Annotated in this window: 43 protein-coding genes and 5 pseudogenes (1 of these 48 running past the window's edge); 19 read left to right on the plus strand and 29 right to left on the minus strand. The window is 58.5% G+C overall.

The genetic code is table 11. The features are described 5' to 3' along the window. Positions 1-356: TCP-1/cpn60 chaperonin family protein (locus CO675_RS27350; protein ID WP_283808127.1), on the minus strand; the 356-nt coding region annotated here is incomplete at its 3' end. Positions 357-401: 45 nt separating this feature from the next. Then, positions 402-716 carry a co-chaperone GroES gene (locus CO675_RS27355; RefSeq protein WP_018272373.1) on the minus strand — a complete coding sequence of 105 codons (315 nt, stop codon included), beginning with the start codon at positions 714-716 and terminating at the stop codon, positions 402-404. A gap of 292 nt (positions 717-1008) precedes the next feature. On the opposite strand from CO675_RS27355, the gene CO675_RS27360 reads away from it, so the two are divergent. Continuing rightward, the gene (locus tag CO675_RS27360; protein ID WP_097674953.1) at positions 1009-1305 is read left to right on the plus strand and encodes a hypothetical protein; all 297 of its coding nucleotides are present in this window, start codon (positions 1009-1011) and stop codon (positions 1303-1305) included. 466 nt (positions 1306-1771) lie between these two features. Here the strand turns inward: CO675_RS27360 and CO675_RS27365 are convergent, their stop codons facing one another. Together CO675_RS27365 and CO675_RS27370 are read right to left on the minus strand one after the other, a co-directional pair. Next, on the minus strand, positions 1772-2722 hold the full coding sequence (locus tag CO675_RS27365) for an oxygenase MpaB family protein (RefSeq protein ID WP_097675045.1): 951 nt from the start codon (positions 2720-2722) through the stop codon (positions 1772-1774). Positions 2723-2938: 216 nt separating this feature from the next. Then, complete coding sequence (locus CO675_RS27370; RefSeq protein WP_158231311.1) at positions 2939-4519, minus strand: acyl-CoA dehydrogenase family protein; 1581 nt, start codon at positions 4517-4519, stop codon at positions 2939-2941. A gap of 94 nt (positions 4520-4613) precedes the next feature. Between CO675_RS27370 and CO675_RS27375 the strand changes: the two are divergent. Next, positions 4614-5048 (plus strand): annotated as a pseudogene (locus CO675_RS27375) (recombinase family protein); the annotation flags it as partial. Between the two features lie 2165 nt (positions 5049-7213). On the opposite strand, the gene CO675_RS27390 reads toward CO675_RS27375, so the two are convergent. From CO675_RS27390 to CO675_RS27400, 3 genes are all read right to left on the minus strand, one after another. Further along, entirely contained in the window at positions 7214-7798 is a 585-nt protein-coding gene (locus CO675_RS27390; RefSeq protein ID WP_097674957.1) for an anthranilate synthase component II, read from the minus strand. Beyond that, a complete protein-coding gene (gene pabB, locus CO675_RS27395; RefSeq protein WP_097674958.1) occupies positions 7795-9192 on the minus strand; it encodes an aminodeoxychorismate synthase component I in 1398 nt (465 codons plus the stop codon). The genes CO675_RS27390 and pabB overlap by 4 nt, the downstream gene beginning before the upstream one ends. A gap of 113 nt (positions 9193-9305) precedes the next feature. Continuing rightward, positions 9306-9665 (minus strand): Dabb family protein, encoded by a 360-nt coding sequence (locus tag CO675_RS27400; RefSeq protein WP_097674959.1) that lies wholly within the window; start codon positions 9663-9665, stop codon positions 9306-9308. A 1391-nt stretch (positions 9666-11056) separates the two neighbouring features. Between CO675_RS27400 and CO675_RS27405 the strand changes: the two genes are divergently transcribed. Continuing rightward, positions 11057-11695, plus strand: coding sequence for a dethiobiotin synthase (locus CO675_RS27405; protein WP_097674960.1), 639 nt, complete (start codon positions 11057-11059; stop codon positions 11693-11695). A 476-nt stretch (positions 11696-12171) separates the two neighbouring features. Here the strand turns inward: CO675_RS27405 and CO675_RS40160 are convergent, their stop codons facing one another. The 4 genes from CO675_RS40160 to CO675_RS27425 form a co-directional block, all read right to left on the minus strand. After that, the gene (locus CO675_RS40160; protein WP_143279145.1) at positions 12172-12864 is read right to left on the minus strand and encodes a class I SAM-dependent methyltransferase; all 693 of its coding nucleotides are present in this window, start codon (positions 12862-12864) and stop codon (positions 12172-12174) included. 2347 nt (positions 12865-15211) lie between these two features. Next, positions 15212-15817, minus strand: a complete 606-nt coding sequence (locus CO675_RS41115; protein ID WP_198964761.1) for an argonaute/piwi family protein — start codon at positions 15815-15817, stop codon at positions 15212-15214. Next, positions 15802-16215, minus strand: coding sequence for a hypothetical protein (locus tag CO675_RS41120; RefSeq protein ID WP_198964762.1), 414 nt, complete (start codon positions 16213-16215; stop codon positions 15802-15804). Before CO675_RS41120 ends, CO675_RS41115 begins: the two co-directional genes overlap by 16 nt. Positions 16216-16478: 263 nt before the next feature. After that, entirely contained in the window at positions 16479-17222 is a 744-nt protein-coding gene (locus tag CO675_RS27425) for a hypothetical protein (protein ID WP_198964773.1), read from the minus strand. Between CO675_RS27425 and CO675_RS27430 the strand changes: the two are divergent. After that, positions 17149-17570: pseudogene (locus CO675_RS27430) on the plus strand (acetate--CoA ligase); the annotation flags it as partial. The gene CO675_RS27425 and the pseudogene CO675_RS27430 overlap by 74 nt on opposite strands. Before the next feature lie 272 nt (positions 17571-17842). Next, positions 17843-19270, plus strand: a complete 1428-nt coding sequence (gene ltrA, locus CO675_RS27435) for a group II intron reverse transcriptase/maturase (RefSeq protein ID WP_245452937.1) — start codon at positions 17843-17845, stop codon at positions 19268-19270. Positions 19271-20128: 858 nt separating this feature from the next. On the opposite strand, the gene CO675_RS27440 is transcribed toward ltrA, so the two are convergent. From CO675_RS27440 to CO675_RS27465, 6 genes are all read right to left on the minus strand, one after another. Further along, complete coding sequence (locus tag CO675_RS27440; RefSeq protein ID WP_097674964.1) at positions 20129-21214, minus strand: cache domain-containing protein; 1086 nt, start codon at positions 21212-21214, stop codon at positions 20129-20131. 10 nt (positions 21215-21224) lie between these two features. Continuing rightward, positions 21225-23195 carry a glycosyltransferase gene (locus tag CO675_RS27445; protein ID WP_097674965.1) on the minus strand — a complete coding sequence of 657 codons (1971 nt, stop codon included), beginning with the start codon at positions 23193-23195 and terminating at the stop codon, positions 21225-21227. Further along, positions 23195-24400 (minus strand): HlyD family secretion protein, encoded by a 1206-nt coding sequence (locus CO675_RS27450; RefSeq protein WP_158231312.1) that lies wholly within the window; start codon positions 24398-24400, stop codon positions 23195-23197. Before CO675_RS27450 ends, CO675_RS27445 begins: the two co-directional genes overlap by 1 nt. 1208 nt (positions 24401-25608) lie before the next feature. Continuing rightward, entirely contained in the window at positions 25609-27069 is a 1461-nt protein-coding gene (locus tag CO675_RS27455) for a putative bifunctional diguanylate cyclase/phosphodiesterase (protein WP_245452938.1), read from the minus strand. An 802-nt stretch (positions 27070-27871) separates the two neighbouring features. After that, the gene (locus CO675_RS41805; RefSeq protein ID WP_097674968.1) at positions 27872-29275 is read right to left on the minus strand and encodes a GGDEF domain-containing protein; all 1404 of its coding nucleotides are present in this window, start codon (positions 29273-29275) and stop codon (positions 27872-27874) included. Positions 29276-29567: 292 nt separating this feature from the next. Next, the gene (locus CO675_RS27465; protein WP_097674969.1) at positions 29568-29894 is read right to left on the minus strand and encodes a hypothetical protein; all 327 of its coding nucleotides are present in this window, start codon (positions 29892-29894) and stop codon (positions 29568-29570) included. Between the two features lie 1059 nt (positions 29895-30953). Between CO675_RS27465 and CO675_RS27470 the strand changes: the two genes are divergently transcribed. Further along, the gene (locus tag CO675_RS27470; RefSeq protein ID WP_097674970.1) at positions 30954-31280 is read left to right on the plus strand and encodes a hypothetical protein; all 327 of its coding nucleotides are present in this window, start codon (positions 30954-30956) and stop codon (positions 31278-31280) included. Positions 31281-32596: 1316 nt separating this feature from the next. Here CO675_RS27470 and CO675_RS40685 read toward each other — a convergent pair. The 3 genes from CO675_RS40685 to CO675_RS27480 form a co-directional block, all read right to left on the minus strand. Next, the gene (locus CO675_RS40685; protein ID WP_158231313.1) at positions 32597-32743 is read right to left on the minus strand and encodes a hypothetical protein; all 147 of its coding nucleotides are present in this window, start codon (positions 32741-32743) and stop codon (positions 32597-32599) included. 759 nt (positions 32744-33502) lie between these two features. Further along, positions 33503-33880: a hypothetical protein gene (locus tag CO675_RS40165; protein ID WP_143279146.1), complete on the minus strand. Its 378-nt coding sequence runs from the start codon at positions 33878-33880 to the stop codon at positions 33503-33505. 1099 nt (positions 33881-34979) lie between these two features. Then, positions 34980-35246, minus strand: coding sequence for a hypothetical protein (locus CO675_RS27480; protein WP_245452939.1), 267 nt, complete (start codon positions 35244-35246; stop codon positions 34980-34982). Between the two features lie 521 nt (positions 35247-35767). On the opposite strand from CO675_RS27480, the gene CO675_RS27485 reads away from it, so the two are divergent. Further along, positions 35768-36013, plus strand: a complete 246-nt coding sequence (locus CO675_RS27485; RefSeq protein WP_502693413.1) for a hypothetical protein — start codon at positions 35768-35770, stop codon at positions 36011-36013. Positions 36014-36425: 412 nt separating this feature from the next. On the opposite strand, the gene CO675_RS27490 is transcribed toward CO675_RS27485, so the two are convergent. The 4 genes and pseudogenes from CO675_RS27490 to CO675_RS27505 form a co-directional block, all read right to left on the minus strand. Then, the gene (locus CO675_RS27490; protein WP_097674973.1) at positions 36426-36704 is read right to left on the minus strand and encodes a hypothetical protein; all 279 of its coding nucleotides are present in this window, start codon (positions 36702-36704) and stop codon (positions 36426-36428) included. A gap of 264 nt (positions 36705-36968) precedes the next feature. Beyond that, positions 36969-37741, minus strand: a pseudogene (locus CO675_RS27495) (outer membrane protein). Between the two features lie 333 nt (positions 37742-38074). Further along, positions 38075-38368: a hypothetical protein gene (locus CO675_RS27500; RefSeq protein WP_240537222.1), complete on the minus strand. Its 294-nt coding sequence runs from the start codon at positions 38366-38368 to the stop codon at positions 38075-38077. Positions 38369-38474: 106 nt separating this feature from the next. After that, positions 38475-39592: pseudogene (locus CO675_RS27505) on the minus strand (IS630 family transposase). 530 nt (positions 39593-40122) lie between these two features. On the opposite strand from CO675_RS27505, the gene CO675_RS27510 reads away from it, so the two are divergent. The 5 genes from CO675_RS27510 (at position 40123) to CO675_RS27530 (ending at position 46416) form a co-directional block, all read left to right on the plus strand. Further along, positions 40123-40968, plus strand: coding sequence for a nodulate formation efficiency C protein (locus CO675_RS27510; RefSeq protein WP_245452940.1), 846 nt, complete (start codon positions 40123-40125; stop codon positions 40966-40968). Continuing rightward, positions 40931-41686: a hypothetical protein gene (locus tag CO675_RS27515; protein WP_080586255.1), complete on the plus strand. Its 756-nt coding sequence runs from the start codon at positions 40931-40933 to the stop codon at positions 41684-41686. Before CO675_RS27510 ends, CO675_RS27515 begins: the two co-directional genes overlap by 38 nt. Before the next feature lie 528 nt (positions 41687-42214). After that, positions 42215-43849, plus strand: coding sequence for an oleate hydratase (locus CO675_RS27520; RefSeq protein WP_198964763.1), 1635 nt, complete (start codon positions 42215-42217; stop codon positions 43847-43849). Between the two features lie 22 nt (positions 43850-43871). Beyond that, complete coding sequence (locus CO675_RS27525; protein ID WP_038380254.1) at positions 43872-44630, plus strand: glucose 1-dehydrogenase; 759 nt, start codon at positions 43872-43874, stop codon at positions 44628-44630. A gap of 40 nt (positions 44631-44670) precedes the next feature. Next, complete coding sequence (locus CO675_RS27530) at positions 44671-46416, plus strand: oleate hydratase (RefSeq protein WP_097674975.1); 1746 nt, start codon at positions 44671-44673, stop codon at positions 46414-46416. 659 nt (positions 46417-47075) lie between these two features. Here CO675_RS27530 and CO675_RS27535 read toward each other — a convergent pair. From CO675_RS27535 to CO675_RS27550, 4 genes and pseudogenes are all read right to left on the minus strand, one after another. Beyond that, positions 47076-47477, minus strand: coding sequence for a hypothetical protein (locus CO675_RS27535; RefSeq protein WP_075969019.1), 402 nt, complete (start codon positions 47475-47477; stop codon positions 47076-47078). Positions 47478-47846: 369 nt separating this feature from the next. Next, positions 47847-48554: pseudogene (locus CO675_RS27540) on the minus strand (GntP family permease); the annotation flags it as partial. Next, positions 48497-48826, minus strand: coding sequence for a hypothetical protein (locus tag CO675_RS27545; RefSeq protein ID WP_198964764.1), 330 nt, complete (start codon positions 48824-48826; stop codon positions 48497-48499). The pseudogene CO675_RS27540 and the gene CO675_RS27545, both read right to left, overlap by 58 nt. 107 nt (positions 48827-48933) lie before the next feature. Then, the gene (locus tag CO675_RS27550; protein WP_245452941.1) at positions 48934-49254 is read right to left on the minus strand and encodes a hypothetical protein; all 321 of its coding nucleotides are present in this window, start codon (positions 49252-49254) and stop codon (positions 48934-48936) included. A gap of 402 nt (positions 49255-49656) precedes the next feature. Here CO675_RS27550 and CO675_RS27555 point away from each other — a divergent pair, with 402 nt between their 5' ends. The 3 genes from CO675_RS27555 (at position 49657) to CO675_RS40170 (ending at position 52735) form a co-directional block, all read left to right on the plus strand. Then, entirely contained in the window at positions 49657-51285 is a 1629-nt protein-coding gene (locus CO675_RS27555; protein ID WP_097674976.1) for an acyltransferase family protein, read from the plus strand. A 211-nt stretch (positions 51286-51496) separates the two neighbouring features. Next, complete coding sequence (locus CO675_RS27560) at positions 51497-51703, plus strand: cold-shock protein (RefSeq protein WP_018270149.1); 207 nt, start codon at positions 51497-51499, stop codon at positions 51701-51703. Positions 51704-52321: 618 nt separating this feature from the next. Next, complete coding sequence (locus CO675_RS40170; protein ID WP_143279148.1) at positions 52322-52735, plus strand: hypothetical protein; 414 nt, start codon at positions 52322-52324, stop codon at positions 52733-52735. 455 nt (positions 52736-53190) lie between these two features. On the opposite strand, the gene CO675_RS40175 is transcribed toward CO675_RS40170, so the two are convergent. Further along, complete coding sequence (locus tag CO675_RS40175) at positions 53191-53493, minus strand: hypothetical protein (protein WP_143279150.1); 303 nt, start codon at positions 53491-53493, stop codon at positions 53191-53193. Between the two features lie 336 nt (positions 53494-53829). Here CO675_RS40175 and CO675_RS27575 point away from each other — a divergent pair, with 336 nt between their 5' ends. The 4 genes from CO675_RS27575 to CO675_RS27585 all read left to right on the plus strand — a co-directional run. After that, positions 53830-54657 carry a type IV toxin-antitoxin system AbiEi family antitoxin domain-containing protein gene (locus CO675_RS27575; RefSeq protein WP_097675046.1) on the plus strand — a complete coding sequence of 276 codons (828 nt, stop codon included), beginning with the start codon at positions 53830-53832 and terminating at the stop codon, positions 54655-54657. Further along, positions 54654-55274, plus strand: coding sequence for a nucleotidyl transferase AbiEii/AbiGii toxin family protein (locus tag CO675_RS41575; RefSeq protein ID WP_245452942.1), 621 nt, complete (start codon positions 54654-54656; stop codon positions 55272-55274). The genes CO675_RS27575 and CO675_RS41575 overlap by 4 nt, the downstream gene beginning before the upstream one ends. After that, positions 55271-55636 carry a hypothetical protein gene (locus CO675_RS41580; protein ID WP_245452943.1) on the plus strand — a complete coding sequence of 122 codons (366 nt, stop codon included), beginning with the start codon at positions 55271-55273 and terminating at the stop codon, positions 55634-55636. Before CO675_RS41575 ends, CO675_RS41580 begins: the two co-directional genes overlap by 4 nt. Before the next feature lie 766 nt (positions 55637-56402). After that, positions 56403-57671 carry the 5' portion of an NEL-type E3 ubiquitin ligase domain-containing protein gene (locus CO675_RS27585; protein WP_245452944.1) on the plus strand. It continues 1203 nt past the right edge of the window, so 1269 of the gene's 2472 nt are visible here — the first part of the coding sequence; the start codon lies at positions 56403-56405; its stop codon lies off the right edge, out of view.

The following is a 57671-nucleotide window of genomic DNA, read 5'->3' on the forward strand; positions in this document are numbered from 1 at the left end:
CCGCGCTTCAGGTCCATCGGGTTCATGCCGGCGGCGACCGACTTGGCGCCTTCCTTCACGATCGCAGCCGCGAGCACGGTCGCGGTGGTGGTGCCGTCGCCGGCCGCGTCAGCGGACTTGGAGGCGACTTCGCGCACCATCTGGGCGCCCATGTTCTCGAACTTGTCCTCGAGCTCGATCTCCTTGGCGACGGTGACGCCGTCCTTGGTGATGCGGGGAGCGCCGAACGACTTTTCGAGCACCACGTTGCGGCCCTTCGGACCGAGGGTGACCTTCACCGCGTTGGCCAGGATGTCGACGCCGCGCAGCATCTTGTCGCGCGCCTCGACGGAGAATTTGACTTCTTTAGCTGCCATCTGAATTTTTCCTTGGAATGGTTTGCCTGGGGAGGGAGGAGGCGCTTAGGCCGCCTTCTTCTTGGAAGCGGGGACGTCGAGCACGCCCATGATGTCGCTTTCCTTCATGATCAGCAGGTCTTCACCGTCGATCTTGACCTCGGTGCCGGACCACTTGCCGAACAGGACGCGGTCGCCGACCTTGAGGTCGATCGGGATCAGCTTGCCGGCTTCGTCGCGGCCGCCCGGGCCAACGGCGATGACTTCGCCCTGCGAGGGCTTTTCCTTGGCACTGTCCGGAATGATGATGCCGCCAGCAGTCTTCTCTTCGGCGTCGATACGCTTGACCACGACGCGGTCGTGAAGCGGACGGAATTTCATGCGATCCTCCTTGGCTTTTTGTGATTATTGCTGGTTGGCAGTCGCAATGAGCGAGTGCTCACCACTTCTGACATAAGTCTGTGACACTCCGGCGCAAGGGCTTCGACCCATGTCGCCTGTTCGCCCTTGGTGTCTGAACCGTGCCCCTCACTTTGGCGCGGTTGTTTTTGGGGGAGATCGGACGTGGCTGCGGCATACTAAATCGACGCACCAACGCGGAAGTAGGTCCTAGTCCAGTACAGGCCCAATATGCTTTGATGTGCCGGTTGGGACTGAGACGCATGGGTGGCTGATGTACATCTTCATTAGAAAGTACACCAAGGTTCGTTCGGTTGCGGATGCTGCTCGCCGCGCCAAAAGCGGCATCGGTCAGATCCTAAGGGAATCGCCCGGATTCATATCTTATTACGTATTGGATGGGGGCGATGGCGTCGGTGTCGCTGTGATGATATTCGAGGACCACGAAAGCGCCAATGCTGCGAACGATAAAGTGCTGGATTTCGTTCAAGCAAGCCTGCATGACCTTAACCTTGGAGACCCCGAAATCATCGCCGGGGAAGTTTTGGTGAAGATAGAATCTGATGCGTAAGTCTTTCGCGTGTCGGTTGTCGCGGGAGGACCGGACTTCTCCGTATGCGATCCTCTACCGCCGCTCGTGACCCGAGGCGACAGCCGGGAGGCCGATTTATTGGTGCAAACGACGCATTCTTTGAAGCGACGCTCGTCGGCCGTAGGGGAGGCCTAAGAGGCGGCGGGAGTTCACAAACCTGTCGATCGACCGGAGAAAGTGGTCGGTAGGGACGTGTCTTTTGACCAAGAACTCATAAGACAATGCAGCCTGTTCCTCCGTCCCGTCGACGTAAAAGTTGACCCGGAAACGGCGACGGTCGACCGGCATGGCCAGTTCTGTTGCGGAGGTGACAACATAGGCGGGTGGGGCAGCGTCGGCCCGTCCAGCTGCGTTCCGCCGAACTCGAGCTCCCGGTCCGGTCGTGCAGGACCGCGATCGCGGTATAAAAGGATCGCCGCTCCGTCCGCGGCTGTCCCGGACTGCTTCACCTGTTCCAGCGCTCTTCCAACCTAGGGCGTCCTATCCATGCCCTGTTCAGGCATCGGGTTGTCCAACTCAGCTGCGGCGTTCCCTGCAGTCGCGCTTGAGCTTCCTGGTATGGGCCGACGTAGCGAAGCTGGGTCGGTATTTTGGGATAGATGCGACGTATTCGTGCAACGGCACGCTCTGCGGCCTTCCTGTCGCGCTCGTCAAAGGCAAATCCGAAGCCGGTGCGCAATCGGTCCGGTAGCAGCTCGGCACTCAGCGTTTGATACCAGCGCGGCGGCCGCAACCATGGTCGCCCACCGGCGAAGATCTCTCGGGCCACCTCGCGCGCGACGGTGCTGACGGACAATGTATCCGATTGCATCATCGCCGCGGTGTAGGCGGCGAACGCGTCCCAATCCGTCGGCAAGTCGCTCGACGTCAGCCCGAACAATGCCCCAAACAGCCGGCTCTCGGCCCAATAGCGCTCGCGCTCTTCGACCGTGAACGGAGGCAGGATCAGGTCGTGGGCGGCCAGAGCGGTGTCGACGAGGGTCGCGTGAACCCAGCGCAACGCTGCGACCTCGTTGGCGCGGTAGGGCGAGCCGCTCGCGAACGGACCGATTGCTTCGGGCAGGCGGCCGACGATCATGGTGTGGCGGTGGTGCAGGAGCCGGGCAGCGGTAAGGGCCGCATCGAGCGAGCCGAACACCATCGTAAACACTACGTCAAAGGTTCGATGGAAGCGACCGATCGGATCCGCGAAGGTTCGCGAGTGATCGGCCACGGCGGCGGCGACCCAGGGATGCGCCAGCTGAAGCAGCAAGGCACGACCGGCGCCCAAAAAGGTGACGGCTTCTCGGTCGATCCGCCAGGTCATTGACCCTGGACCAAAAACGCCCTCGACCGGTCCGGCGGCCTGAGCCCAGACGAAATCAAGAGCGAGCTCAAGGTCGCTTTCGGAGACCAAATGCGTACCTTCCGAAGCAGACGGGGGGCATACCATTGGTCCGTGTAGTCTATCGCAATTCAGTAAGCCATAGCTCTCTCAACGTTGACGCATGATGTCCACCCGCGCGGAATACGGGGCCTGACATTTGGTCGCACCCCATGCGGGTAGGACTGAGCCGGGTGCAGCGGCTGCTACGGCTCCGTTTGCTGAAGAAACTGCCCGCCGCCGCCGTCTTTAGACATACTGCTCCAATTTGAGGTAATCGTCTGTGAGGACAGGTGAGCGGATGGAAGAAGCTGCGTCTTGAAGAAAGGCATTCAGAGTCCGACTAGCGCGAATGCGGCCTTCGAAACATAGGCGCGCCGGCGCGCGAGTGCGAAGAGTTGCGAATTCGGAACTGACCAGGTCAGCGGCGGCTGCGGCACAATCTGAGGCGCAGGAGCAACCAGCAGACATGACAGCTTGTGCCAGTCCTAGTGTGGTGAGCCAGCCCGCATAGATTAGCACCGCACCGTCTGTCTCGTTGAGCCCAGAGAGTTCCTCAATTGCAGCAGCATGGACTGGCGCCGCACCAAGAGACAGAAAAAGATCGGCTATTTCGTCACGTGTGGCTCTAGAGAGAAGGCAGCGGCCGAGATGTGATAGGAGCGTCTCGGTCGGACCTTCGAAGATACGGAGAATGCGGGCGTCTCGATAGATTTTAGCGACAGGCGTTCCCTCATCGTATCCACGGCCCCCCAACAGTTGGACACATTGATCAGCGACGAGGCCGCACCACTCCGACGACAAAACCTTCGTTGCCGATGCAAGGTGGACGTTAGGCGCGCCCTGCGCTGAGACAAGTCGGCAGGAGGCATCCAGCATTGCCTTCACTACTTCGCGCCGGAGTACCATCTGCCCAAATAACTGCTCGATATAGCTATTCTCAATCATCCGCAGCTTACCGAGTCGACGATGGCTTGCATAAGAGGCTGCAACCTGGATAGCGCGCTCAAGGGCTCCAAGACCCATTGCCGCCACACCGATACGCCCGCGGTTCATGCTAGATGCTGCTGCTCCCCAGCCGTCTTGATCGCGAGAGAGCACGTAAGCGCTCGGCACCTCGACATCTTGGAACTCCAGAGTATTTTGGATAATGCCACGCAAACCCAGTGTGCGATGCTCGTGGGTGACCTTTAGACCCGGAGCCTGCCTATCAACTAATACACCAACGAGCCGACCTTTCGCATCTGGACCAGAGGCTCGGGCAAAGCAAACGATCCAGCGAGCCCAGTCAGCGAGGCCAATCCAGATTTTGCGGCCAGCGATGCGAACTCTATCTTCGTGCATAAAAGCCGAAGCCTCTATATGCCGCGGGGCAGAGCCAGCTCCAGGCTCTGTCAAAGCGAAAGCGCAAAGGTCGCCGCGTGTTGCGCCCCACATGACCTGCCTTTGTTCAGGGACGTGCGGCGCCGCTTCGATGCAGGGCAAGGCCAGGAAGTTATGGATGACGAGGGTAGAGGCAGCCGAGATATCAAAGGATGCGGTGGCGGAGATGAGGTCGATTGCCTCTTGCAGGGGAAGAGCTAATCCGCCGTGCTCTGCTTGTGTAGTGAGCCCGAACAGTCCATGCCTTGCAAATATGCTGTGTAGGGTGGGAGGGAATGCCCGACGGTCATCCGCATCTGCGAAATTCAACTGACTCAAGTCATCGATTAAACTGGAATATAGTGTAGGTGCAGCACCTTCAGCTGTACGTTCCTGCGACTCCGCGAGTAGCGGGTAAGATTCAGTGTACATAGCCATTAAGCCGTAATGATTGAATGCGCTCTTCATGCCAATCATCCCCGTGGCTAGCTCGATTACACGTTGGTATATTGGGATACTGTCGTAGTATACACGAGTCTCAAAAGCGGATGGCTTTCAAACTTTGGACTTCCAGAAAGATGCTTTGCTTGCTGCTGGCATCAAATCCGATCAGCTGACCGGGCTTCCGGCCGCCGCGATGATCGGCCGGCGCTGGCGGCTTGCCTGAAGGCGCTGCGCCCGGGCGACATCCTGGTGGTGTGGAAGCTGGATCGGCTTGGTCGCGATCTGCGCCATGTCGTCAATGCCGTTCACGACCTGGGCAAGCGCGGCATCGGCTTCCGCGTCCTGTGTGGGTCAGGGTTCAGCAATCGACACCACGACCCCCAGCGGCAAGTTTAATTTCGGCATATTCGCGGCGCTTGCGGAGCTTGAGCGCGACCTGATCTCCGAGCGCACGCGCGCCGGGCGGCTTCGGCCCGCGCCCGCGGCCGGAAAGGGGGAACGCAAGTTCAGGGTGATTCCGGCGAAGGTGCGAGTGGCCCAGGCTCGGATGGCTAACTGCAGTTTAAGATAGTCTAATCGGGCGGGCTTGCTCGCAGCCAAACGCTAGGAATCCGGAATCCGATGCCCTGAACTGCTATCTGTGGTTCGGCAAGCTCTTCGGGAAAGCAGGATCTGCAGAGACGATTGATGGGGGCGGTCAGAACAGCATGGAGCGACGATGCGGATAAAATTCCGCTGAGACCAGGATCTAAGTCAGGCCAAGCGCTTTCAAGACGATATATGCGAGTTCAATCGATCGGTTGCGAAGGGAAAGATCGACACTTGGTCACGCCGACTTCGCCGCTTGTCATGTGAAGTCCAATGAACGGCGCGGCTCACGCCCGGGTTCTGTAGGTCTTTGCGGAACAGGGGTATACCCGTGGTGCCGCCTGCTGAGGCTGAGCACGCGTCGACGCGGTTTACTCTCCTGGTTCTTTCGCGGCGGAGCGCAGTTTGTGGTTCCCACCGGTGGAAGTGGCAGTGAGGGGATTCGATAAGATACCGCGTCCGTTTCGGCCTCGATTGTCAGAAGATCAATCCGCGTCGATCTAGGCCGCGCTCGGGGACTAGGTACATTGAATTCCTAGAGCTATTCACCAACCGTTCGGACATGTCGCACTCGCCGATCGGTCGGCAGGTGTGCAGCACCTCTACCTTGTCGTCTTGGCAGTCTGGGCAGGGGTCCTTCATTGGAGGTGCGGAAACTGTCGACTGTTGCACGAGACTGTTTGGATCGCTTTCGGAACGCTCCTTTAGCAGCGTGAATGCGCGCTCCTGGTCTGCCTGATCTTCCGAAATAAGGAGAGGGTAGATCGTCGTATACACGTCCTGGGGAACCATCACCTCGCCCACGCCAGGTACGTCGATGACTGCGGGTGCCGTCAGTCCAGCAAGCGCCGGGATGCTTATCGTACGCCCGTGAAGCCTCACGAACCGCTCTGGGGCTCGGCGCGTCGGATTAGCGTAGACCGGATTGCGTGGCACATAGATTGGCCGATAGGCGCTCGGCCTTCTGTACAGGCTAGGAGCGACATACCTAGGATGAGCGAAGTGCACCTTAGGTGCGTAGACCCGCGCCGTTGGTGCAGCCCGGTAGGCGGGCGCGTATCGCACCGCAGGAGCCGCCCGATACGAACCGCCGGACCTTATGCCGCCACCGGTGGAATGGCTCCCGCCGGCTCTCGCAAAACATGGTGTTGAGGCTACCGCCGCGGACAGCGCCGCGGCGACCAGCAAAAACCTTTTCATATCAATCGTCCTGAAAACAGCTTTTCTCAAAGCGCGACAATGTTCCGCAGCCTGCGGGCGAGTTCAAGTGGCTATTTGGTCTTAGCGTTTAGCCCAAGCTCAACCGGCCGGCGCATGGCCGCGGGGCGACCAGGCACCGGCTTGATGAGGGGGGCCGCGCGAGGACGTATCTCCCGGCGTCCTGCTAAAGCCGCCGCCTCAGAAGCCGCCGAGCCGCGCGTCTGAAAGAGGCACCCACGCCAATATCAACTCTGACTTTCCGCGCCGCGATTCAGTTCACGATTAATGCGATCCTTGACCCGACGGACCGCAAGAAGCTGCAATCGCGTTTGGGTCTTGCCACTAATCGTCTTACCATCGATCTTGAAACTGTAGCGCCATTCGCCCGGCAATGCTTCCCGAATGCTGAATTGCACGCCTCTGTGTTGCATAAACTACTTCAACCCCAATAACACGCGTTGCTTCTGTCCGGCTTCACGTCCGTCGAGTGCAGATCTATGATTCCTCGATCATGAAGACGTTGTTAGATACCGAAGAGGACCGCCGGTCCTACGGGACCGGCGGCCAAGTCAAGGGAGGAAACGCCCGTGAGGGCAGCGGTAGCAAGACCTACCGCACGGCACCGCCAATCTCTTGGCGGATCTCGAATAAGCGTCCTTGCGGCCAGACTACAGATGACCCGCCCCTCCATCGAATGGAGGTCGTGTGAAGAGGTCTGCGCAAATGCAGGCCCCAAGTAATTCAATTGAGACTGCACGAAAAGAAAAACTTGAGTACGGGGCGTACCAACCGAGCTCTTTCGTGCCTTCTTGTCACATCTTCACAAGGTCAGTGCAGGCTCGCACAACGTTGCGCCGAACTGGTTCATCAAGGCGCAGCTCGCCATTTCAGTTCTGCGAATTAGCTATCAGCCGCGATAAAGTCTCCAATTCAAGCTCGGAAACTGTCTGCCAATCGCAAGAAATTCTTGAGCAGCACGTCACCTTGTTCCGAAAGGACGGACTCCGGATGAAACTGTACGCCATAGGTTGGGTGATGCCGATGGGCCAAGGCCATAATCTCCCCTTCGCTTGACCGGGCGGTCACCTTGAGATGCGGTATGTCTGGCTCATCAAGTTCGACCGCCAGAGAATGGTAACGCCCCACAGAAAGTGGAGACGGGAGTTGTTTGAACAAGTCTCGGCCGTCATGGGTTATGTGTGAGGCGCGGCCGTGCATGGGACAACGTGCACGTACGACGCGTCCGCCGAAGGCGCTCGCAATACACTGGTGCCCAAGGCAGATGCCGAGAATTGGAACACGACCTGAAAGCTGGCGGACGACGACGGTGGATATGCCGGCCTCGGTGGGCGTGCAGGGACCAGGAGAGATGACGATTGCGCGCGGCTTGAGCGCGACAAGGCTGGTGAAGCTGACGGCGTCGTTCCGGACCACTTCCGTCTCTGCATCAAGCTTGCGGAAATAGCGCGCGATATTGAACACGAAGGAGTCGTAATTGTCGATGATGAGAATCAAAATGCACCAGACACATCGGCACCAAAGGCGTCGAAGATCCGCTGTGCCTTGGCAAGCGTCTCGTCATATTCGGCTTCAGGATTCGACATCGCCGTTATTCCGCCGCCTGCATGAAACACGGCCAAGTCGTCGTCGATCATCACAGTGCGAATCGCAATGTTGGTGTCCATGTGTCCATTGAATCCGATGAAGCCGATCGCCCCGCAATAGACCTCTCGAGCCACTCCCTCGATGTCCGCAATGATTTCCATTGCCCGCACCTTTGGAGCACCGGTCACGGAGCCGCCCGGAAAACAGGCGCGAAGCAGACTGACAGCGTCCTGGCCCGCAGCAAGCGTGCCTCTGACGATCGAGACGAGGTGGTGCACTGAAGCATAGGATTCGAGGTTGCACAGTGCCGCAACCTCGACCGAATGGTCTGTACAAGCTCGTGACAGATCGTTGCGCAACAGATCGACGATCATGGTGTTTTCGGCGCGGTCCTTTTCGGATCCGACAAGCAGTTCGGCGCGGCGCTGATCTTCCTCTGGATCAGCGGAGCGTGCGATTGTGCCCTTGATGGGCCGCGCTTCGACAACCTGCCGACCGTCAAGTTTCAGAAATCGCTCAGGGGAGCTTGATGCAATCGTCAGCTTGTCGTAGCACAAAAGTGCTGCAAAGGGCGCCGGGTTCAATGACCGGAGCTGGCAATAGAAGGTGAGCGGGTCGAACAGGGGCGACACCCTGGCACTGAAACGTTGCGCGATGTTCGCCTGGAATATCTCCCCCGCCAGAATCAACTCAATGACGCGCTGGACCGCAGTTATGAAGCCCTTACGGCTAAAGTTTGAATGCCATGCGCCGGCCTTACTAGGGATTATGATCCGCGGCAACCTTGGCCTGGCAAGCAACGCTTCAAACTCGTCGGCGCGACGACGCGCACGCTCGGTTCGGCGAGCGAGGTTCTGTTCCGGCCATCCGGTCGAGACGATCCAGCACCTGTGGTTCTGGTGATCGAAGCTGACCACCACATCATAGAAATGCAGCATCGATTGGGGCAACCGGAGACCGGGAATTGACGGCGCCGGCAGTCGCTCCAGAGTTCGGTTCAGATCGTAAGCAAAGAAACCCGCAGCGCCGCCCTGGAACGGTGGGAGATCGGGGTCATGCGCTTCTCGGTATCTGGCGAGCAGGTCGCGTAGGGCCACCCATGGATCGCCCGTAAGGGCCTTTCCATTCCAACTTGCCTGTCCATCGGCGACCAAAAAGGTGCTGAACGGCTCGCAGGTCAAATATGAGTAACGCCCAAGCAGCTCATGCCCTGCCGCGCTATCGAGAAAAGTAAGCTGCGGCCGCTGCGCGAGGCATCGCAGGGCTTTGACAGGCTCGATCCAATGCAACTCGCGGACGTGCATAGGGCTATTGGCTACCACGACCAGCCGGATGTGTAGCCGGCTCCGATCTTGGTCGCGTCGCGAACAAGTTATTTCCGTCCGGCACGTACAAAGACTCGAGGCTGACCATCAAGCTAGCCGCGGCCAGCTGATCGGCTGCGCCGAGCAACGTGGCTTAACCCTGCCGTTCCAGCGAAATGCACATCTGTTGAGAGCTCGTAGTCAGCGGCAAACCGCAGCTCCCGAAGTGGCCGGACGCACCGGATCGCTTCTCGATACAAATCGTGCGTTTTGTACGCAGCGAGTTCCGTCTCGCTGTCGAACTCACCGTACACCACGACGTCGATCTCATCGCCGAGCTGATTGCTCTTGCGGTTGCGCGCAATCTCGAGGCGGCGTGCGTAGGGGATCGAGGTGAGAATCGAGAGGCCTTCGACGATTCGGTCGATGTCGGCCTTGTCCTTGGCTGTGAAGAAGACGATATGACGGATCATCGTGGCCGCAAACGTGACGCTGCAACTTTGCAGCGTTCTTATATCCGGATCAAGCTCAACGCAATGTCTGGAAAGGCGGCAGGCGGAGAGTGTTTGATGCTCGTGTTTCGGCGCCGCCGGCCTTGCAGAAGAAGCTTGCGGAATTTCTACACCTACGTGACTGAGGCGCCGAAAAGATAGGACACAATGGGGCTAAATGTCGTGGCCCGCGCGACTGGCAATGTCATGACCGGGGCAAGTGAGCATCGTTGCGCATGCATCTTCCGACGAGGCGGAAGCCCAGGCATCAAGTGGCGGGTTGTATTGGTTGATCAGGAAAATCGGGGCTTAGCAGCCTGAAAGCGAAACGCAGAGCCGTTTGGCCTTCGTCTGCCAACGAAACTGCTGCTCGATTCCGCGGACACCCGGAACAATGAACCGATCCAATCGGTTCAGGTGATCGACCGTGTCGCGGCCGTCCACGTGTTGAAATGGGACGCCCGCTGCGCGCCCTCAGCCATGGACAGGCACTGATTTCGTCTGGAGCGTCCATCCTGCGCCGGCTGGCGCGCCGAGGATGATGAAGATTTCTTAGCCGTACTCGCGACGGACCGGCGGCATACGGTCCGGGCCTACGAGCGCGGCTCGTGCGCGGCAATTGTGAGGAGCACGAAAGTGTCGAAGCGGAAGCTGCGAACTTTTTTTGGGGTGGAGACGGCGCTGCTATTTGTCGGATCATCGTGGTCGCATGTGCGAGCTCGGCGCCTCCGTGGCCATTCGCGGGGCACAAGCCGCGAACGTGCTTGCTTCGTTGCGATTGATGTGCGTCGTCGAATCCTTCTCAAAGCAGCTTAGCTCGATGGCCCCAAACCCAAGCGAACTCAGTGAATAGGCGTGCAGCTTTCGTTCGAGATGCACCGTTCTGCATCTTTTAGGGCACATCTTTCCGGGCGTGAGTATCTTCGTCCGATTCGAACAATATTTACTGCCTTGATAACAATCTGGACCTGTCACAAACCATGAAATGCAATTTAGGGAAGACGCGATGGCATGGCATGCGTGGCAAACTTCTATGTTTGGCCTATCAATTCGCATGAACGAAGCAGGCCATTTTGGGTGAGTCGCGCAATGGAGCTGTGGCAGCAAACGTTATGGGTGTTTTGCATACATGTCTGCCGTTGTTTCGCGTTGGGCTACTGCTCAAAATTTGTTGTAAGGGCGCCAATTGCCCCTCTCAATTCGGGAGGGTACCGGATCACGATGCTCCAATCGTGGGCTGCCGATCTTTGCAAGTACAAGGCGACCCTCTCGCCTAGCATACCATCTTTATATTTTGCCGACACTGAATGTCGTGGAGAATGGCGTGCTTGGAGTGCTGGATCCTCTAATCGGGAGACAAGAGGTCACGCTCGATGAGGCAACAGCGGATTGTGGTAGCCGGTACGGGCGCCGGAATTGGAAAGACGGTTTTCTGCGCAGGGCTCGTCAGTCTCCTGGGTGCGAATTTTTGGAAGCCGGTCCAGTTTGGCTTCGAAGGAGAGAGCGACGCCGAGCGTGTCGCTCGGCTTGGCTGTCTTCCATCCGATCGCATCGTGCCTGAGCGCTATTGCCTGCAAACGGCCGTTTCGCCCGATTGTTCCGCGGAGATCGACGAGGTTCGCATCAACACGGAGTCGCTTGACGTGCCGGACAACACCGGAGGGCGGCCGCTCGTGATCGAGGGCGCTGGCGGACTAATGGAGCCGCTGAATTGCGGCACGCTTTACATTGATGTCTTCGAAAGATGGCGTCTTCCCGTCGTGCTCTGCGCGAGCACAGCTCGAGAAACAATCAACTACTCACTCCTATCCATAGAAGCTCTGCGAAGACGTCAGATTGATATTCTCGGAATTGCCTTCATTGGCGAAAAAAAATCCGAAGCTGTGAGAGCAATTTGCGAGATTGGGCGGGTGCGGTGGTTAGGGCGGCTGCCCTGGATTGCTCCTTTGTCGGCGGAAACGCTGCAAGCGGCGTTCAAGGTCGCCTTCCGTCGCGATGATTTTGTGCCGTGACGTTAAAGGAACCGTTGGTATCCTGATAGATCACATGGACATCAAGATGATACAACAATGGTTGTGCGTGATGGCTTTACGACGGGCGCCGTCGCATGCCTGCCGAAAGATATCAGGGAAGCGTAAAGGATAGATTCTTTAGGTCTGGTCCTTCAGGCGCTGTTCATTGACACTTGCTCGCACCCGCGCCTGGCCTAATTCCTCGGCGTTCTCCAGCTTGGGTTGTTCCGCAATGTAGACGGCGCATTTCGAGATTACCGCCGTCCGGAGCATCGACGCAATGAGCTCGAGCCATACTGCAAATCGAGCGCTGATTTCGTTCGCGCTTTTCGTGTTGAGCGCCGGGGAGATAGAGAAGAGCCCGAGCAAAAGGACTGTGCAGATCCTCGCGGGAGTGCGACACCGCTTTTGACGAAACGCTTGCGACGTTACGGGCCCTACGTTGCTCACAGCGTGTCAACTAAGGGAAGCGATCGCTACTGCACGCCAAGCACTTCAGCGGTGCAGACATGCACGTCAACCCAGCCGGGTGCGAGATTCTCATCCATCGCTTTGAGCGCCCTCCATCGAAGATATATGTCCTTTACTGCTCCCAGGGGAGACCATTTTTCACGCGGGAATTCGGGCCCGAACAGACCACTTGTTTCTCCAGTAAAGCGGGCTTCGTGGTAGGTTCCTTCGTACGGAGGATTTGGGGCGTGCGTGAAAGGGTGCATCCATTGGTTGACGATCTGACCGCGATTGTATCCGGCTTCGGCCAGCGTCTCGATATCGACTTCGCTGTTCACCTCCAGCGACACAAATACGGGACGCCGATAATCCCTTGCTAGTTGATCGCGGAAGATTACGTCCGCTCCTTCCAGATCACATTTGATGTAGTAGGGGGTACCGTATTGGTCGAGGAGTTCATGCAGATCGGTAGTGGGGACAATGATCTCGATCGACTGGTACTCCCCTTTTTCAGCGGCTAATTTGGTAAGGCTGCCCCAATCGTCCTTCTCTGGGACGCTATAGAATGAGGCCAGCTCACCTGCGCGATCCGGCAGCGCTTTGTTGACAGCCGTGACGCGCCGCGATCTCCGCGCCTTTGTGTGCTCAGCACATATCGCATTTGCGACTACGAGGGATCGCCCAGTCGAGGTAAACGCAGTTGCTTGTGGCCAATCCACTGCGCACAAATGTTTGAAAGAGTTGACACTTTGTCAGTTCTAAGCGCTCCTCTTAAGGTGGCGACAACGCCCGTCCAATGCATGTCGCGGGACCTGCGTCCGTGCTATTGGTCATCACTCACTCCCATGCCGCGAACGCGCTGCGATTGTGATCCGAGTCCGACGGGCGCCGGGAGTTACTTACGTCATCCATCGAAGAATCAGAGCGCTTCATCGAATTATTCGATGAATGTTTGGTCGATGGAGAACTGGCTTCCCGGATCGAAAACGTAACTGGTAGGTGATAGCGAAAAACCGAGAGTGGATCGCCCTATTGATTCCCCGAAAAGCGCGCGAACGAAAGACTGCTCCAATCGCGTCATTACGGCCGCTAGCGCGACGCCGCCCGATGCAAGAACGGTCTCAAGAAGGCCATCCCAACGTCATCTTCCGAACTGCCAAACAACGATGCATTCCACAGGCCGAGCGCCCTGGGGACTGATCAGGATGACCCTTGGCGCATTGTCGCTGTGCTCGTTCTGTCATCTCGAGAAGGCATTTTCTCGCGGTGGTACGAAACGTGGCGAATTATCTCGACGGTCGATCAGGACGACGTGATTTTCTTGCGGTCAGTATGGAGAACGCCACGCAGTCTTATCGGCGTCAGTCACGCTCCCCAGATTTGAGCGTTTCGTACGAAGACTCCACTTTCTCGCCCCACAATTTTGTTTCTATATTTGACATCCGCTTCCCGTTGCGGCGGCCATAGGTGACGCTGCGGAAAGCGGAGCGGCCGATTGGGCTTCATGTGCGGTCTCAACAGAAATGTGGACGTCCGAAGCCTTGAGTCTCACTGCGCTTCGTTGCCGAGCAAGGGTTCGATGAACTTGAATCTCCTACGCGAGCGCGTACAAAGCCGAGACTAACCGCGCCAGCAGTCGCCCGCTTGCTGTTCGGTGACGAATTTGAGATTAGCCGTGCGGGACAGCCCACACAGCGTGGTAAAGGCGATCCCTCCGATTCATTGACCTATCACCTGCCGAAACATCGAAGCATCCTGCCGCCGACGTGACAAGATCGCCGCCGTTCAAAGAACTGATCGCCGCCGAACTGGCCCGCATTGAGTCCCAACTCGTTGATGCGCGGGATGGGTCTGAGCAGGCGCTTGAACGCAAACTGCGCCGGTACAATATCGTGTTCAACGTCGATAGTTGGCGCCGGCCGCCAGAGCGGCTCATTGAAGGAGACAACTCAAGGCGGTGAACCAATCCCTCGCATTCATCAGCACGGTATGGTCGGCGCGTCGCCCGAGGCTGTTCTCCATCATAACGGCGGAGCTGTTCGCCCGGCTTGGGCGGAACCTTACTACTTTCGCTTTAGGATGGGTCCGTGCTCCGAATTGCTTCGCGGTTTGTTGTCGGCGGCGTCCAAAGCGCATCCCGCAAGCGCTTCTTCTGCGAGACCTTGGCTTTTTGCCTGAGGGATAGCAAACATAGCTTGGCCTGTTCGATGTAAACATAGCCAAGTATGGCGCTGTACAAGCGGGACGACCATCGCGATCGAAATCGGTCCCGGGGTGAACGAGATGGCACGGAAACGACTATCAGCCAATGCGACCCCCGGCAGCGCCATCGCTGATAGGACTTCCGCTCCCAGGATGCTCCCGCTGTTTTGGTCCCCGAAGTCACTATGTCACCAACGAGTACACTTGTCCGGTCAAGTCTAAGGTGCGCTCGAACACATCAACGAGCACGAGCGGGCAGTTTTCGGACGTGCCCAGAATGCTGGAGCCTTGAGGCGCTGACCGTGGATGCGTAGCCGACAAGTGAGCGAGATTTCGCTCGATATGGCTATTTCAACGTTTGCTGAAAGAGGTCGTTTCACCCTATCGCACTATTGACCTTGTTCAGGCGCGGACCGCACCAACTGCTTTCGATATCTGTTCCCGCACGCCTGGACTGCCCGGTGTTCCTCTCGGGAACTGAATATTGCCAGAAACCAACGCGCGATTTCGACACCTTCCGCAAAGAAATCAGGGCATCGCGTGCCCCGGATCGAGTATTCGGCGGATGATGACTGGTTGCTGGACACAGTTCCTCCTGGCGTTGGGCCGATGTCTGATGTACGAAATTCTCTGGCGCAAAAGGTAGATTGAAACTCAAATCAGCCTGACGCGGCGGGGCACCACTTTGCTACATGAACAAGCGCACGGGGTACGAGTGCGGTTGAAGCTTTGGCATCCGCTTGACGATCGTGGCGAGCGTCCCGGCAAAATTAAGTGTCACGGGCAGACTGCCATAAGGCCCATCGTTATTCCAGTCCATTTTGGTCAGCGCGAGTGTCTCGCGGCAGAGATCGTCGATGCCGCCTAGACCAGCGTGGCGAACAAGAAGCAGCGGCTCCGGCGTACCTTTACCTTCCTTGTAGTGTTCTTGTGGACATCGCCCGAGTGCTTACGCTGATAGATGGCGAGGCTGCGAGCCATTACCGTCAGCATTTGATCGCGACGAAGATAGGGATTTTTGCCAAACGTATGGACGCCGTCGGCCTCATAGGCCACGAATTCAAGACCTGATCCCTCAGCGTCAAAGACCTGACTGCAGCAGATCACAAAACGCTGCGCGGACTCGCCGCCGGCGCGCAGAGCATAGTCGATGCCTATGAACGCAGTGCTGGGCTCGACGTCGGCAAGCAACCAGGGTGTGCCTCCGGCTTTGGCGTAGAGCGCGATACCCAACCGCCAAGCGACGCTACAGCGGCAATAATAGTTCAGCGCGCTGTCTTCGCGCAGGAATTGCACACAAATGCCCTCGGATGCGGCATAAGCCTTCACGTAGTCGTGGAGGTCGAAGTCGTCGCCTGGCGGTCCCCGAAAAGCTGGCGACCAGCTCTCCTTGAGCAGAATGACAACGATATCGAAAGTGTCGCGCGCGTTACGCAGCGCAAAGAGCGCTCGGGTCAGCGCTTCGGCCAAAACGACGTGGGGGCTCGCCGCGGCTTCAATCTCTCGGTCAAGCTCTCGCGACAAGAGGATGCGGCTCGCTGTGCCCCCGCGCGCAATTCTCGCTCCGAAAACCTTCTCGAAGCCGGGGAACGGCGCAGATATTGTTTTCGCTCCCGCGGCTGATGCACCTGCTCGAGTTCGCGCATTTGCCGAACCAACGATTCCTCGAGTTCGGCCGGCAGGATCACCCCGATCCGGATAGAATTAGGGACCGGCGACAACTTGCCGAGACTATAGGGCCCGAAACGGATCAGCCCTTCCATCGGATGGATATCGATGTCGTGCGGATTGTTGGAACCAAAGCGAAGCTTTGGCTCTGGCAGCACGATGTGGCCGGGCAGGCGGAAGGGCTTGGTGGTAGCGCTCATGTCTTTCCGATCCCGCTGAACGCAGAAACACGCAAAATTTCGAATTCTGCATCGACGCCGTCCGCGATACCGAATGCCTTCTGACGCAGGCTCGGTTCCCGACCGTCAATGAGGCTGATCCAGCCATCGAGGAGGGCATTGGCGGGGCGATTGTGACGACGCGCGCGCCACTCGCGTACAAACTCCCGCGTCAGCTCGACAGTGTCGTCAGGCGCGTCTGCGGCAAGCTCAGTGATGACAATAGGCTCGACCAGAAGCCAGAGCTATTCAAGACGGTAATCGACGCACAGGCCACATGCCTCGCTCCAGACGACGTCAGTCTTGGGTACGGTGCCTGATATGATATCGACGGGTTTGGCGGAGTCGCTGTTAAAAATTGACGGCTTCACCTCACCCGGCACGGGTCGAAGCCGTACGCGATTGCCTCGACGTTCCAGGGTTAAGCCGGGCTGGCCTGCAATTGCGCGGAATAGTGCATCGCGGACGAGCGCGCGTTCGCCTCCCTCCTTGATCAGTCTCCTCGAGGAGAGGGGATGGTGGTCGAAGGCCTTGATGCCAAAGGGCTCGAGCGCCTTGCGAATGTCGTTGTCCCGGCGGAAGGCCAGAACGCCGTCACGGGCGCGGTGGACGATGATGTCGACACCGGCCTTGGCAATGGCTTCTTCGATCTCATTGTCGCCGCCGATCGCGCAGTCGACGATACGGCAAAGCGCTGGTCCCGAGGTGACCGCGAGCGCGTTCATGCGGATGGCCGGCACCGCTCCGGTGCTCGGCCGCAGTTTGGCGGTCGCGAGCCGCGGCCGAGCGGTGCCGGTTAGGCTGGCGAGCTTGTCAGCGGTCTGCGGCAGAAATCGGAGGAGATCGGAGAACAGTTCGTCGAAAGACGCCGTCTCCACAAGATGGGCGTCAATGCCCAGCGTGCGTGCGCGGACGATCGTCGACACCTGGTGGCAGACTGAGACCGGCGGCATCCTGATCACGCCGCTGCCGGGCGCGACCAAACTCAAGCCAGGTTCGGCGACGCGTCCGGCGTGGTGCGTGAAATCGTCGATGCCGACGGCAAGGTGCTCGAAGGCGAAACCTCAGGCAATCTCTGCATCGCCAAATCCTGGCCGGGCCAGATGCGCACGGTCTATGGCGATCACGCCCGCTTCGAGCAGACCTACTTCTCGACCTACAAGAACAAGTACTTCACCGGCGACGGCTGTCGCCGCCACGCCGACGGCTACTACTGGATCACCGGCCGCGTCGACGACGTCATCAATGTGAGCGGTCATCGCATGGGCACCGCCGAAGTCGAGAGCTCCTTGGTGGCGCATGAAGCGGTGTCGGAAGCCGCCGTCGTTGGCTATCCCCAAAGCGGCTGCTGCCTGAGCGCCGCGGCAGACCGGTGCACCTACCCAGGGTGCTGGCCGGATGCATAGTGCGCCAGTGAAACTGGCGAAGGATAGTCGATGAAAGTTCGATACAGGAAAGGAGTAGCGACCCACCCTGACCCCGAGTGATGCGGAGGCGTCCGTGAGGGCGTCTTCGAAGCGTTGACAGGGGAAACCGCAGGCCAGCCATTGAGCCGCGAAATCGAAAGTCTGGAGCGCCGACGCAGTTATGCAATGCGGAAGGCAACACGTTGGACGGCGTCTATCGCAAGCCGCCCGACGGCTCCACGCGGTCGGAGACCCTGAGCATGCGGGGAAATCCTTCGCACAGGAACTGGGAGATCTCGTCGTCGCCCGAGGGGGAACAACCTTCGGGCAGGCTGGGGAAGGCTGAATGCCGTAAGCCCAGCACCACCGTCGACGAGAAGTCGGATGTCTGCACAGTACCAATGAACGATCTGAACAAGAGCGACGGGTCCACACCGATGCTCGCGGAAGGTCCGGAGGGAAGGCGGGCAGCCAAGGGCAATAGCAAACATCCTCCCGTGCCCCGGACACAGAGCCGGATCAGCGCGTCGACGAGGTTGGATGCTATACGTGAACTGGCAAGACGGAATAGGAAGACACGGCTCACAGCGCTGATGCACCATGTGACGCGCGAACTGCTAACGGAAAGCTTCAGGCGACTGAAGCATTCCGCTGCACCCGGCGTCGACGGAGTGACATGGCGCGACTACGAGGAAGGACTCGAGGAGCGAATCGAAGTGCTTTGGGACGCGGTCCAGTCAGGCCGCTATCGGGCACTCCCGTCTCGCCGAGTGTATATCCCCAAGACAAATGGCAAACTGAGACCGCTCGGAATCGCAGCGTTGGAAGATAAGATCGTCCAGCACGCGGTGACGATGGTCTTGAATGCGATTTACGAGGTGGACTTTCTCGGCTTTTCCTATGGATTCCGGGAGGGGCGGAACCAGCACCAAGCGCTGGACGCACTGTGGATCGGCATTCATCAGAAAAGAGTGAACTGGGTGCTCGACGCTGACATCCGGTCGTTCTTCGATGCGATCGATCACGGGTGGATGATGCAGTTCCTCGAGCACAGGATCGCAGACCGCCGGCTCTTACGACTGATACGCAAGTGGTTAACCGCTGGCGTTGTCGAAGGTGGATTGAAGTCCGTAGCACGAGTAGGTACTCCGCAAGGAGCAGTGATCTCACCGCTTCTTGCTAACATTTACTTGCACTACGTCTTCGACCTCTGGATTCATCAGTGGCGAAGTAAGTCGGCAAGAGGGGATGTCATCGTCGTCCGCTATGCGGACGACAGTGTCATGGGCTTCGAAACAAAGTCCGAGGCCCTGCACTTTCTCGACGCACTGCGTGAGCGGATGGCGAAGTTCGGTATGTCGCTGAATGAGGAGAAGACGCGGGTATTGGAATTTGGACGGTACGCGGCCGAGCGCCGCGCACGCCGGGGGCAACGCCGCCCGGAAACGTTCGACTTCCTCGGGTTCACGCACATCCGCGCGGTGACCCGGATAAACCCGCACTTCACAATCCGGCGCGTGACCATCGCCTCTCGCTTGCGGGCGACGCTGAGTGCGATACGACACGACCTGATGAAACGCCGCCATGCGCCTATCGGTGAGACCGGCGTTTGGCTCCGTCGCGTGATGTAGGGATACCTGAACTACCACGCGATCCCGGGGAACCTGAAGCGGCTCGGCATGTTCCGCGCCGAGGTCTGCCGGGCCTGGCTGCGCTCGCTTCGTCGACGCAGCCAGCGCTCTCGCATGACCTGGGAAAGGTTCCGACGATTCATTGGGCGATACATCCCGAAAGTCCGCGCATGTCATCCGCATCCCAACCCAAGGTATACGTCATGACCCAAGGCAGGAGCCGTATGCGGTAGTTCCGCACGTACGGATCTGGGCGGGGGGCACGGAGAAATCCGTGTCCCTACCGCGACCGACGGCCTCGCTGTTTGCTAACGGTTGATCCGCGATGCGCACTACAGTGATCTCGAGCGCGAACCTGCGTGGTCTTCTTCCCTTTCTCGGGTTAAGCAGATCTGGGTTTTGAGTAAACGGCCCCGAAAGAACCTGTCGTCCTTGCCATTGCTCGACAAGAGAATCAGATAGGAATACGTCATCGTTCGGAATGTGATCGAATACCGCGGCCATGCTGTGCTACCAGACGCGCCGTGCCTCACCATCCAGGACGTAGAGGGGGCGGTGTTGCTTATCGAGCGTGAAGCGCTACCGGGACGTACCAGCCCTCCGCCGGAACCGGCAGACCCGTTCTTCCCGCCGAATTGCCAGCGGATCTGATGCGGAATATCCCTCAGCATTTGTTCTGCCGCCCTGGAGACTTCTCTTGCATCTTCGCTCCCGGTGGCTGCGACGAACCAGATATCCTCCCTCGGCAACCTCAATTTGTCTCAGATGTTTCGGCGCTGACCAGACAGGACACTTCCGCGCAAGTTCATGCCCGGTGTGATCATCGTTCAGTTAGTCATCTCCAGCCGGTGCTTGGATTCAATTGCGACCAGAGTGCCCCATCAGCTTCGACTGGATACGAGCTAGCGCGTCACTGAGCCTCGCCGCTTCGTTAAAGCGCGTCTCCGAATATGGCGGGCGGGCGGATGGATCGTGCAAGAGGGCCTCCGCTGTATTCGAGAGCCGGCGGAGCGGCGTCCTCAGCCATTGCGCCGCACAAAAGAGTAGTGCTAGTGTGGCAATGGCACAAACACCGAAACTACTCCAGAATGATCGGATTAAATTACGGGTGGACGCAAGCGCCTCGTCGGCACTCTGCCGAACCAGAAGAGACCAACCGAAGCTTGGAAGGTTTGCGAAGCCGACCGTCGGAACAGTTACTGTGAAGTAGTCCCTGCCGTCAGGCCAACGTTCTCGTAGAGACGCAGTCGTGACGCGACTGGCCGCAAGCGCGGAGCCGATGTTGAGCGGCTTGTTGATAAGATCCGGCGGACCGAACAGGACGGTTCGATCACCCGAAAGCAGCAGCACGTCAATGCCGGGCACCTGTAACGAGTCCATGCCTTCTGCGACCCATTTCCAGTCAAGGTGAGCGCCGATGACCCCGGCAACGGAGCCGGCGTGGCGCAAGGGCGCTGCCAGGTCGATAAAGCGATAGGGCTCACGAGATGCAGGCAACTGGGTGGCCAGTAGTTGAGCGGCATGCACATCGATAGCGGCCGGCGAGACAAGGCCCCGCCTAAACCAAGGTCGCTGTGTAACGCTTACTCCTTCGAGCATGCCGTCTTTAGCAGCCAGAATGGTCCCTTCGAGATCCGCGACGCCGAGCCAAGTGTAGCGTCGATCAAGGCGGCTCAAGAAGTCGATGTGTTCTCGCGCATTCTTAAGATCTGTTAAGTCAATGAGCTCAGCGGACCGAGCTACATCCATCCAAACTCCATAGAGCCGGCGGGCCAGCAGCGCAGAACTCATTTCGCCGCGAATTCTTAACGCGTCGAACTGTAGCTGCTCTCCCCGTTGCTGTAGTAAAGCCGTGTAGATCGTCGCGGTCACCACCGCGGGCACTAATATGAGCAAGGCGCCTCCACAGAACACCAGGGAGAGTAGGCCCGGTCTTTTCGGCATCTCGCGCTCCTCAACTCGTTAGAGCTCGCGCCAACTCGCGGATCATTTGCAAGATGTTCCCTCGATCAGCGCCTGGCATCGCAGATTCTGTGTGAAGCTTCTTAATAATTTTCGCTCGCTGCTCAGGAGTTGGAGAGAACTTGATTCGATAGCCATCACGAGTAGTCGCAGCAACATGCGCGTCTACTCCGCTAATCCAGGGCAAGTCGATCTTCCCTACTGCTCCGGCGGAAAGTCCGGATGGACCGCTAATTCGAGCGCCCCCTCGGCCCAGATTGAGAAGCCATCCGCGGTGCTTCTCACCTTGGATCACCAACGTGATGGGTTCTGGAATCTGGCGCTGAGGTCGATCGTATCGCGGTCGTTCGATGCACACCACGACTGCCACGAACAGCACCAGAATGTTGTAAACGGTCCAGAACATCACGATAGCCGTGCCGTCGCCCGCTGTTGCGGACGTATTGAACACAAGATCGGAGTTCAACGGCACGACCAGGCCGCCGATCGTCAGGGCAAGCAGGAGTAGAAACGGTCGCATCAACACCCATTGCACGACGACCTTGGTGCGGTCGCCGCCTTTGGCCGTCACCGAGAATTTATGTGATCCGCTGGTCAGAAGCCCGAGAGCAGCTGCCTGGCTGATGTGCCAGGCCGCGATCAGTTGAGCCGTATCGTTGAGAAGCGGGACAAACAACCCTTTTGAAAGCCAGTTCAGGGACACCAGAACCATTAGGTAATAGGGTACATAATAACTGATAAATTCCACCAGCGACGCGTTCACGATAGTGATGCCGAACCACCAGTACAACAGTGGACAAATCAGGCTGGCAAGCCTGAAGGGAAAGGTGCTGAGCCAGTAGAGCAATGAATCGAGGATACCGATTCGCTGCATCAGACCAAGGCTGCGCATGCCGAATGGACTGTATGAGTTGCGGACAATCTGCATCAGACCGAGGCACCACCGTCCACGCTGAGTAATATACTCTTTCAATCCTTCGGGAGCCAAACCTTCCGTCAACGGCTCGTTGAGGTACACAGTTTGCCAGCCGTTTTCCGCAAGCTTAAGGGTGAGCAGGAAGTCCTCGGTTACGCTCTGTGTTGGAATCCAGCCAATCTGCTCGACGGCCTGGACCCGCATTACGGATGATGTCCCGCAGCAAATGGCAATCCCCCAAGCGTCCCGCGCTGGTTCGACGTTGTCAAAGAAATGACGTTGTTCATCCGGATATGCGGTGCTTATTCCCAGGTTATGTTGGATCGGATCAGGATTGAAGAAGTGCTGCGGGGTTTGCACGAGCGCGACGCTTGGCTCGTGAAATAATGCTAGCGCTCGCCCGATGAAGTCCGCGTGGGGGACGAAATCTGCGTCAAGTACAGCGACAAAGGCCGGGGGGACTGGATCGAGGGCGCGCGCGCGAAGGGCATGGTTGATGTTCCCCGCTTTAGCGTGCTCCTTATCCGAGCGTGCGAGATATCCGACTTCGTGCAGTTCGCAAAGTTGCCGCACCCAATTCCTGGCGCCGTCGTCGAGGATAAAAATCCGAAGCCGTGGATAGCGGATTTCTGTCGCGCCAATGATCGTGCGCTCGAGTACTTCCGACGGCTCGTTGTACGTCGTGATGAAAACATCGACGCGAGGGGCTTCTCCAGGCTGCCACCATTCGGAGTACTGGTCTGCTTCTGCCGACCGCTCCTTCACCCGCGACAGTATGAAAAACGCGATGGTGGACGAAAGCATCGTCAGAGCTTCGAGCATGGCGAATCCCCAACTGAATAGCGCGTCCGCAGTCCAGTCGAGCGGTGCCAGTGTTTCGGTGAAGCGCCAAGCCATATAACGCCAAGACAGTACGGTAGCCGTCCCCAGGAGAAGAGCGCGCCAATACCACTTGATCGGATTAAGCAACGGAAAGACGGTAAGGCGAAGCCCAATTATGAAGGCGGCGCCTGCGAAGGCAGCAACGAGTGGCGACAGCAGTAGCATCAGAGTCCGTACCGCGTGATAAAGCGACGGAATTGTGCGATTGGGCCGGCTGTGAAGATAACGCGTCCAGTACGTCCAATCGCGCAGCCGAGATCTGCCTCTCCTGCAAGGTCTGGAACAGTCACGGTGACATCAAAGCGCTGGAGATGTTGTGCACTTGGACCCACAGCAAGATTGGTGTAGAGCGAGGCCGCACCGGATCCGCCAAGGCGGGTTATGGTTCCATTGAAAACACGGTCATCGCGAAACAACCGAAATTGCACGGCCGTGCCCACCGAGAGACCGTCGTAGAGAGATTCGCTGACGCCCGCAGTGACGATCAGTGTACTGCAGTCGACGATCTTGACGAGATCCTGGCCGCGCCGCGCGTATTGGCCATCGTCTATTAGTATGTCCCAGACTAGGCCAACGACGCTGGCATTAAGAGTAGCGAAGCTCAAACTATTGACACGAAGACGCTCGGCATCGATTTGCCCGTCGAGCTGTACAATACGTGCCTTCACCTGCTCCTTGTCGACATTCAGCTCGGCCAGCCGCTGCTCGAGCTCTCGGATACGTTGGGCCGAAGAGGGAGCGTCGTTATAGGACTCCCCGATGAAGACGCCGTCGCGAGCGGACGTAAGTTCCGTCTCTAAATAGTTTACTCGCTGCTGCGCACTCTCCAGTTCTTGCTGCGCGACGTCGTAAGTTGCGCGAGCGCGATCCAAATTCGCCGCCGTCTGTACACCACGCGTGTTTAACTCATTTGCCCGCTTGAATTCTGCGTCCGCTTGACGGAGGCGCGCGGCTGCAGCGTCTTGAGCTGCTTTCGTTTCGGCAATTCGAGCCTCAATCTGCCGAACCCTGCCGCGCTGGTAATCAGTTGCTTGAACATCGAAGCGAGACCGGGATGCGGACAAGGCCTCTCGTTGGCCAACGAGACGGTTGAGCTCGATCTGCTGGTTCGTGCGATCGCGATCAAGCTCGAGAAGCCTCGCGGTATCGAAGCGTTGGTCGTTCAATTCTGCTATAAGCTCGCCGGGACTAATGCGCGCGCCGATGCTCTTTACGGCAAGCGTTACTTTTCCTTCGATCGGGGCCCGAACGATGTAGAGTCGAGCATTGAGTGTAGCATCTGCCGATGTTCCAGCGAAGTGCTCGCCGATAATAACGTACAATCCAACTACCAACAGGGCCAAACCGACGATTGCACGTACGAGCCTCATAAGAACATTCCAACTGCATTTATGATGGGAAGGTCGCGCAGCGTATTCCCCATCCGGGACAAGCATATACCGAGCCTACGGTCGAATCGTTCTCCCCTAATCGACCCTCCGCCCTGCTTTGGATTGCCAAGTCCGGTGTCGCTCGAATGCATGTGTTGGCAGCTCACGCATCATGATCAGACTAACAGGCTGGTAAAGAATACCTTCGTGATCTCAGCGGCAGGAGGATCCGTATCGTCAGAAGTGACAACGGTTATAAACTCGTTCCGGCAGTTCCAGCAGCGCCAAAGATTTTGGACTTCCCCCTCACCGATGCGTTCATGCCACTCGAGGTGGACCAATGCAGAGCCGCATTGAGGGCAATTTTTGTGACGTGCTATTGAGATCGACTCCATGTGGTAGCTCGTGTCATTGCGCCAAAAGGCCGTAGCCGAAATAGCATTATTGTAGCCGCCGCTTCGTAGGCGGCTGCGGTGGATGGACCTCTCTGTTCAAGCCCTGTGCCAACTGCGACGGCTTGATCAGTAAAGGGTATTTCTCAAGGAAGTGTACCAAACCGACTGCATGTCAGGAATCGGACGGTCAGTTGATGTTCTAATGCAAGGTCGCAAATCGGCTAAGTGTCGTTTTGGAAGCCTCGGGTTGGTGTTGAGGAATGCGGCGGAGATGCCGCTGATGATAGATGGTCTGATCAGAAGGGCTGCACCTGGCGGGACAAGCGGATGCTCGTGGAAGTGTCCTTTGGATCTTGTGCTTCCGGCACTCGTTGGCGCAACCAGGATCCGTTAGGAGACCAGAAAGGTCAGCTCCGCCGCTTCAGTCGGAGAGGTATTAGGGAATTTGGTGACGGTTTCGAGACGATATCCAGACTTCGGATATCTGATCGACCGTAATTTCGGCCCATCGTGTATCTGCACGCGCCACAGCGAAGAGAGGTGGTCCAAGATCAGGCGCTTGGCCGCTCGCGCACCCTGAGCGCATAGGGCCGTTCGCGGATGCAACTGTGCGTTACGTTGGACAGGAAAAAACGGTGATGCACGACAGGCCGCTGCCAGTGATCGAGCCAATGTGGCCTCTTAAGAGTCTGCGCCCGGTCCAAGTGAACGCGCCCGCCCTGAGCAAGAAGGCGGGATGATGCGTCTAATGTATCGCGGCAATCTAGACGCTTCTAAGCGCCTGCCGAGCACGTTTGAACTTAGCACATCGGCTCACGCATCTAGGCGTCTTGCTCCGTTGTCAGGAACAGGTCCGTCGCAGGCTTCTCGGTCAAGCAGTACGGGGATACCGGCGGCTGGAACAGGACCACTGAACAGGTAGCCTTGTCCTTCTGTGCAACCGTTGGACGCTAGATAGGCGAGCTGGCGTTCGTCTTCGATTCCCTCGGCCGTGGTCGTCAAACCAAACTCTTTGGCAAGGCCGAGTATAGCACGAACGATCACCCGGCTGTCGGTGCTCTCGTCGAGATGCGACACGAAGCTGCGATCGATCTTGATCTTGTCAAGACGAAACGAAAGCAGCTGGCTAAGCGTAGCATAACCTGTTCCGAAATCATCGAGCGCAATGCGGACGCCGGCTTGACGAAGGTCATCAATCACGGTCGTCGCAGCGCCGTTTCTTTCTACGAACGCGCTCTCCGTAATTTCAATCTCCAGGCGGCGCGGACTAAAGCCGGTTTGCTCAAGGATCGATATAATGCGCTCTCCAAGCGCGGAATCCCGCAATTGAACAGGCGAAATGTTGAAGGCAAGCGAGAACGCCTCCGGCCACGCAGTGGCATCAAAACACGCGCGGCGAAAAAGCTGATCTCCAAGAGCGTTGATGAGGCCCGTTTCTTCTGCAATCGGAATAAACACGTCAGGCGGGATATGCCCTAATGTTCTGTTTTCCCAGCGCGCTAACGCCTCGAACCCTACGATGCGATTACTTACGAGTGAAACCACCGGCTGGTAGTAGAGCGCGATAATGTCCGATGCGATAGCGCTCCGAAGCTCACGCTCAATATTGATGCGACGCTCGACACGCATGTCCATGTCCGGTTCGAAAAAGCGGACACGCGACCTGCCGTCGCCTTGCGCGCGATAAAGCGCGCGTTCTGCGCGCCTGACCAATTCGTGGGGAGTGACGCCATCAATCGGAGCGATGGCGATGCCAATTCCAAGACTGAGCTCGGCTGAGCCAGTCTCAATCGCGAAACTGTCGGCGGCAGACGCCACGATACGGCGCGCCAAATTGGCGGGATCTTCGTGGGAGCTAATGTTGGGCAGGACGATCCCGAATTCGTCGCCTCCGATCCTCGCCAAGAGGCCGTCCTTGCGCAAGATGTCGGCAAGCCTTGTGGCAAATTCGCAGATTGCCTTGTCCACCGCTGCACGGCCGTGCGTATCCTTGATCCGCTTTAAGCCGTCGATGCCGAGCATCAGAACGGCGACTTGATGCGTGTCGGTGGCGAGGCCAACGCACAGATCAAGTTTCTCATCAAACAGGCGGCCGTTTGGCAAGCCAGTCAGAGGATCGTGTCGCGCCAAATCGCGGAGGTCCCCTTTAATGGTTCGTGCTTCAGTTCCGCCGGCGAGTTCTCGGTAGCGCCGATAACTAAAGATTGTGAGCCCAATGCTCAGGAGGAATGCAACGAACACGATGAATATGATGTCGTCGAGTACCGAATCCACATAGCGCTGTCCCAGCTGCGCCAAACGAGGGCCAAGCCCATAGAGATGCGCTAAGAGTGAAGCGAGAGTGGCGCCGCCGAAGAGAGCAATGAAGTCCCTCGTCGCAGAACTGCGCCAATCGAAGTGCAATATGCGCAATCGTGGAGTTGAAAGTCTCATCTCAGTCGAACCGTCGTAACGCAGATTGGCCCAGTGAGGTTCTTGCCCGCAGCATGATAGTTGACTGAGAGCCAGATCTTGCGCCAAGCTGCAATAAGCCGCCGGGTCGCGATAGTTATTCCCCGCAAAAGTTCGGTTCGAGCGACCTGCAAGTTCGCACATCGTTAGCGCGGCCGAAGTAACGGGGTATATCCTGAATGTGCCGCTTCAAGACGTTGAACACTCTAAAGCGCGAGCGCCAAGGGGGCGCTAGTTCACGTACGATAGCAATCGGCGCGACTAGGCTCATGCCGGTAGTGCCCCCTGATCCGGAGCTTCTGCCAAGTGCCTGGCGAGCGGATTGGTGAGGTAATCGCGGCGCGCGCCAAGCGGCGGTCGCCTTGGCGAGGTGAGGCGGCCGGCAGTTGAGCGATCGACATAACGACGGATGTCAAGTAGCGCCGTTGTAGCAAGCAACGACATGATAGCGTCCGACGGCTAGTGGCCGCAGCCTATTGTGGTGCGAACCTGCCTGCAAATGTTGCAATGGATGGACCATGACCGAATAATTGTTAGTAGAGTTGCGGCTTTGACTCCGAGAATGATAGCGAGAACGGGCGTCGGGCCCAGAGCACCAGAGGCGAAGTGAGCGATGAAGGATAACCTAGGCGACAACCACGCGGTTGCGACCTTCAAATTTTGCACGATAGAGTCGCTGGTCGGCGACGTTCAAGAACCCGTCGAGCGTGTCTCCATCGCGCCCGAACTCCGACACTCCAACACTGATGGTGACGCCGACCGACGGTTCGGCTCCGACGTCGAATGCAGTGCGTTCGATGGCCGACCGAAGGCGCTCGGCGACCGCGCAAGCCGCGTCGAGCGTCGCTCCCGGCAACAGTACCATGAATTCTTCACCGCCCACGCGCGCGACAGAGTCGTAAGGCCGGATTGCCTCCAGACACTTTCGCACGAATACGCGCAGGACCTCATCGCCGACGCTGTGACCACGCGAGTCGTTGATATCCTTGAAATGGTCTAGATCGAGCGACAGTAGAGACAACGGAGCTCCGGTCCGCTTGGCCCGTGCGATCTCCGCGCCAATATGCTCGATGAAGTGGCGCCGATTCCCGGCACCGGTTAGTGGGTCGGTGGCGGCGAGCCGTTCCAGCCTTTGATTACTCAATTGCACTTGCTGGAGTGCCTTTTGAGTGTCGGCCATCGATTTGGCCAGGCGGGCGGTCATTTCTTCCTGGCTATAGATGGTCGCGAACGATCGCGTTGTTCGGAAAGCCTGGACGACGCCATAGCTGAGCAAAAAAAAGCCGCCAGCAAAGATCGCGTGGGCCAGCCACCACATATGATTCCACGGCGCGGCCAAAATGAATGCGAGCGACGATAGCGCAAACCATGCGACAGAAACGCCAAAAACAAGCATGAGCGGTGAGTGAATCCGTCGCATGAGCAAGGCCGCGACGTTCAGCGCACTGAATAGCAATGCGCCGCCCTCCATGGACAGGCGGACTACCGGGTGCCCAGCATAGGGTGAATAGGCGACCAGTCCGACAGCTAGGTCCATCGTAAGGAACAGGCCAATCCACATCAGCCATGCGCGCGTGTTTGAGCGCTTCTCAAGCCCGTCTGACGGCCGGTTGTAGCTGAGTAGCCCGACGAAGAGCAAAATCGACATCGCCAGACGCGACGCTGGCCCATAGAGTAGAAACAGCCAAATGTTGCGATGTGCCATCCCGGTGAAGGCGCCGTGTAGCGTGTAGATCAGCACGAAGGCCAGAAAGCCAAGGGTCAACCACCGCAACAGAGGCTCGCCTGAAGACCGATAGCAACGCCACGTCACATATGTGACGAACAGCCCCTCGAGGGTGGCGACGGCGATGGCGAATTCGTGGAAGAGGTGGTCTTCAAACTTCAGCGCGGGATCTTGCTGGAAATAGAGGTAAGCGATGAACTGAGTGGGCAGCAGGGCGAAGCCGATAATGAGAAGGCTCGTATACGCCTGTGTGATCAGCCGCAGCGCGTTGGGCGGCTCGTGCAATATAAGATTGGTACTCATATGCTATACCGTCATTCCATGATGATCCCGCGCGGTCCTTTCATGAACTCATGGGCCGTTCTTCAGAGCACCTGGAGTCCTGCTGGACAACCAAAGTGAAGGCATCATGGTTCGTCTCCGCCGAAGTCATCCAACACCCCGGCACGCGTGATCACCGCTGCACGCGCGCGGAAGGCACAAGAGTTGCCTCTCCGTCCATCGGCTGCACTCATCCGAGCAGGGCGGCGACGCTGCCAGGATCGGCTTGCCATCCAGGAGCGGCCAAGACCGCCACCGCGGGTGCCGTGGCGGGTTATATGTTCGAGCCCACCACGTTCAGCCCACCCGCTCCGCTAAAGGTAAGGGTATCGTGCGTGTTCACTACAGTATCCCAGCTGCTGCCCCGAGTCGTCACGATCTGCGACCCGTTCGAAAACGCGCCACCGGAAGATGAGAAAATCACGAGCCCATTGAGGAAGGGATTCTGCGCACTGCCGTACTCAATCGTCTGCTTGCCACCCACCGGTAGCGCCGTTGCGACGATCTGTCCGGACTGGTTCGGCTCTGAGCCAACGCGCGTGATGAGCAACACCGTAAGTGCCGGGCCGCCGCTTTGATTGATGAGTTTCTTGTATGCCATCTGTGACCTCCGTTACCTGCCGCGTGTCCCCGCGCAAAATGCGGGACAGAGGTTCCGCAATATACATACGCTGGCTAAGCTAGGCCCCTGCCAGATCTTGTAGGCGGCTAATATTTGGAACCTGTCAGATAGTTTTCATCATGTAGAAAATGCGGTGCCGCTTCGGTGTAAGCACCTAACTGCGCGGTGTTGCGGGATAGGCAACATCCCCCGCTTGCTCGACACTGGCCAAACTGGTCGCTCTGGAATGCGGTATAGTAGTCGACACAGGCACCATCGGCACGCCTTTGTCGTGGGCGTCGAAGATGGCGCCATAGGACGAGAAGTAACCGCCGAAGATCGTGTCCCAGTAGGCGAGACATGCTGGATCCATTCGCCGGTATCAGGGATTCCGTATTGCCGCCCGCATCTCCATCGAGGATCTGCTGCCTGTAGCGGGCGACGTGCAGAGGCTTGATGGGCATCGCCGACGAGATGAACGATCCAGAGGAGGTCGTAAGAGCGCAGATCCTCGAAGGCACCAGAGCAATGCTGGGAGGGGCAGCGATCATCAGTTTAGCTAAGTGACAAGTCGACCGGAACCTCGACGGGCAGGGGGACCGTCGGGTGTGAAGCCGATGTCCTTAAAATGCCAGTAGACATGTCGCTTGTGGTCCGAATAGCCAGATATTCTGGCCGGCCGTTGGGCTGGTGACCGCGTCCCGCGTATAGCCGTACTCCTTGGTTTTGATGTCGTCGGCCCAAGTCGGGGCATGGACGGGGCTAGCGGGCTGGAACGTGATCTGGCGAATGACAATAGAACGCGTTACGCTGAGTATCTCAGTAAGGACTCGATGAAAGAAATTGCGACGGCCATCCATAGGTGATCGGCTCGACATTTTCTTTCTCCAGTTTGTAAAAAGGCCAGATTGGGTCGGCCCATGTCGCCACAGCGATGCCGCTAAATCTTCATAGCTTAGTAGCCCCCCCATCCTGGTAGGTGCGCCGCAGTTCGCATTTGCCGATAGTGCCTCTCGCAGACTCATTGCGCGATATCGTCACTCGTAATGGAGCAGAATCATGTCCAGACTTCAGGGGACGTATGTGAACGACAACATCGGAGCGAAGCTTGTAATTTCACAGGCTAACGATTCAAACGGCCAGATTACTGCTGCTTCGATCAGCTATAATGGCCACAACTATCCTGCAACCGGCCACTACCACTTCAAGAACAGCACTGGCCCAACCACGGTAGCGGTTCTAACCGGTCTGGACGATAGCACTGGTTATGTCGCCCTGTCCTTGACCGCCGAAAACCAGGAATTCAAACGGCTGAAGAGCTTCGGTGGGCTCGTTAATTTCAATGCCGAAACCATCGGCATCGGTGGCGCCTTCATTCGCCAATAGTGCAATGACTGGGTGTGATCTTAGGATTCGCGCTGCGCTTCGGCTGTGTGGGGCTACTGGCGCGGAACGGATGATCTCGGCTAAACCCTATAGGCGCCGCTCTCTTTCGTCTTTGTCGAAATCGCCCGCGAACGTAGAATCGCCAGGTTCGCGGGCATCGTCGCAGCCGATTTTTCAACGAGCTGATTATTTGGTGATGAGCGAAACCTCAGACGGTTGGACGCGCGAGCAGGATGAGATCTTCTGGCATTTGGTAAGGAAGCAAACTCCAGAGGAAGTCATCGCGGCGGAACTGAACAAAAACTGTCAGGATCTCAGACGTCGCGGTTACGCGCTGGGTCTGCCAACGAAATGGTTTAAATCCGCTAAGAGAACGACCGCCCCCCCGGTGCCAGAGAGCGGGGAGGGTCGCCAGCTCCGTATAGCGGAGAGATTTCCCAAAGCCGACCGCCCCGTTGAACCGATCCAGTTTTCGCGGCCCAATGATGCAATGACCGTTGGGTCTCGCGTGATAGTGGCGTACTCGACAGGTTCAAAGTTAAAATGGCGGCGCGGCCTCGTCGTCGGTCTTGGTACGACCAGGACAAGGGTGCGCGTCCTCTTGGACGGAAACATGCGCCCGATGACACTCCACGTTTGCCTTTTGGAGGTGGAGGAGGCGCAACGTTCATAGCCAGCGCCGCGCAGCCAGATGATGTCGGTACCCGGATGAGAGTAACGCCGCCCACTTAAAATACATGTGGACGGCGCTATCTCTAACCGCAGGAGGGATGACAAAATCCCGACCTGCGTGAAGTATGGAGGGGAGCTTCCGTATGATTCCTGTAAAAGAACCCCAATGAGCTGTCGAGGCGGCTCGGCGCGCGGGCTGGGTCGGCGGCTGGCTGCCTAGCTGTGCAGGTTGGCGGCCAGGGTGACGCACCCAACTACGAACAAAACCAACGAGCTCACAATCGCGATGAGCCCGGCCCGCATATACAGATCTGATGTTCGAATATGGCGTGACTGTAGAGCGTTCTCCCGTTCGCTCTTGTCAACGTATCTTGTGGAAATGAAGGCCAGAACCCACGTGCTAACAGCGGCGACTGTCCCTAGCGCCTAAAGAAGCGTCGAGCACCTGGCGCCGGCTGTGATTGCGGGCTTGTTCATCTCAATTAGTTTTGCTGACTGCGTCAGGAGAGCAGCAGCAGCGCCAGCGTTTATGAGAATGCAGGCTTTGATAGCGCCTTGTGCATATTCTTGGGAGATTTCCCGATAGTCGACCATTGTATATCGCTGTCAATTTTCTACCGCGTCACCCGCACGTCGCCTTAATCTTATTGCATCGACCGCTCGCCGTCGAAATCCGGATGAGCGAGGAGGGCGCCGATGCCAAATAGCACCATGCCGCCAATCCAGACGAGGTAGGTTGCAGTCAAATGAGCTGACGTTTCGACGCCAATATTGCCGGTGAGGCCGAACAACGTGCTGCCGCAGAGAACGCGGCCAGTTCGGGGCGTCAGTCGCGACATAGCGGCGGATAGGTGCGAGCCTATTCCTTAGTGTGAAGCTCCTGCATAACACATGCAGCTCGAATACGAACCCCGCTCTAGTATGGCCTCTTTCTTCTTCAGAATCTCAAGCTCAGATTCTAGCCGTTCGAAGATCGGCAAATAAGCCTCTCCCTCTCTGCCCGGCGGTGCATGTTCGACGCGCCTGCTGCGGACTGGCGCGAGCTAAGCAGGAAAGCACTGCTGCTACTCGATGAGCTGCCGTACGAGCCTGAATGACTCGATAGGATCTATGATCGCCTATTCGAGGACAGCGCGCGCCTGAAGCTGGCCGAGACAGCAGACAGCCGGACTTTCGAAACGTTGAAGGAGGCGGAAGACTTCCTGGCTGACATCGGATTCCGCCTGGTGCCTGACAGCTGCGATTGGCGGAATGCAGCTGGTGATGACGCGGGTTGCTACGCTGTCGAAGGTGGTGGATACAGCGTCAAGATCGGGGGGCGAATCTACAGCGCGCGCCTGTCGTGCTGAGGCGCTCGCGCAGGCGGCTGAATAGCCGGAAGCTGATCAAGAAAAACGGGCCTGTACATATCGCGCAGGCCCGTTTTCGACTTCAGGCGCGGCATCGCCGGCCAGTAACAAGGCTGGTTTCCAAGCCTCGGATTATATATCGTGATGCGTGGTGATATGTAGTGCCTTGCCGTAGCCGTGTATGGTACCAGCGCCGTTGGATCACCGTCCAAAGCTGCCAAGGTCGTAGCAAGACCAGGCGCGAGACTTGGCGCCGGGAATAGCTTTGCTCGCGGCTGCTGCCATACCGGCAACATTGCAGTCTGACATCGTCGCCATGTAACCTTCAAGGATTGTTATTTTGCTATCCTCTTGCTGCAAGTAGGCAACGACACCTAATACGCGCGATGAACCCCGTTTTCGGGTAGTGTCGTGGCAGACATAGGACGCAGAATAACCGGGCTTCAAAGTCGCGGCCTTGATCGCCGACTCTCCAATCCTCCGACACTCATCTAAGGTCTCTGACGGCCGAGCGGCGATGTGGATGGTGGCTAAAATGCTGAGGTGCGTCGAAGCGACAATGATGATGAGCGGTGACATGTCGGCTGACCTCGAAATCGTTACTGGGTAATTCCGTTAAGCGCATCAAGCTATCGAGGATTGTTGGAGCTGGCCATTGCGCTGGCCCTTCGTTCTTGGCCGATCTCTTTGCCGTTCTGGCCCGATCACCCACGCCTTCTCTGTCGGTCCGCACATACAGCCGCCGCCATGATGCGCAAGCCGCAATAACGACAGACACAGTTGCCTCTGCGATGAGAATGCTATGGCCTCGCGAAGCTGGGGTGATGCTCATGAGCGTCTTTCCTGATGTGCCGCGTCGGAGATGATCTTAAGCAACCTAAAGGGCGTAAGCGGGTGTTTGCGGATGAGTTCTGTGCTCGTCACTGTAAACTCTTCGGGGCCCCGCGCTCGCCGATGGCCACGCGAAGTGCGGCGAGCTTCTCGGGATCGGCAGAGCGAATAACTGCTTCGAAGGCAGGCATGAATTTGAGCCTGTCTATTGCAACAGCCTCGTTAGCGATCGTGAGCGGGCGGCCTCGAAGTGCCCTTCCGCTTTGGAGGCCGTCTGGGCGGAGGCCTAGTCACTTCGAGTTTTGCAATCGCGGCAAGCACGACGCTCGTTGCGACCTTTCCGTGAGACCACTGTGTGAGGGCCTCAATGGCGTTCTCCAATGCCTCTTCACGGGTCATGGCATGACCTCCGCGACATTATGCAAAAAACGCGCGGGCAGCTGGAAGAGCCATCCGCGCGAGTTGCGCTAACAAAGAGGCTTGGCCATCTCAGGGGGCGCGCGAAGTTATGAGTAGCCAAGCCGATAAGCCTCTCAGCAACTCGCGTGCCAGTCAAAATGCAAGACACGCGGAACGGTGCACGGCACATAAAAGGCGTGCGGGCAGCTGCTGACTGACCGCCCGCACGAGTTGCGATGCGAGTGGCTTGGCCCTCAAGAGGGTCAATCATAAGCGACCAAGCCGTACACGGCTCAGCAATCCACGTGCCAGATTGTCAGGTGTCGCAGACAAGCAAACGGAGCGCTTTCACACCTTGTACAGGCTGACCATCCGAACCCTTGTGGCGGCTTTCGGACCACAGTGTCATGAACCGAACGCGGCTGAACGAAATCAGACGTGCCCGTCCTTAGTGGCGCTGGGATCTCGTGATGATTGGATCGATCGCGTCATCGTATATGACTATGAGCTCGCCGGGCTCCAAGCCGAGACTTTGCAACATCCCAGCTTCGAGAGGGCAGTTCAGCATTGCAGCTTTGACGCCGCTGTCGCTAATAATCAGCTTCACGGCTTCAGCCGGATCCGCGACCGCAACGGCGTAAGTTACGTGCCTGACTTCTTCGTCATCGTCGCTATCTTCCTTGGAGATGGCGACCGTCACCAACCAACCGTCCATCTTGCTGCGCTCCGGAAGCCATCGTCTGTGAGCCGCCGATCCACGATGAGCCAGCAATTTCGGGGCCATCGGATATGCTGCCATAAACCCAGCGCGGCTGGTGCGATCGTTGCTGGGATTGGCGGGCTGCCGTATGCGAACAGCGCGCCGATGCGGCGGTGAATTAGGACGTTGACGTAGCGCGTTACGGCAGGTTTGATGATTGGTCAAATTGGATGACCAGGACAGTTGCAGAGAAGATCGTCCGCGCCGTCCGCGAACAACCAGGTTTGACAGAACGCCAATGACCGGACACCGGAAAGATCGCAAATCGGACAAGGCTCATCTGGAGTCACTTCTCATGACGCTCGAGGGCGATATTTCCTTCAGGGTCGCTCGCCGCGAAGACGGTTTTCAACATCACGAAGGCGTCGATCCACAGCCTTGCACGCGCATCCTATCCCGCGTGAACACGACGCCATTGCGGTGCTCTTCATCGGCCGCGACGGGCCGCCCGGCAATCCGCACAACCTCGTGTCGAGATGGGGCCGGGCGAACCCGTCTGGCGGGGCACGATCGATGGCAACTTCATCGCCGTGCAGGTGAGGGCGATCAACAACGGCTTCCGTCTGGCGCATCATCGTTTTGCGATACCGGTCTATGTTTTCGCCGAAAGCGAGGCGACGTCAGCGCGGCTGATGCCGGTGACCTCGGCCGCCGACACAGACAAGAAGCTGCTGTGCCCGATGCCCGGTCTCGCCTGCGTTATCGTTCTGGCGGTAGCCTAGGTGTCGGCTTGCTTGCCTCAAGCTTTGTAAGCGCGATGCTGGTTGCGATCTTCTCTTGAGACTATTTCTTAAACGCCTCTATGGCATAGTCCAAAGCCTTTTCACGCATGATGGAATAATCTCCGCGGGCCGGCGACGAAAAAGTGCGCGGGCGGCTGGAGGGCCACCCGCGCGAGTTTGCGCATGAAGAGGCTTTGCTGTCTCATGGGGGGTGCGTGAACATATGAGCAGCCGAGCCATACATGTCTCAGCAACCAGCGTGTCAAACGATCGCACCGCCTCTCCGCTTAAACAGATGCAGAACGCTGCGCCTTAAGCGCGACCTCGAATAGCTACTCGCACTTCGATGGCGACTTCCGGACATGCGCGTCATCAACCGGGACGCGACTGAACGAGATCGGACCTGCAGCGCTTAGTGACGCCGGGCCCGCGCGGTGATTGGATCGATCTCGTCATCGTGTATGGCGATCAGCTTGCCGGGCTGCAAGCCTGGCCTTTGCAACTGTTTTTCCTCGATCTGGCAGTTTAGTATTCCGGCCTTGGCGCCGCAGTCTTTCAGGCTCAGCTTCACGGCTTCTGCTGGATCGTTGACGGCAACCACGTACGTTGCGTGCCTGAGCTCTTTGTCCTCATCGCTATCATCCTTAAAGATGGCGACCGTCACTATCCAACCACCCATCTTGCTGTGCATCGGGAGTAGCCGTCGCCATGAGGTCGGCTCGTACCGATGATCCTGCAAATTCGAAGCCATCGGACATGCATGCCGTCAACGCAGCGCGGCCGCACGCGATCAGGAAACATGCCTCTGACTAGCCTCAACGGCTCCCCGGAGGTAGGTCGTGCGGCAGCATGCGCATGACGCGCTCATCCACCTGCGCGTGGAAGGAGTTCGCTGAGTCATTACCTTCGAGAAACACGGCGGTTCAGCCGGTCACGACTCGTTCGTCCTGGCGACTCAATATCTCGCAGCCGGCGCGCCACCCCAGCGGTAGTTCACGCGGACCAAACCGATATCAACGTCCTGACCAATACGCGCGGTCCCTCCAAGAGCGCCAGGCGGACCGCCCACGCATCCGGTTGAAAAGAAGAAGTCAACATCCCGATGACCCATGAACAAGTGATCGTGCTCAAAGCCAATTGACCAATTCGGAGCGAAGTCAAATTCAAGGCCCGTGCCTACGGCGCCGCCCCACCAGGTCTCGCTGCCGTTATCGATGTTCAATCCCGTCGCGAAATCGAAGACCTGGTATTTGTCGCGGACGACCGCAGCGCCACCTTTCACGTAGAGCAACACGTTATTCCAGGCGTAGCTAACCCGGCCCGTGAACAGGCCGAAGGCATCGACCTTGGTTTCATCCTGGACGCCGACGAAGGCGAGATTGGTGTTGGAGCCCTTGAAATTGGCCCAGTTGCCCTGCGCCTCCAGGCCAAAACTGAGTTGGCCATATGCCAGCGGTAGCCGATTTGGCCGCCGGACGTGCCTCCGGTCGCATTGTGGCAACCCATGCTACGGGGTGGAGCGAAGACCAAGCCGGCGGCGCTGGTCACCTCCCAGCACTGATGCGCGGAGCCGCCGCCGCCATTGATGCCGATCTAGAAGCCGGTCCAATCAAAGATCGGAATGACTATTGGAGGGGCTTTCGCGTAAGGCCGCGCGGGCAGATCTGCGGAAGAGGCAGGAGCGGTCTGTGCGATCAGGGCTACTGCACCCAGCAGGACGTTCGTCATACGAATTGACTCCCCGATGGTTCATCGGGGACGACCGCCATGTGTCGATCCTCTATCCTCTCGATCAATAACCAAGCTCAGTATTTGACTAAGGCGCAAGACATTTGTGGGGCCAGCAGCATGCTGAGCGAGCGCGTTGATTTGGGATGCCCGCCATTTCTGGTAGGAGCCTCGCGGTCCTTCTTTACCGATACTGGACCAACGTAGGCATATTGAACCAGCTCAACGCAGAGAGGCCCACAATCAAAATGGCTGTTTGGGGTGTGCTCGGCGTGTTGCGGTTCGTGTCTTTTCGGTAGGTGTCTTCGGGTGGCTGGTAAGGCCGTTTGTGAGTCAGTCCATCAGGCAGATGCTCACGAAATTGTTGAGCAGCACGGATCGGCGCTGAGCGACTCGAGGCCCATCCTCCGCTCGAGAACCGACGCGATGGCGTGGAAGCGCGGGCCTCCAATCATGAATAGCGAAGGCGAGGAGATGGACGGCAGGCTGATACGCGCCATTGCGCGTGCAGAGGTCCGAACGCGCGACGTCGAAGCGCTTCGCCCTGAAGAGCGGCGCCGCATCGTCGCGGCTGTAGAGTGCCAAGCACAGCTGGCCGATGCCGCCCTCAGGCTCCAGGAGCGCCATGTCGCCGCCTTGGAAGCCTTGGTCGCATGCGTGCAAAAGCGCGGCCGGCCTTGAGCATCAACCTTGCTGCAACAGCGCCGACTCAAACAACGGCGATGACGGTAAGCTAGTGTCCTGAACCAGAAGTTCGCAACATCGCGTCGTGTTTTGGCGGGGCATTGTAGCGGCAGAAGCGCTCGATGGAAGCAAGGATGTCATCGGCGGATTTGGTCCATCGGAACGGTTTGGGATCGGCGTCGTGTCGTTCCTAAACGTGGCGATGTCCGCCCTGAGGGCGGCTACGCTGCGATAGACGCCGCGCCTGATCTTCTTATCGGTGAGGAGCGCGAAGAAGCGCTCGACTTGGTTGAGCCATGACGAACTGGTCGGGGTCAGGTGCACGTGCCAACGCGGCCGTTTGGCCAACCATCGCCGGATCATTGGGGTCTTGTGCGTGACGTAATTGTCCATGACGAGATGAACGTCGAGGTCGCGCGGTACGGCAGCCTCGATCTCGTCGAGGAACTTGCGGAACTCGGCGGTGCGGTGGCGCCCGTAGCACTTGCCAATGACCCGTCCGGTCGCAATATCGAGGGCAGCGAACAGCGATGTGGTGCCAAGCCTTTTGTAGTCGTGGCTCCTTCGGGCGGCCTGGCCGGGACGCATCGGCAACATCGGCTGGCTGCGGTCCAGCGCCAGGATTGGGGAGTTCTCATCCACACACAGAACGATGGCGTGCTCCGGCGGTGAGACGTAGAGGCCCACGACATCGCGCACCTTGGCCACAAAGTTCGGATCGGTCGAGAGCTTGAACGTCTCCATCCGGTACGGCTGGAGCCCGAAGGCCCGCCAGATGCGTTGTACCGTCGACACCGATAGGCCGCAGGTCTTCGCCATGTCGCGGGAGCTCCAATGAGTGGCGTTCTCAGGGCAACTCTCCAACGTCCTCACGATCACGGCTTCGATGCGGGCGTCGTCAATCGTGCGCGGCGCGCCGGAACGCGGCTCGTCGTGCAGCCCGGCCACACGCTGCTCCATAAAACGCCGCCGCCATTTGCCTACGGTCTGTCGGTCCAGCCCAAGCTTGGCCGCCACTTCCGTGTTCTGACCACCTTCCGCACAGGCCAGCACGATCCGGGCTCTCAGAGCCAGCGCCTGCGCCGTCTTCCGCCGCATCGTCAGCGACGTCAGTTCGGCCCGCTCATCATCGCTCAATATCAGGGGGGCAAGTTGCTGGGCAGCCATTGGAGACTCCGTCGCCGTTTGCCTCCATCCTTGGCACAGCGACGCGAATCTACTGCGAATCTATGATTGCGAACTTGTGACTCGGGACACTAGGGGCTTTTCATCCGTGTCGGAACTGGCAGCAAGACGTTCGCTTGCGCTGTCGATGATTGCGCGGCCGACAACGATCGACATGAAGTCGTTCTGGATAGGCCCTAGGTGCAAACATTAAGACGTGCACAAGTCGGAAAGCAGACAAGGCCAACACAAACATGGTGCGAACTGCCGGCCATTGCCTGGCACAAAGAATGCAGACCCTCGATATGCCCGGGGTGCCCTCCCTTGGGCATGGCCACCATCGCAAGTTGAGGCTGTGGCTGGCCCCCGAGGTTAGCGGCGCGTGACATAGACGGGGGACGGCGCCTGCTCGTGCGCGACACTGGCGGGCACCTGCGTCACGTCGCCGCTAACTTCTATCTTTCGCGAATAGCGCATTCGGCGGTTGGTCCGCTTTAGAATTGGCGTGTCGACAAGAGCGGATGGGCGGACTTATGAACAAAATGGTTGGAAGACGCGTGCTTTGGTTCTGTCTCGGCCTGCTGCTGATCTGCCTGGCTGAGGCCGCCACGAGCAACAGTGTTCGCGCCGACGACAATCCACTTGTCGACAAGGTCAAGTCGATGTGGCGAGCGCAAGACGGCGAGACAGTAGAACAAATCATATCCAGGGTCGCGAAGGTGGCGCACTTCGTCCCACGAACGTGGGGAGTTGCCGGAGCAATTGATCAATCTGAGTATGTCTTTCTTTCGTGGACTAGGCACCGCCACCACAGATCACTCGAAGAATACGTTATCACCTGGAAGGTCAGGCCGGACGGAGCGATTAAGATTGCGTCGACGTATGCGAAGCCGATGGAATTGAGCTGGCGGGCCTTCGCGCTCTCATTGATTGCCGGTGAAGTCGCTGACGGCGAAAAGAACGCGAACCTTCGCTTTCTGCATGATCCGACCAATTTCAACTTCGTCACGACCGCGCAAGGCAAGCTGGGTAATCTCCTCGGGCACGGCCGTTGCACGATCGTTGAACCTGTTAGCGTGGATTACTTGCCGAAGGTGGACGAGAATCAGGCCACGAAAGGTGATCTGTGGCGCGTGCTGCTTTTGGTGAACTGCAATATTCCGGGACCCCGTTATTTTACCCGCAAGGGGGTCATTACCTTCGAGAAGCGCGAGGGACAAGAGTGGGAGCCGCAATCCTTCCTTGCCAAGCGTATTGCGACATTTCCCCCGGGCTCTTGGTTTGATCACATCGAGCCGGATGAACGGGACGCGCTAGAAAGGGCGCGCAAGGCCTCGGCAAATGAACGCAGAGAACAATTTCGCGGCACGGCTGATTGACGCCGGTCGTCTCGCGGCAATAGCACGTACATGCGGTCTGAAAGCTGACGTCTCATATTACGTCAATGAGGCGCTCAAGGAGCTTTGGCGAAGCAGGTCTCCCGAAGAGGCAAAGAAGATCGCCGAGCGCTGGGTCTTGTGGGACGCAGAGGGGAGGCCGTGGCCGCGCATGCCACCGCTGGAAAACGTGGTTCAGTTCCATCGCGCCGGCACGGCGCAGGTACCGGTTGTGAATCGGCCGGTGACGCCGTTGCATGCAATCCGGGCTTGGTTCGAAAAACAGGACGACGAGGTGCAATGCGAGATCGCTGGCATGGCGGCGCTTTTGGTCTTCGAAGGTGCGGACTTTCTCGACCTCAGCAGCCGAGTGTGGTGTGACTGTCTTCGGAGGTGGCTGAGTGAGGCGGGCTTGCCAGCCCATACGATCATCGGCCGCGCTTTGACGTTCCGGACCTGTTTTGAGTATTTCGCGGAGAGCAGGTTCACCGAGTCGGGGTGGAGGCGGTCCGAAACGACCGCTCTTAAAATTCTCGAAGATGCTAAGTGCGACCCGAGCTCGGAAGCCGCGCGCCTTGCACCGATTGCCGAGAAAATGCTCGACACCCTGCCCGCTCGAAAGGGCCGTTGGATGGAGGTGCGGAAGTCCTGGAGAGAACTGGCCAGTGCCAGCCTCACAGCCCGAAGTCTCAGAGTTTGGAGCACCTTGCAGACGAAATGAAGGCTCACGGGCTCTAGGCGAAGAGGGCCGCGCCATCCCGAAAGACTTTAGCGAGGCGGCAAGGACCGCTAGTGCTTGCGCTCGAACTCGACCCGTCGCTGACCAAGCACCTTGTAACGTCACCTTGGCACCGTCGTGCTGCAATATGGTCGGGTTTGGCAAAAGCGACAACCGGAACCAACTCAATTTCCGTCTTGTCCAGTTGCTTTCTGTCTTGTCTGGTTGGCGACGGGTCGGTTGGAAACCCGACATGACGACGCTTGCATTCCGTCTTCAAGCAGGGCCCGCAACCAGCTCCTTGCGCGGCGCACAGCCGCTGCTGGTATGACTTGATCGATCCCGATCAACGCGGCGCTATTGCTGCTTATGGTCAGGTGCCCGACGGCGTCTGCATATGGCTTGTGTACGTCGAAGAGCTTCGGCGCTTGCTGATTATGCAGTCTCGGGAACGGTGGTTCGCGATCATATTTTTAGCACGCGCCGCCCTCGGCGCGCCGATTGCATGGAATCCATATTTCCAACCGCTGCATGCCGGAGAACTTTATGTGCTCTGCTTCTCTCGTTTCCCGCCTTGATCCACCGAAGCAGGTGGCTCCTCGCAACGCCTATTTGGTCGGAACAGGCATCGCTGCCTTGGCCGCAGCGGCCTACCTCGTCAAGGAGGGCGGGCTATCGGGCCCGAATATCGTTCTGTTCGAGCAGATGGAGCTGTTCGGCGGAAGCCTCGACGCGCATGGCAATCCGAAGGATGGATACGTCATGCGCGGCGGCCGCATGTTCGAGGAAAGGTTCAATTGCACCTACGACTTGTTGTCCTTCATCCCCTCAATTGCCGACCCCATGAAATCGGCGAAGGACGAGCTGATGGAGTTCCATCAGGAGTTCTTCTGGAACGACAGGGCGCGTCTGGTTTCGGGCGGTCAGATCGTCGACGTCTCCGATCTGGGTTTCAGGGAGAGGGATCGGCTCGACCTGATCGCGCTTTGCGCGACTCCAGAATCGGTGCTCGACATCAGGACGATCCAGGACTGGTTCGAACCCCACTTTTTCCGCAGCAACTTCTGGTTCATCTGGTCCACGACCTTTGCTTTTGCGCCTTGGCACAGTGCGATCGAGTTCAAGCGCTACTGTCTACGCTTCCTGCATCTGTTCTCGACGATCGACACCATGGCGGGCATTTACCGCACGCAGTTCAACCAGTTCGACGCCATGGTCCGCCCGATCGTTGCATGGTTGAAGGCCCGGGGCGTGCGGCTCGAGATGGGGGCGGAAGTGACCGATATTGATGTTGTGATCGAAGGCGGGCAGAAGACCGCGACGCGTTTGCACTATCGGCAGGGCGGTGAAGATCGCGTCATCGATCTGGCTGAACAGGATTTAGTGTTCGTGACCAACGGATCAATGACATCCGATACCAGCTACGGTTCGATGGACACGGTTCCTGCGCTGAATACGACGCGAAACGGAGGTTCGTGGGAACTTTGGGAACGTCTGGCTGTCAAGAGTCCAGACTTCGGGTGCCCCGCCGTCTTCGTTTCCAGGATCGACCAATCCAAATGGGAATCCTTCACAGTCACGGCGGACGATTCGAGCTTCTTCGACCGGCTCGAAGCCTTTTCCGGCAATAAGGCCGGCAAGGGCGGACTGGTAACGATCAAAGACTCCAATTGGCTCCTGACCGTCGTCCTTAATCGTCAACCGCACTTTTACGGACAGCCGAAGAATGTCTTGGTGTGGTGGGGCTATGGGCTCTTCCCGGATCAGCCGGGTAATTTTGTGCATAAGCCCATGTCGGAGTGCACGGGGCGTGAAATTCTCATCGAATTGCTTTCGCACCTGCGATTCACAGAGAGTATTCCGCACATCCTCGACACTTCGCGCGTCATAACGGCGATGATGCCTTACATTACCGCCCAGTTCATGCCGCGCGTGAGGACCGACCGGCCGAAGGTCATCCCGAAGGGATCGCGCAACCTCGCCTTCATCAGCCAGTTCTGCGAGATTCCCGACGACGTTGTCTTTACCGTCGAATATTCCGTGCGCGCGGCGCAGACCGCCGTTTTCGGCTTGCTCGACATCCAGCGTCCGGTCTCGCCCTTTTATAAGGGCCAGCATGATCCCCGCGTCCTCTTCGACGCCTGGAAGACGCTGCACCGCCATTGACCAACGGCACGAGGCAAGGATCATGGGACGTTTGAAGAACAAGGTTATTCTGGTGACCGGCGGAGCTCGCGGGATGGGTGCGGCTCACGCGCGTCTGCTGGTGGCTGAGGGGGCGAGGGTCGTAATCACTGATATTCTTCATATAGAAGGAGAGGCTCTCGCCGCTAAACTGGGCGAATCCACGCTCTATGTCCCTCAGGACGTTACCCAGCCGAAGGAGTGGGCCGAGGCGGTCGCAAGCGCCGAGCGGCGCTTCGGCGCGCTGCATGGGCTGGTCAACAACGCCGGGATCGCCAACATGGCCCCTATCGAGCAGTTCCCGCTCGATCAGTGGAACAAGACCCTCGCCGTCAATCTGACCGGTGTATTCCTCGGAATGCAGGCGGCCCTGCCGGCCATCAGGCGCGCCGGCGGAGGTTCGGTCGTCAACATCTCCTCGGTCGAGGGGCTGCGGGGCAGTGCCGGGCTCCACGCCTATGTCGCTTCCAAGTTCGGCGTTCGGGGCATAACAAAATCCGCTGCGCTGGAAGCCGCAGCCTCGGGAGTCCGCATCAACTCGATCCATCCCGGCTTCATTGCCACCCCGATGGCCGAAAGCTTCGAGTCCTCCCTTTTCCCCGTTCCACTCGGGCGGTTAGCCGAGCCGCAGGAAGTGTCGCAGGCAGTCTTATTCCTACTCAGCGACGAGTCCAGCTACCTTACCGGTTCCGAGATCGTCATCGATGGCGGTCTAACGATCGGCGTCCCGCGCAAATGCCTGGCGCCCGAGAACACCTTTTAATGAGCCCAAGGATTGTCGATCCAATCGGACGGAATGTTCCATGTATTACGGTAGCGGAAATTACGAAGCCTTTGCCCGCCCCCGCAAACCCGAAGGTGCGGACAACAAGACAGCGTGGCTGGTCGGTGCGGGCCTGGCGGCGCTTTCCGGTGCGGCCTTCCTGATCCGCGATGGCCATATGCGTGGCGACCGGATCACCATCCTCGAACGGCTGAAGATCCCCGGTGGAGCGCTCGACGGTAACCAAGACCTGGGAAGGGGCTTCGTGATCCGGGGCGGCCGCGAGATGGAGGATCATTTCGAGTGCCTATGGGACTTGTTTAGGTCGATCCCGTCGCTGGAAATCGAAGGTGCCAGCGTGCTCGACGAATTCTACTGGTTGAACAAGGATGATCCGAACTACTCGCTGCAGCGGGCGACGGTGAACCAGGGACAGGATGCGCGTACCGACGGCCTTTTCACTCTGAGTGAAGAAGCGCAGAAGGAATTGATTGCTGTCTTTCTTGCCTCCCGTGAGGAGATGGAGAACAAGCGCATCGACGAAGTGTTTGGGAAAGAGTTTTTCTTCAGCAATTTTTGGCTTTATTGGCGGACGATGTTCGCCTTTGAGGAATGGCATTCCGCCCTGGAGATGAAGCTTTATCTGCATCGGTTCATCCACCATATCGGAGGCCTGCCGGATTTCAGTGCGCTGAAGTTTACCAGGTACAATCAGTATGAATCGCTGGTTCTACCGTTGTGCAAATGGCTGTTGGAGCAGGGCGTCAACTTCCGCTACGATGTCGAAGTCACCGATGTCGATTTCGACTTAAAGGCCGGATGCAAGCAGGCCACGGCCATCCACTGGCTGGAGGATGGCGTCGCCGGCGGTATCGGCCTTGGCGCCGACGATCTTGTATTCATAACGATCGGGTCGCTCACTGAAAACTCGGACAAGGGAGACCATCACACGCCCTCCAGGCTTGACGAAGGCCCGGCGCCAGCTTGGGATCTGTGGCGGCGTATTGCGGTCAAGGACGCGGCTTTCGGCCGCCCGGACGTCTTCGGCGGCAATATCCCTGCCACCAAATGGGAATCGGCGACGATCACGACTCTTGACGCGCGCATTCCGGCCTATATCCGCAAGATCGCCAAACGCGATCCGTTCAGCGGCAAGGTCGTCACGGGAGGGGTCGTCACGGCGAAGGATTCGAACTGGCTGCTCAGTTGGACTGTAAACCGTCAACCGCATTTCAAGCACCAGCCCAGTGATCAGATCGTCGTCTGGCTCTATTCACTTTTCGTCGACAAGCCCGGCGATTACGTGAACAAGCCGATGCAAGATTGCACGGGCGAGGAAATTACGCAGGAATGGTTGTATCACCTCGGCGTGCCGATCGATGAAATACCGGGACTGGCCGCGACAGCCGCAAAAACAGTGCCGGTGATGATGCCCTACGTCACATCTTTCTTCATGCCGCGGCAGGCGGGTGATCGACCAAATGTTGTGCCCAAAGGCGCTGTCAATTTTGCCTTCATCGGCCAGTTTGCTGAGTCGGCGGAGCGCGATTGCATCTTCACGACCGAATACTCAGTTCGCACTGCGATGGAAGCCGCCTACACGCTCCTCAACGTTGAACGCGGTGTGCCGGAGGTGTTCAATTCGACCTATGATATCCGCAAGCTGCTCGCTGCAATCGGCAGACTGCGCGACGGCAAGGAAGTCAGAATCCCCGGATCGACGCTCTTGCGCGAGCTAATGCTGAAGAATATTGACGCTATGGAGCCCGGCAAAACTGCTCAATGAATATCATCGATCTCCAGGTGAGGGGGCCTTGTGCGGTCCCACCTGTCTTGTGCAGCTGGAGAGCTCTGTTCTCCACTGCTCGTACGAGGGTGAATTGCAAGGGGCGAGTGCTTCGTCGAGGGCCGAAAGCGGCGCACTCATAATATTGCGCATGACGGCGCACGCGAGGCTACCGTCCTGTCAAATCGGACATGAAAACCGGTTCTTGAGGCGTCACAGATCGGACGCATGGGCCTCGCTCGGATTGCGCAAACTCGGACATCTAGGCGTCCAGCCAACGACGCTCTTGAGGAGCCGCTCCCATGGTAGTGACCAAATTCGGCATGACGCTCGGTTCTGAGCGGGAGTGCAGGGGCTTTGATTTCTGAGAAGTTTGAGGTTTTTCGGACTCCAGCCGATGAGATCGGGAGGACGGAAACGTCCTCCTTCGGGCGCGATGCATAACATGGCGTGGTATTGGAAGCCGCACCCATCGCGCCTTCACATAATGCTGATGGCCGACCGTTGCTTGATAGTCGCGTTCGATGCGCCATCTGAGCTCCATATCGAGCGGGAGGCGGACGGAGGTGTTCTCAGGTCGAGCCGAATGCAGTATCCACAACGTCGCCGACCGTCGACGTGTGGCCCCGGATGAAGCAGAGTACGGTCGGGCCGTTGCTTCAAGCTCGGTGGATTGCTTGGCTTGCCGCAGATGATGGCTGTGGTTTGAGATGATCCAATATCTTCGAGCCTTGGCTGAACGACTTCGACCAGAACTTCTCCGCAAAGTCCAGGTGGCACTTCAGGAGCTCCGAGGGAGTCTTGGAGTCGGAAAGATTTCTCAGAAAGTTGGCCTGGTCGTGCAGAGAGGAAGCGGCGAAACTTAATCCGTCCTTTAGTGCCGTCGCGAACAGGTGCCTTGTCGCTTCGATCGATTTTTCCCATTCCGGAAAAATTAATGGAATGCGTGATGCCGCTGCTTCTCTGAAGCCGTCGGGGCCGCCGCCCGATGCCTGGGCCAGTCCGGGCTCTGGACGTGCCCGCCGTTCGCGTTTCTCGTCTTCGGTTATATTCGCGGTCATTCGACGTCTCCTAGCCTAAGGGGGATTGTAACGAGCTGAGTTGTTCGCTGCTCAGCTTCGATCATCAACCTTGAGAAGCTACCACAACCGCCAACATGTCATACCTACCTCATTTGGTAGCGCGTGATCACACTGCAAATTGCGCACTCTGCGCGCCACTTGCCGGAATGTTCACTCGTCTCCGGCTCAGAGGCTGAGAACCGCGGTAACCCCTGATGGGCGCCGGCTATGCGTAGCTCGCTGGCGCTGCCCGAGGCGGTAAGGTCGCACGTCGATACAGGCCAATCAGGCCTTCAATAACGGCTCACGAGTTCGAAGTCGGCCCTTACGGCGGACAAGATCGCGTCGATAGCGTCCTCGTCGTCCCTCCTAGAATGATCCGATCATCGAACCCAAAAAAATGGCGAGGGCCAAGGCGATGATCGGCCCAACGAGGTTGGCCATCACCATATCGAAGTAGCTCTTGCCATGGGTCGAACCGCAGACCGCAAGCAGCGTCACGACGGCACCGTTATGCGGTAGGCTATCGAGGGTGCCGGAACCGATCACGGCAATGCGATGCATGAGCGCGGGGTCAATGTGAGACGTCTGGGCAATCTGCAAATAAGTGTCACCAAGGGCATCGAGCGCAATGGTCAATCCGCCGGAGGCCGATCCGGTCAAGGCAGCAAGAACGTTTATCGCGATGGCGAGAGAGACGATAGGACCGCCGGAGATCGACAGTACCCAGTCGCGCACCGACACAAAGGCCGGTAGCGCAGCGACGACGGCTCCAAAGCCGACGAGGCTCGCCACGCTGAAAATGGGGAGCACCGAGGCGTTTGCGCCGGCATCCATGCTCGCCCTTAGATCCGTCAGACGGGCTCGATTGAGCGCGATGAGCGTCGCCGCGGCGGCGGCGAGAGCGACTGCGACTGACCACACCCCGGCGACGCCGGCAAGGGATGTCTCGCCCCAGCGCTCCTGCGCGAGGAACGAGAAATCGAGCCGTGGCAGGATCAGGAGCGACATCAGCAGATTCACGCCCACGACCACGAGAAGCGGGATGATCGCCGTGCCGATCGGTGGCGGCACGTCGCCAAGGATTGCTGTGCCGCCTCAACCAGTTTTGGCCTATTCTCATCAGCCCAGCTCAGTTCGGCGTCGATCAGCTCTTGCAGACCGGCAAAATAGCCGCCGGTCCGCCAGTCGCCGTCAGTGACGGATAGGTCGGAACTAGAGCTCGCGAGTGCCGATTCGATCGTCGGCACCGGTGCCATGCCGGGCTCCGTCTTCAAAATCGTGATCGGACTGATCTCGACAGATGACGATATGGCCGGAGCGATGCGCTGCTGGATCAAATCAACCATCTTACTCTCCCGAAACGTCTCACAAAGGAGGGTGGTCGCAAGGACCACCCTCCGATGCCGCTATGCTCTCATCAGCTAGATGCATTCAAGCACCCGTCGAACCCACCCTAAAGCGTACCCGTGTACGGAGTGGTGGTGCGGATGGTGGTCTTGATCTCAGCGATCTTCTTTGTCATCACGTTTCCTTTCCTTCTCTGGCACGCCAGGCCAAGCGAAAGCGCGGTCAGTCGTGCAGGAAAAGAATAATGAGTTGCTGCACCAATCCGCAGCGAGATTCCTTGACCGTCGCTGCCAAAGAATTTGAAAGCGCGGCTCAGACTGGCGCTACCAAACGCCCCGATCTGGCGCTTGGACCCGCTGCAACCGGAGCTGGGCTTGGTCGTGCGTCGCCGATCGGTTCGTTGCTCTGCTCTGACCTGGACCTGCATCGGGCACCTTCGGTGCCCCAACCTCGCCTCGCGCAACGAGCAAACCGACTGGCAACGGCCCGTCATTTTGGGAAGCGCTCCGGGAGAATGCACGGGTTTCAGCAAGTATGGCGGCGACCGGTCAAGGGACGTGCCTTGCGCCAGAGCCGGTCGAGCGCAAAATATTCGAATCCGAGCCCCTACCAGAAGGCAGAGCTTCAGCGTTAGCGGGCTTGCCAATAAGGTACTGCAGTTGCTCTGATTAGATTTGAGCTACCGAAGGAGTCTGGCTGATCGCATGGCACGCATCGCGCGATGCGATCGGTTCTCCTTGCTTCTATTGCGTTCTCTCCCAGCAGACTGCCCTTGTGCCATCGATCGCCAGGTTTTTTGTACCCATCGCGCAAATGACGAGCGACATCGATGGTTAAGCAGATACCCGCGCTGACCGGAATCCGGTTTGTCGCGGCAGCAGCAGTGGCATTGTCTCACGGTGGAAGCCTGTTCCTTGAGGGTACCAGTCTGGCACTCGATATCAGCATCGGGACGCTGGGCCTGCTCGGAATGTCCGTCTTCTTCACGCTGAGTGGCTTTGTCATTCAATATAACTATGGCAGCTCGATCGCCGGCAGCCCGCGCAAAGCGATCCCGGAATTTCTCGTGGCGCGCATAGCGCGAATCTATCCTCTGTTTGTTGTTCTCTTTCTCGTTGAACTTCTGACCGGACCGATGGTCTGGCCCTGGCTTCTCGGAACTAAGTCGGCGGCCGAGGGATTTTCGTGGCACATTGTCCCGTTTCAACTCGGGATGATTCAAACCTGGTTCTTTGCAAATGTAGCTGGTGTTGCTCCCGTCTGGCAGTACGAAGCGATCGGCATCGTCTCCTGGTCGGTCAGCACCGAATGGTTCTTCTATCTCGTGTTTCCACTCGTTTGCCCGCTACTTGCGCGGATCAGAACAGTTCTTGCGGCGACCTTATGCGCGATTGGCGCAGTCGCAATCGAGCTTGGCATCGACCTTGCGGTGCTCATGCTTCAGGATCGCATCAATCTGTTTGCGCTTCACGCCTATGGGACGGATTCGGCTTTGCCGAACTGGAAGAACACGCTCATCCTCTGGATCGTCTACTTTTCGCCCTTTTGCAGGGTATGGGAATTCGTGCTCGGCTGTTGCTTGGCGAAGCTCCATGAAGCGTGGCTGGCGCAGGATTTCAGACCATCTCGAGCTCTGCTCGATATCGCCGCAATCGTTGGTGTCGGCGCGATAGGCTGGGTGTTCTGGTTTACCGCCCACAAAGCGCCATTTGGGGCGACCATGAGCCTGTTCGATATTGCACGCAACAATATCGCTCTGGCGGCACCGGTGGCGCTCATCCTTGTTGCGGCGGCTCAGCCGGTCAGCAGTGCGGGACGGCTGTTGTCGGCAAGGTGGCTTGTCGTCCTCGGAGAGGCCAGCTTTGCGCTCTACCTTGTACACATCATCATCTACCAGCGTTTTCCGGCGGTGCGTTGGGAAACCGCAAGCCAACTGCTTGGCCATCTCGGCGCGCTTGCGCTTGCATTCACTCTAGCCACTTGCGTCGCGATCCTGCTGCATTTTGGCTTGGAGATGCCGGCCAGAAGACGAATTCGCAGCTGCTATCAGGCGGCCTCGCCGGAACAGCGCAGGCGCCTGGTACGATTGGGAAGTGTTGGCCTTGCCACTCTCGTCGGTGCGGCCGCAACGTATGCGCTGCGCGATGCGGCGGGGGACGCCGTCACGCAATCAGGGATTTCGGTGGTGTCTGCCACATATGGTGGCAATTGCCGCTGGATCTCGGCGCGTGGCAACGCCACGGGTGCGGTTGCAGCAGCCTGTAACGGCAAGGACGCATGCACTTTCAATGCCGCCATGGTGCGGATTGGTGATCCTGCTCCGGGTTGTGCGAAGCAGTTTACCGCAGCCTGGTTTTGCAAGGGCGACCGGACCATTCGCTCCAGCTCGGCTGCGGATGAGCGTGCCATGATCTCCGCTCTACAACTCTCCTGTAGCGCGGTCACGCGCGCTGAATGAGCCGAAGGTTCAGACGTCATTCGGATTCCGAAGCCCTGAGGCGAACTGGCTTCAGCATTAGGCCTTGCTGCCGGCCGCGCAGGGCCGCGTAGGCTGTACGACAAAGAGGTCGCGGACGTGACGGACGTAGCGAACCAGCGTCTCTTTGTCCACCTTGATGGCTGCGAGACTCTTCGCTAGATCACAACGGTTCACTTAAGGAGATGCCGCCGTGGCAATGGGTATTGTGAAGTGGTTCAATTCGACCAAAGGTTATGGCTTTATTCGGCCGGAGGACGGAAGTGCCGATGTCTTCGTGCACATCAGCGCCGTCGAAAAGGCCGGTTACACCACCCTCGAAGAGGGAGCCCGGGTAAGTTACCAGCTCAAGGCAGGCCGTTCGGGCAAAATGTCAGCCGAGGATCTAAGGGTTGGCTGATCCAGTTCACCTCCGGATAGCGTCTGCCTGCTAGGTGTATTCTTGTACCTGCGTCTGGCGATGTCTCGTCACCGGAGCGCCGGACGCTTACCGTACGACTGTCGTTTCCAACCAAGGCTATGCCGCAATACTGCTTGAAGTCTTGATTCAAGCCGTCGATTGCCAATGCCGGGGCAGTTCCAGATTTTTTCTTTCCTCGTGCAGTGTGGGCATGGCGGGATATCGTCGGTAGCAATGAACGGTCCGAACCGTACGCTCGTGCCCGGCAGGCCGAGAGGTACATGTATCGCCCGAAGTCACGATGCGCCGACCGGCGCTCCCGATCGAAGAGCGATGCTGTAGCGAACGAAGGAGCTCCCACAGGGAGTTCGTCCGTTATGGACGATGGGCGCGCGGCGCTCCGGCTGCGGGTCTGTCCTGCTACGCTGACGTACCGGCCCTCGATGAAAAGTCGTGCATTAGCTTGAGCGAGGGCGAGGTCAAATCCCAGGAGCTGGCCCCGCGGGATTAGCCAATATAGTTGAGGTTAACGGCGTCGTGCTGTTGACGATCCGCCCCTGACATTGATCCATTGCAGGGGAACTGCACACACACACGCAGGCATCGGAGACACGGCAAGTGTCCTTCCAGCTGACCGTCCTGAAAGTATTGGCCGGCCAGCCTGGCGGGCGGGCTTCCGTTGCCGAAGTCCGACGCGCCGTGGAGATCCTGATGAACAGCGGCCGTGACTGGACCGATCGCATGAAGCGGTTGGCCGAACATGCGCCGGACCTGAATATCTTTTCGGCGAAGTTTGTCTTTCGCGATGCGTTCGGCTGGGAAATTACCGAAGACGGCCGGCAATTCCTCTCTGCGCTCGAAAGGGCCGTCGCCGATCAAAGAGAGTCACCTCGATCAACGATCGATCCCTCGCGCAGCGAAGTCGCTGCGCAAGCGGTCACAGATGCGGCAAAATCACTTACCCTCCGCAGTCGTCGTCAGAGGCCGCGGCGACGCCGCAGGAAAGGTGGATTCAATCGACGTACAGCATGAAGCGGGAGCCCGACCAGGTGCGAGGCGCGCACGGCAGCTGACCTTGGCAAAAATGCTATCGATCTCGCGCAGCGTCGATCAAAACTGCGGAAAATATCTTGCAGTGTAACCTGGGTCATATGCAGCTCCACTTCTTCACGGGCATTATCCGGAAGGCAGTTTCGGTGGGGTACTATGGACGACGAGTTTTGTAGAGAGAGGGCGCGAACCGTGCGGGAACTTGCTGAGCAAGCTGACCCGTTCATCAAAAAGCGCTAGTTGCAGTTGGCCGCCAATTACGAACGGCGCGTTGGTCAGCCAGAAAGAGCAGACCGAGATCGCGCTGACCTGCTGGCAGTAGGGCGGAACTCCCGTGTCATTGGCTATAACCGACTTACTAAGACGGTGAGCCAAATATGAGGTTGCCGCAGTCCTTACACCATTCGCAGCGCAAGTGCCCGACTTCGCGAGCCCTATTAAACATCGCGTTGGTCGCGCTCGCCGAGAAGATACCGGACGCGCTGAGCGGCGTGGTGAAGGAAGCGCGGGCCGGCGAACTGAAGGAACCGGCGCTCGATGCGATGCTGGACGGCATTTCGGCACGCTGCGAGGCAACCGTGAAACAATACGGAGCGACCACCCGCGACGGCGCCGGGACCTGTGTTGCTCGTTTGCGGTGGCCGCCCGAGAGGTCGCCCCATCAGGTCTAGCCAGCTTTGGGTGCTGCCGATCATCGGGCCTTCGGGCGCAAAGAAGTCCATATCGATGTCGATCGTCATCGACGATATTTGCGCGAGAGATCGTCAGAAGGCGACGTCCCGGTACCCATCGTTACTAGGCGGGGTGTTCAAGAATCCGAAAGCTTTTCAGTCGGCGACCGTTGAGCGGCCGCAGCGGCATTGGGTAATGCCGGCGGCGCATGATGGCGCCGGTTTTGTTGCCCGATTGCCGCCCATCGGACCGGAGGGGCGGACGAGGGCCTCTCGATCGGTAGCTCGGCAATCGTGTTGGTTGTAGTTTTTGGGGTATTATATACCCTATTGTACGCATTGAACTCATTATCTTTTGCGGAGTGTAAATTTTGGGGTATAATATACCCCAAGGAGCGCATCGAGATGGTGGGACCGAAAGGGAAAGTTGAAAGGTTTCTGTCCTCACATCCGGTCTTCACCCGGACCCAGTTCCGTAAAACCGTGTCTCCCGGCCAGCCGCTCTCGTCGTCGGACTCATTGCTTAAGTACCACGCCGCCTCCGGACGAATACGCCATGTCGCGCCGGGTGTGTATGCCTCCGTCCCGCCGCACCTGGATCCGGCGAACTTCCATCCCGACCGGATTCTGGTCGCATCGCGCATACGCGACGATGGTGTCGTCGCGTACCACACCGCACTCGAACTGCACGGGCTCGCCTATTCGGAAAGCTCTCAGACCCAACTCCTCAGCGGAGGTCGCCCGGGCGAAATAAAAACGCTCGTTGGTCCCGTCAGGTTCGTCGCGCAACCCGCCTCGCTGCGCCGTCGCTCCGAGGAAATGTCCGGCACGCTCACGATGGACCGCCGCGGTCTCGACATTATCGCGACCGGCGTTGAGCGAACGCTCGTCGACTGCATCGAGCGCCCGGACCTGACCGGCGGCGTCGAGGAACTCGCGAACGCGCTCCACAGCGTCAAAGCGTTCGACGTTGGCAAATTCGCGAAGTTCGCGCTCGGTCGCGACAACCAGACGCTCGTCGGCGTGTGCGGTGCCTGGCTTGAGAGCCGGAAAGACGATCTCTTCGTCGACACGCAGGTATTAGACGAACTGAAGCGTGCCGCCCCGCCGGCACCAAGACCTGCGTTGGGAAGCGACGCCCGAGGCCATGCGATGGAAGGCTGGAACGTCGTCCTGCCTCCGGATTTTCTCAACCCGTCCTTCGAAGGGATGTCACCGGAGATGATGCCGTGATCTCGGTCGAACGCCTCGAAAAGATTGCCACCGACGTTTCGTTCCAACCGGCCTCGGTCGAGCGCGTCATCCGGTTGATCGACGTGCTCCACCAGATCGCGAATGACCGCGAGCTCGGGAAGCTGCTCGCACTCAAAGGCGGCACCGCGCTCAACTTATTCTATCTCGCACTCGACCGGCTTTCCGTCGACATCGATCTGAACTACGTCGGCGCCGCGGATAGGGAAGCCATGCTGCGGGATTCCAAGATCATCAACACGCGCCTTCCCGCGCTCCTGCAGAGCAAGGGGTACGAAATCGGCCGCGATCCTTCCGGTGAACACGCCGGCGGCAAATGGCGCTTTAGGTACGTCTCGGCCTATCAGCGCCCGGGCACGCTGGAAATGGACGTGAACTATCTCTTCCGGACGCCGTTCTTCGGCTGGGACAGAATGAATTCCGCAAAGCTCGGCGACTACGAAGCAAAGAACGTCGGCGTGGTCGACCTCCACGAAATCGCCGCCGGCAAGATCGTCGCCCTGGTGGCCCGGCGGGCATCGCGCGATCTGACGACGCCTGGAGGCTGCTGCAGAATGAAAACATCGATTGGGCGCAAGTTAAGGTCGGAGCGCTTGTGATCGGCGCCGCCTCCAGGGATCTGGATTGGTGCACGGTGTCGCTGAAGGACTACAAATACGATCTCAACGACCTGAACAACAAGCTGCTGTCCGTAGTCAAGAACGGCATGTTTGACGCGGAGGGCGGCCCGAAGAAATGGTGCGACCGAATCCTAGCGGAATGTCAAGAAAAACTGGCGCCGCTCTTCAAGCACGATGACGGAGAGCTGGCCTTCCTCGACGCGCTCTACGACCGCGCAAGCATCGAAGTCGATACGCTTCCTGCGAACGACGATGTGAGAAAACGCATCGAGGCCTTTCCCGCGCCCCGGTGGAAAGCTCAACATGTCTCGCAGCACCTCGGCCGGAAGCCCGGCATCTGACCGACGAGTTCGAGACGCGAACGTCAAGCCACCACCGGCTCCACGATGTGATTGAGGACATTCAACTCGGTCTCCGTTGGCAGTCCCGAACCCACCTAGTCCAAGGAAGTGCAGGCAGACACCGACATCCTCCGGGGCACCGCCGAGGAAGGCGTCACCGCGCCCCGCTGGGCAAGAGATGCACCGCGATGCGGCCGTAACGCAGTGAAGGAATGCCCGCACTTGCATGCTTGAGCGGACGGAGGCGCAAAGGAGCCGCGACGGACGCGAGCGCGTGAATATAGTCTGCGCGATGATGATCCGGGACATGGGCGCGCCGGCCGCCGATGCCCTTGAACAGGCGAACGCCCTGTCGTCGGCGTCGAGCACCATCTCCTGCGTCTCGCGCGGATAACCCGCCCAGCGGCGACTGTCCCTCACAAGTCTTGCAGACCTGTGTGGCGTCGACCGGCGGGCGTCATGATCGCAGCGCATTAGACTAGCTTCAGCTTGGACGGAATTGACCATGAGATCGCCACCAGCTGTCTTCGGCGTTGCCGGCGCCCACAAGCGCGGACGTTCTTCTTAGAAATCTGCTTCTCGAAGTTCCGAGATGGTCCGGCATCGGCATGTCGAACTCCAGCGCGGGCAATCAAGCGCTAAGCGTCCCGCAGGACAGTTACGCTCGTTCTGATTCCTCGTCAGCTTCTCGAAAGCTAAGCCTCGTAGCGAGAACGTATTTATCCAGCTTCGACGTTAGCTAATCGTATCTGTCAAAGGAGATGGGATGGATCCGTTCAACAAGCTCAACCCATTCGAGGCCCCAGATGTCGATCGGGCGTACTATCATGGGCTGGAAGAGCAGCAGACGGACGAAGCGGGGTTTCCGCAGCACCTGAACGAGTTGCATCCGCACGGGCGCCCGCCCTCCAGTTCAAATAGGCTCGGCGACGCGGACGTTGTGTCGAACAGAGATGCGGATCCTTTGGGAATGCCGCATGAGGGTCGCGTCGGAGAAAGCACTTCGCAGTTGGCCTCAGATCCGCCAGGCCGCTTGGAACAAGGGGGCCATCACCACCATGTGCTCTTTGCGGCCGCGGATCGCGGTGGCCAGTTGCCAGCCGGCAGTTTCAGTCTGCCGGATTATTGGCACGGCATGGATGCGGCTGCCGATTGGCCGACGCATAGTGTCGGCCAGGAGGAGCATTCGTGGGCGGAGGCCAGTGACGTGGCGCCGGAGTGGGCAACGACCCCCGCAAATCCTTGGCAGCAAAATCTCGGGGCAGCAATTCTCGGCCGACGGCCCCTGCCAGGTGACGCCAATACCTCAACAGGAGGCGGCCGGCTCACCCCGGCCGCAGCGCAGTGGACCGAAACATTGCATGACACACGGGCCTCTGGCCCTGCAGGCGGTGCGGCGGACTTCGAAGGCTCCGTCCTCAGGGAATCGCGGCTCGACCAGATCTTGGACAAATGGGCCTGCGATGAGCGGCAGGCGGAAGGCGAGGATAGGCAAGAGGCGGTAAGACGAATAAGGGCCTGGGGCGAAACTGGCGACGTCTATGCAGGGCTGGAGCTGCAATACTTAGGCCTGACGACATTGCCCGACACCCTTCCGCCCGGGCTCCAATCGCTCAACGTGAGCGACAACGAGCTGGTGCACTTGCCTGACATCCTCCCGTCTGGACTTCGGACGCTCGGCGCCAGCAACAACCGAATGACTCGCCTGCCCGACGCCCTCCCGACGGGACTCCAGTCACTCGTCATCGGCAGCAACCAGCTGACCGGGCTGCCCGACACCCTCCCGGAGGGTCTTTCGACACTCGCCGTCAGCAGCAACCGGCTGACCAGCCTGCCCGACACCCTGCCGGTCGGGCTCCAGGACCTCGATGTCCGCGGCAACCTGCTGACCAGCCTGCCCGACGCACTCCCGAGCGGACTTCAGTTGCTTGCCGTCGGCGGCAACCGGCTGACCAGCCTGCCTGATACCCTCCCGCCCGACCTCCAAGAGCTCGAAGCCGATGGCAACAGGCTGGCGAGCCTGCCCGACACTCTC

It is taken from the genome of Bradyrhizobium sp. C9 (assembly GCF_002532045.1).
Classification (GTDB): Bacteria; Pseudomonadota; Alphaproteobacteria; order Rhizobiales; family Xanthobacteraceae; genus Bradyrhizobium.

Bases quoted from the DNA above. Each gene is read 5' to 3' on its own strand.
- CO675_RS40165 (WP_143279146.1), bottom strand. From the start codon at position 33,880: ATGTCACCGCTCATCATCATTGTCGCTTCGACGCACCTCAGCATTTTA.
- CO675_RS27555 (WP_097674976.1), top strand. From the start codon at position 49,657: ATGGTTAAGCAGATACCCGCGCTGACCGGAATCCGGTTTGTCGCGGCA.
- CO675_RS27470 (WP_097674970.1), top strand. From the start codon at position 30,954: ATGTCCAGACTTCAGGGGACGTATGTGAACGACAACATCGGAGCGAAG.
- CO675_RS27405 (WP_097674960.1), top strand. From the start codon at position 11,057: ATGAGGCAACAGCGGATTGTGGTAGCCGGTACGGGCGCCGGAATTGGA.
- CO675_RS27400 (WP_097674959.1), bottom strand. From the start codon at position 9,665: ATGATCCGTCATATCGTCTTCTTCACAGCCAAGGACAAGGCCGACATC.
- CO675_RS27485 (WP_502693413.1), top strand. From the start codon at position 35,768: ATGGGGCCGGGCGAACCCGTCTGGCGGGGCACGATCGATGGCAACTTC.
- CO675_RS27535 (WP_075969019.1), bottom strand. From the start codon at position 47,477: ATGACCGCGAATATAACCGAAGACGAGAAACGCGAACGGCGGGCACGT.
- CO675_RS41805 (WP_097674968.1), bottom strand. From the start codon at position 29,275: ATGAGTACCAATCTTATATTGCACGAGCCGCCCAACGCGCTGCGGCTG.
- CO675_RS27530 (WP_097674975.1), top strand. From the start codon at position 44,671: ATGTATTACGGTAGCGGAAATTACGAAGCCTTTGCCCGCCCCCGCAAA.
- CO675_RS27465 (WP_097674969.1), bottom strand. From the start codon at position 29,894: ATGGCATACAAGAAACTCATCAATCAAAGCGGCGGCCCGGCACTTACG.
- CO675_RS40175 (WP_143279150.1), bottom strand. From the start codon at position 53,493: ATGACGATCGACATCGATATGGACTTCTTTGCGCCCGAAGGCCCGATG.
- CO675_RS27575 (WP_097675046.1), top strand. From the start codon at position 53,830: ATGGTGGGACCGAAAGGGAAAGTTGAAAGGTTTCTGTCCTCACATCCG.
- CO675_RS27500 (WP_240537222.1), bottom strand. From the start codon at position 38,368: ATGGCGCTCCTGGAGCCTGAGGGCGGCATCGGCCAGCTGTGCTTGGCA.
- CO675_RS27445 (WP_097674965.1), bottom strand. From the start codon at position 23,195: ATGCTACTGCTGTCGCCACTCGTTGCTGCCTTCGCAGGCGCCGCCTTC.
- CO675_RS27510 (WP_245452940.1), top strand. From the start codon at position 40,123: ATGAACAAAATGGTTGGAAGACGCGTGCTTTGGTTCTGTCTCGGCCTG.
- pabB (WP_097674958.1), bottom strand. From the start codon at position 9,192: ATGCACGTCCGCGAGTTGCATTGGATCGAGCCTGTCAAAGCCCTGCGA.
- CO675_RS27440 (WP_097674964.1), bottom strand. From the start codon at position 21,214: ATGCCGAAAAGACCGGGCCTACTCTCCCTGGTGTTCTGTGGAGGCGCC.
- CO675_RS27550 (WP_245452941.1), bottom strand. From the start codon at position 49,254: ATGCAGGTCCAGGTCAGAGCAGAGCAACGAACCGATCGGCGACGCACG.
- CO675_RS41120 (WP_198964762.1), bottom strand. From the start codon at position 16,215: ATGAGCGCTACCACCAAGCCCTTCCGCCTGCCCGGCCACATCGTGCTG.
- CO675_RS27525 (WP_038380254.1), top strand. From the start codon at position 43,872: ATGGGACGTTTGAAGAACAAGGTTATTCTGGTGACCGGCGGAGCTCGC.
- CO675_RS27490 (WP_097674973.1), bottom strand. From the start codon at position 36,704: ATGCACAGCAAGATGGGTGGTTGGATAGTGACGGTCGCCATCTTTAAG.
- CO675_RS27545 (WP_198964764.1), bottom strand. From the start codon at position 48,826: ATGGTTGATTTGATCCAGCAGCGCATCGCTCCGGCCATATCGTCATCT.
- CO675_RS27360 (WP_097674953.1), top strand. From the start codon at position 1,009: ATGTACATCTTCATTAGAAAGTACACCAAGGTTCGTTCGGTTGCGGAT.
- CO675_RS27370 (WP_158231311.1), bottom strand. From the start codon at position 4,519: ATGAAGAGCGCATTCAATCATTACGGCTTAATGGCTATGTACACTGAA.
- CO675_RS27515 (WP_080586255.1), top strand. From the start codon at position 40,931: ATGAACGCAGAGAACAATTTCGCGGCACGGCTGATTGACGCCGGTCGT.
- CO675_RS27480 (WP_245452939.1), bottom strand. From the start codon at position 35,246: ATGGACGGTTGGTTGGTGACGGTCGCCATCTCCAAGGAAGATAGCGAC.
- CO675_RS27355 (WP_018272373.1), bottom strand. From the start codon at position 716: ATGAAATTCCGTCCGCTTCACGACCGCGTCGTGGTCAAGCGTATCGAC.
- CO675_RS27450 (WP_158231312.1), bottom strand. From the start codon at position 24,400: ATGAGGCTCGTACGTGCAATCGTCGGTTTGGCCCTGTTGGTAGTTGGA.
- CO675_RS27520 (WP_198964763.1), top strand. From the start codon at position 42,215: ATGCCGGAGAACTTTATGTGCTCTGCTTCTCTCGTTTCCCGCCTTGAT.